The 57,191-nt window shown below is 67.0% G+C and carries 45 protein-coding genes, 2 pseudogenes and 1 riboswitch (2 of these 48 running past the window's edge); of the genes and pseudogenes, 28 read left to right on the top strand and 19 right to left on the bottom strand.

Features of this window, described 5'->3' with window-relative positions; translation table 11 throughout:
* From mrcB to tsaB, 4 genes are all read left to right on the top strand, one after another.
* Window positions 1-1,728 carry the 3' portion of a penicillin-binding protein 1B gene (gene mrcB, locus ABE483_RS06060; RefSeq protein WP_313219735.1) on the top strand. 711 nt of this gene lie to the left of the window's left edge, so only the last 1,728 of its 2,439 coding nucleotides appear in the window; its start codon lies beyond the left edge, outside the window; it ends in the stop codon at window positions 1,726-1,728.
* Between the two features lie 15 nt (window positions 1,729-1,743).
* A complete protein-coding gene (locus ABE483_RS06055) occupies window positions 1,744-2,271 on the top strand; it encodes a hypothetical protein (protein ID WP_123730421.1) in 528 nt (175 codons plus the stop codon).
* A 70-nt stretch (window positions 2,272-2,341) separates the two neighbouring features.
* The gene (locus ABE483_RS06050; protein ID WP_346481332.1) at window positions 2,342-4,399 is read left to right on the top strand and encodes an ATP-dependent DNA helicase; all 2,058 of its coding nucleotides are present in this window, start codon (window positions 2,342-2,344) and stop codon (window positions 4,397-4,399) included.
* A 5-nt stretch (window positions 4,400-4,404) separates the two neighbouring features.
* Complete coding sequence (gene tsaB / locus ABE483_RS06045; protein ID WP_346481331.1) at window positions 4,405-5,112, top strand: tRNA (adenosine(37)-N6)-threonylcarbamoyltransferase complex dimerization subunit type 1 TsaB; 708 nt, start codon at window positions 4,405-4,407, stop codon at window positions 5,110-5,112.
* Window positions 5,113-5,140: 28 nt separating this feature from the next.
* Here tsaB and ABE483_RS06040 read toward each other — a convergent pair whose 3' ends face one another.
* On the bottom strand, window positions 5,141-6,028 hold the full coding sequence (locus tag ABE483_RS06040; protein ID WP_313219737.1) for an energy transducer TonB: 888 nt from the start codon (window positions 6,026-6,028) through the stop codon (window positions 5,141-5,143).
* Complete coding sequence (gshB, locus tag ABE483_RS06035) at window positions 6,025-6,975, bottom strand: glutathione synthase (RefSeq protein ID WP_121039048.1); 951 nt, start codon at window positions 6,973-6,975, stop codon at window positions 6,025-6,027. The genes ABE483_RS06040 and gshB overlap by 4 nt, the downstream gene beginning before the upstream one ends.
* Before the next feature lie 257 nt (window positions 6,976-7,232).
* Here gshB and pilG point away from each other — a divergent pair, with 257 nt between their 5' ends.
* From pilG to ABE483_RS06000, 7 genes are all read left to right on the top strand, one after another.
* Window positions 7,233-7,634: a twitching motility response regulator PilG gene (gene pilG / locus ABE483_RS06030; RefSeq protein WP_121039045.1), complete on the top strand. Its 402-nt coding sequence runs from the start codon at window positions 7,233-7,235 to the stop codon at window positions 7,632-7,634.
* 18 nt (window positions 7,635-7,652) lie between these two features.
* Complete coding sequence (locus tag ABE483_RS06025; protein WP_123730426.1) at window positions 7,653-8,015, top strand: response regulator; 363 nt, start codon at window positions 7,653-7,655, stop codon at window positions 8,013-8,015.
* Window positions 8,015-8,545 carry a chemotaxis protein CheW gene (locus ABE483_RS06020; RefSeq protein ID WP_088432919.1) on the top strand — a complete coding sequence of 177 codons (531 nt, stop codon included), beginning with the start codon at window positions 8,015-8,017 and terminating at the stop codon, window positions 8,543-8,545. Before ABE483_RS06025 ends, ABE483_RS06020 begins: the two co-directional genes overlap by 1 nt.
* A 43-nt stretch (window positions 8,546-8,588) precedes the next feature.
* On the top strand, window positions 8,589-10,625 hold the full coding sequence (locus tag ABE483_RS06015; RefSeq protein WP_313210486.1) for a methyl-accepting chemotaxis protein: 2,037 nt from the start codon (window positions 8,589-8,591) through the stop codon (window positions 10,623-10,625).
* Window positions 10,626-10,719: 94 nt separating this feature from the next.
* Entirely contained in the window at window positions 10,720-17,409 is a 6,690-nt protein-coding gene (locus ABE483_RS06010; RefSeq protein ID WP_346481330.1) for an Hpt domain-containing protein, read from the top strand.
* Window positions 17,375-18,718 carry a chemotaxis protein CheB gene (locus ABE483_RS06005; protein ID WP_346481329.1) on the top strand — a complete coding sequence of 448 codons (1,344 nt, stop codon included), beginning with the start codon at window positions 17,375-17,377 and terminating at the stop codon, window positions 18,716-18,718. Before ABE483_RS06010 ends, ABE483_RS06005 begins: the two co-directional genes overlap by 35 nt.
* Window positions 18,719-18,749: 31 nt before the next feature.
* Window positions 18,750-19,223 carry a chemotaxis protein CheW gene (locus tag ABE483_RS06000; protein WP_121039036.1) on the top strand — a complete coding sequence of 158 codons (474 nt, stop codon included), beginning with the start codon at window positions 18,750-18,752 and terminating at the stop codon, window positions 19,221-19,223.
* A 159-nt stretch (window positions 19,224-19,382) separates the two neighbouring features.
* Here ABE483_RS06000 and ABE483_RS05995 read toward each other — a convergent pair whose 3' ends face one another.
* Both ABE483_RS05995 and bioA read right to left on the bottom strand, forming a co-directional pair.
* Entirely contained in the window at window positions 19,383-20,117 is a 735-nt protein-coding gene (locus ABE483_RS05995) for a 16S rRNA (uracil(1498)-N(3))-methyltransferase (protein WP_346463268.1), read from the bottom strand.
* Complete coding sequence (gene bioA / locus ABE483_RS05990) at window positions 20,108-21,499, bottom strand: adenosylmethionine--8-amino-7-oxononanoate transaminase (protein ID WP_313219740.1); 1,392 nt, start codon at window positions 21,497-21,499, stop codon at window positions 20,108-20,110. The genes ABE483_RS05995 and bioA overlap by 10 nt, the downstream gene beginning before the upstream one ends.
* A 50-nt stretch (window positions 21,500-21,549) precedes the next feature.
* Here bioA and nudE point away from each other — a divergent pair, with 50 nt between their 5' ends.
* The 8 genes from nudE to gcvH all read left to right on the top strand — a co-directional run bounded on the left by nudE (window position 21,550) and on the right by gcvH (window position 27,231).
* Window positions 21,550-22,098, top strand: coding sequence for an ADP compounds hydrolase NudE (gene nudE / locus ABE483_RS05985; protein ID WP_121039027.1), 549 nt, complete (start codon window positions 21,550-21,552; stop codon window positions 22,096-22,098).
* Entirely contained in the window at window positions 22,095-22,898 is an 804-nt protein-coding gene (gene cysQ, locus ABE483_RS05980) for a 3'(2'),5'-bisphosphate nucleotidase CysQ (protein WP_121039024.1), read from the top strand. The genes nudE and cysQ overlap by 4 nt, the downstream gene beginning before the upstream one ends.
* 16 nt (window positions 22,899-22,914) lie before the next feature.
* Window positions 22,915-23,727, top strand: coding sequence for a nucleoside triphosphate pyrophosphohydrolase (gene mazG / locus ABE483_RS05975; protein WP_313210499.1), 813 nt, complete (start codon window positions 22,915-22,917; stop codon window positions 23,725-23,727).
* Window positions 23,724-24,047 carry a YnfA family protein gene (locus ABE483_RS05970; RefSeq protein ID WP_313210501.1) on the top strand — a complete coding sequence of 108 codons (324 nt, stop codon included), beginning with the start codon at window positions 23,724-23,726 and terminating at the stop codon, window positions 24,045-24,047. The genes mazG and ABE483_RS05970 overlap by 4 nt, the downstream gene beginning before the upstream one ends.
* Window positions 24,048-24,143: 96 nt before the next feature.
* Window positions 24,144-25,106 carry an SPFH domain-containing protein gene (locus tag ABE483_RS05965; protein WP_046272684.1) on the top strand — a complete coding sequence of 321 codons (963 nt, stop codon included), beginning with the start codon at window positions 24,144-24,146 and terminating at the stop codon, window positions 25,104-25,106.
* Window position 25,107: 1 nt separating this feature from the next.
* A complete protein-coding gene (locus ABE483_RS05960; protein WP_313210505.1) occupies window positions 25,108-25,539 on the top strand; it encodes an NfeD family protein in 432 nt (143 codons plus the stop codon).
* An 85-nt stretch (window positions 25,540-25,624) separates the two neighbouring features.
* Entirely contained in the window at window positions 25,625-26,737 is a 1,113-nt protein-coding gene (gene gcvT, locus ABE483_RS05955; protein WP_313219742.1) for a glycine cleavage system aminomethyltransferase GcvT, read from the top strand.
* 98 nt (window positions 26,738-26,835) lie between these two features.
* Window positions 26,836-27,231, top strand: coding sequence for a glycine cleavage system protein GcvH (gene gcvH / locus ABE483_RS05950; protein WP_123730439.1), 396 nt, complete (start codon window positions 26,836-26,838; stop codon window positions 27,229-27,231).
* 924 nt (window positions 27,232-28,155) lie between these two features.
* On the opposite strand, the pseudogene ABE483_RS05945 reads toward gcvH, so the two are convergent.
* The 3 genes and pseudogenes from ABE483_RS05945 to ABE483_RS05935 form a co-directional block, all read right to left on the bottom strand.
* Window positions 28,156-28,635: pseudogene (locus ABE483_RS05945) on the bottom strand (hypothetical protein); the annotation flags it as partial.
* A 260-nt stretch (window positions 28,636-28,895) separates the two neighbouring features.
* Window positions 28,896-30,290: a serine hydrolase domain-containing protein gene (locus ABE483_RS05940; RefSeq protein WP_313210510.1), complete on the bottom strand. Its 1,395-nt coding sequence runs from the start codon at window positions 30,288-30,290 to the stop codon at window positions 28,896-28,898.
* A gap of 165 nt (window positions 30,291-30,455) precedes the next feature.
* Window positions 30,456-32,079 (bottom strand): annotated as a pseudogene (locus tag ABE483_RS05935) (choline dehydrogenase).
* Window positions 32,080-32,248: 169 nt separating this feature from the next.
* On the opposite strand from ABE483_RS05935, the gene ABE483_RS05930 reads away from it, so the two are divergent.
* Together ABE483_RS05930 and ABE483_RS05925 are read left to right on the top strand one after the other, a co-directional pair.
* The gene (locus tag ABE483_RS05930) at window positions 32,249-33,586 is read left to right on the top strand and encodes an MFS transporter (protein WP_313210512.1); all 1,338 of its coding nucleotides are present in this window, start codon (window positions 32,249-32,251) and stop codon (window positions 33,584-33,586) included.
* 31 nt (window positions 33,587-33,617) lie between these two features.
* Window positions 33,618-33,974 (top strand): DUF1304 domain-containing protein, encoded by a 357-nt coding sequence (locus ABE483_RS05925; RefSeq protein WP_313219745.1) that lies wholly within the window; start codon window positions 33,618-33,620, stop codon window positions 33,972-33,974.
* Between the two features lie 87 nt (window positions 33,975-34,061).
* Here ABE483_RS05925 and ABE483_RS05920 read toward each other — a convergent pair whose 3' ends face one another.
* The 3 genes from ABE483_RS05920 to ABE483_RS05910 form a co-directional block, all read right to left on the bottom strand.
* The gene (locus ABE483_RS05920; RefSeq protein WP_313219746.1) at window positions 34,062-34,532 is read right to left on the bottom strand and encodes a hotdog fold domain-containing protein; all 471 of its coding nucleotides are present in this window, start codon (window positions 34,530-34,532) and stop codon (window positions 34,062-34,064) included.
* A gap of 64 nt (window positions 34,533-34,596) precedes the next feature.
* Window positions 34,597-37,074: an acyl-CoA dehydrogenase gene (locus ABE483_RS05915; RefSeq protein WP_346463275.1), complete on the bottom strand. Its 2,478-nt coding sequence runs from the start codon at window positions 37,072-37,074 to the stop codon at window positions 34,597-34,599.
* Window positions 37,071-37,991 (bottom strand): alpha/beta hydrolase, encoded by a 921-nt coding sequence (locus ABE483_RS05910; RefSeq protein ID WP_313212918.1) that lies wholly within the window; start codon window positions 37,989-37,991, stop codon window positions 37,071-37,073. The genes ABE483_RS05915 and ABE483_RS05910 overlap by 4 nt, the downstream gene beginning before the upstream one ends.
* Before the next feature lie 139 nt (window positions 37,992-38,130).
* On the opposite strand from ABE483_RS05910, the gene ABE483_RS05905 reads away from it, so the two are divergent.
* Window positions 38,131-38,733 carry a TetR/AcrR family transcriptional regulator gene (locus tag ABE483_RS05905; RefSeq protein WP_019185113.1) on the top strand — a complete coding sequence of 201 codons (603 nt, stop codon included), beginning with the start codon at window positions 38,131-38,133 and terminating at the stop codon, window positions 38,731-38,733.
* A 141-nt stretch (window positions 38,734-38,874) separates the two neighbouring features.
* On the opposite strand, the gene ABE483_RS05900 is transcribed toward ABE483_RS05905, so the two are convergent.
* From ABE483_RS05900 to ABE483_RS05890, 3 genes are all read right to left on the bottom strand, one after another.
* Entirely contained in the window at window positions 38,875-41,880 is a 3,006-nt protein-coding gene (locus ABE483_RS05900) for a TonB-dependent receptor (protein WP_346481328.1), read from the bottom strand.
* A gap of 351 nt (window positions 41,881-42,231) precedes the next feature.
* The gene (locus tag ABE483_RS05895) at window positions 42,232-43,056 is read right to left on the bottom strand and encodes a hypothetical protein (RefSeq protein WP_183073752.1); all 825 of its coding nucleotides are present in this window, start codon (window positions 43,054-43,056) and stop codon (window positions 42,232-42,234) included.
* Between the two features lie 152 nt (window positions 43,057-43,208).
* Complete coding sequence (locus tag ABE483_RS05890) at window positions 43,209-44,105, bottom strand: Hsp33 family molecular chaperone HslO (protein ID WP_313212922.1); 897 nt, start codon at window positions 44,103-44,105, stop codon at window positions 43,209-43,211.
* A 79-nt stretch (window positions 44,106-44,184) separates the two neighbouring features.
* Between ABE483_RS05890 and mtgA the strand changes: the two genes are divergently transcribed.
* Genes mtgA through ABE483_RS05875 form a run of 3 tightly spaced genes read left to right on the top strand, consistent with a single transcriptional unit; the run spans window position 44,185 to window position 46,384 of the window.
* Entirely contained in the window at window positions 44,185-44,934 is a 750-nt protein-coding gene (gene mtgA / locus ABE483_RS05885) for a monofunctional biosynthetic peptidoglycan transglycosylase (RefSeq protein ID WP_313212924.1), read from the top strand.
* A 39-nt stretch (window positions 44,935-44,973) separates the two neighbouring features.
* Window positions 44,974-45,993 (top strand): glycosyltransferase family 2 protein, encoded by a 1,020-nt coding sequence (locus ABE483_RS05880; protein ID WP_313219749.1) that lies wholly within the window; start codon window positions 44,974-44,976, stop codon window positions 45,991-45,993.
* Window positions 45,953-46,384 (top strand): CBS domain-containing protein, encoded by a 432-nt coding sequence (locus ABE483_RS05875; RefSeq protein ID WP_313212927.1) that lies wholly within the window; start codon window positions 45,953-45,955, stop codon window positions 46,382-46,384. Before ABE483_RS05880 ends, ABE483_RS05875 begins: the two co-directional genes overlap by 41 nt.
* Window positions 46,385-46,447: 63 nt before the next feature.
* Here ABE483_RS05875 and ABE483_RS05870 read toward each other — a convergent pair whose 3' ends face one another.
* The 4 genes from ABE483_RS05870 to ABE483_RS05855 form a co-directional block, all read right to left on the bottom strand.
* Window positions 46,448-48,430, bottom strand: a complete 1,983-nt coding sequence (locus ABE483_RS05870; protein ID WP_346481327.1) for an AsmA family protein — start codon at window positions 48,428-48,430, stop codon at window positions 46,448-46,450.
* 399 nt (window positions 48,431-48,829) lie between these two features.
* Window positions 48,830-49,471 carry a hemolysin III family protein gene (locus ABE483_RS05865; protein WP_172407499.1) on the bottom strand — a complete coding sequence of 214 codons (642 nt, stop codon included), beginning with the start codon at window positions 49,469-49,471 and terminating at the stop codon, window positions 48,830-48,832.
* Between the two features lie 99 nt (window positions 49,472-49,570).
* Window positions 49,571-51,175, bottom strand: coding sequence for a peptide chain release factor 3 (locus ABE483_RS05860; protein WP_313210984.1), 1,605 nt, complete (start codon window positions 51,173-51,175; stop codon window positions 49,571-49,573).
* 75 nt (window positions 51,176-51,250) lie between these two features.
* Complete coding sequence (locus ABE483_RS05855; protein ID WP_346481326.1) at window positions 51,251-52,117, bottom strand: M23 family metallopeptidase; 867 nt, start codon at window positions 52,115-52,117, stop codon at window positions 51,251-51,253.
* Between the two features lie 150 nt (window positions 52,118-52,267).
* A riboswitch (SAM riboswitch) is annotated at window positions 52,268-52,388 on the top strand.
* A gap of 77 nt (window positions 52,389-52,465) precedes the next feature.
* On the opposite strand from ABE483_RS05855, the gene ABE483_RS05850 reads away from it, so the two are divergent.
* From ABE483_RS05850 to ABE483_RS05840, 3 genes are read left to right on the top strand one after another with little or no spacing between them, the layout of a single operon-like run.
* Window positions 52,466-53,497 carry a homoserine O-succinyltransferase gene (locus tag ABE483_RS05850; protein WP_313210982.1) on the top strand — a complete coding sequence of 344 codons (1,032 nt, stop codon included), beginning with the start codon at window positions 52,466-52,468 and terminating at the stop codon, window positions 53,495-53,497.
* Window positions 53,494-54,738, top strand: a complete 1,245-nt coding sequence (locus tag ABE483_RS05845) for an O-succinylhomoserine (thiol)-lyase (protein WP_346463281.1) — start codon at window positions 53,494-53,496, stop codon at window positions 54,736-54,738. Before ABE483_RS05850 ends, ABE483_RS05845 begins: the two co-directional genes overlap by 4 nt.
* Window positions 54,735-55,802: a homoserine dehydrogenase gene (locus tag ABE483_RS05840; protein WP_313210978.1), complete on the top strand. Its 1,068-nt coding sequence runs from the start codon at window positions 54,735-54,737 to the stop codon at window positions 55,800-55,802. The genes ABE483_RS05845 and ABE483_RS05840 overlap by 4 nt, the downstream gene beginning before the upstream one ends.
* 120 nt (window positions 55,803-55,922) lie before the next feature.
* On the opposite strand, the gene ABE483_RS05835 is transcribed toward ABE483_RS05840, so the two are convergent.
* Both ABE483_RS05835 and ABE483_RS05830 read right to left on the bottom strand, forming a co-directional pair.
* A complete protein-coding gene (locus ABE483_RS05835; protein WP_313219784.1) occupies window positions 55,923-56,924 on the bottom strand; it encodes an alpha/beta hydrolase in 1,002 nt (333 codons plus the stop codon).
* A 245-nt stretch (window positions 56,925-57,169) separates the two neighbouring features.
* Window positions 57,170-57,191, bottom strand: partial view of an L-serine ammonia-lyase gene (locus ABE483_RS05830; RefSeq protein ID WP_123730460.1) — the 3' portion only. Its footprint extends 1,361 nt past the window's final position; only the last 22 of its 1,383 coding nucleotides appear in the window; its start codon lies off the right edge, out of view; its stop codon occupies window positions 57,170-57,172.

Raw genomic sequence — 57,191 nt, 5'->3', positions numbered from 1 at the left:
AGCGGCCTGCTCGGGATCGGCAAAGAGCAGACCGTCACCCGCAAGTTCAATGAGGTGCTGTACGCGCTGATCATGGAAGCGCGCTACGACAAGCGCACCATCCTGGAGGCCTACCTCAACCAGGTCTATCTGGGCCAGCGCGGCAGCCAGGCGATCCACGGCATGTCCTCGGGCGCGGAGTTCTGGTTCGGGCGTGATCTGGCCTCGCTCAACACCGAGCACGTCGCGCTGCTGATCGGCCTGGTCAAGGGCCCGTCCTATTACGATCCGCGCCGCAATCCCGAGCGCGCGCTGGATCGCCGCAACTTCGTGCTGGGCAAGCTGCGCGACGCCAACCTGATCGACGATGCGGAGTACAAGCGTGCGGTCGATGCGCCGCTGGGCGTACCCAAGACCCCGGGCCTGATCGCGGCCAACCGTTTCCCGGCCTATGTCGATCTGGTCCGTCGCCAGCTCGGCCACGATTACCCCGAGTCGGTGCTGCAGGGCGCCGGCCTGAGCGTGATGACCGGCATGGCGCCCTCGGCGCAGGCCTATGCCGAAGGTGCGGTCACCAAGACGATCAAATCACTGGAAAGCAAGCGCCGTCCCGCGTTGCAGGCTGGCCTGGTGCTGACCGACGTGCACAACGGTGATGTGCTGGCCGTGGTCGGCAGCCGTGACGTGTCCGAACCGGGCTTCAACCGGGCCATCGAGGCGCAGCGCCCGGTCGGCTCGCTGCTCAAGCCGTTCGTGTATCTGCTGGCGCTGGCGCAGCCGGACCGCTACTCGCTGTCCAGCTGGGTCGATGATTCGCCGGTGACGGTGCAGCTCAGCCGAGGCAAGCAGTGGTCGCCCGGCAACGCGGACAACCGCAGCCACGGCACGGTCCGCCTGATCGATGCGCTGGCCCATTCCTACAACCAGGCCACGGTTCGGGTAGGCATGCAGGTCGGCCCGGAGCGGGTCACGCAGTTGATCCACGTCCTGGCCGGCATCAAGGCCGAGCCCAATCCCGCGGTGATCCTGGGCTCCACGGATCAAAGCCCGTATGCGATGGCCCAGCTGTATCAGTTCCTGGCCTCCGGGGGCGAGATCCAGCCGCTGCACGCGGTGCGTGGCGTGCTCGATCCGCAGGGCAAGTTGATGAAGCGCTACGACAAGACCCCGGCGCCGGCGCAGGAAGGTGACTCGATTGCCGCCAACCTGATCAGCATCGGTCTGCAGCAGGTCGTGGCCAGCGGTACCGCGCAGCGCCTCAACGCCGATGGCCTGGGCCGCCTGCAGCCGGCGGGCAAGACCGGCACCACCAACGACGGCCGCGACAGCTGGTACGCCGGCTACACCGGTGACCATCTGGCCGTGATCTGGATGGGCAATGACCAGAACGAACAGGCCGGGCTGTATGGCGCGACCGGGTCGATGCGGGTCTGGTCGGGCATTTTCCAGCGCCTGCCCAGTTCGCCGCTGAAGGTCAGCAACAAGGGCCTGGACTGGCAGTACGTGGAGGCCAGCGGCACGGCCACCACCGATGAAGCCTGCCCGGGCGCGCGTCGCTTCCCGTTCGTGGTCGGCTACACCCCGGCCTATGTACCGTGCACCGCGCCGAGCGCCTTGCCGGAAGGCGAGGGCGGCGAACAGAGTGAAGGCGGTGGCTGGCGCAGCTGGTTCGGCCTGGAGAAAAAGCCGGAGCCCGCCCCCGAACCGGCGCAGAATGCACCGGCCGCCACCCCCGCGCGTCAACCCTGATCGAGGCCTGCCTGCATGACCACCCGTTTCCTGATCCGTTCCGCGTCGCTTGCCACGCTGTGCCTCGCGCTGGCGGCCTGCGTCACTCCGCCGCCGGTGGTGAAGGCGCCGGTCGACACCACCACGCCGGCCCAGCGCCTGGCCGCCGTGGATGCCGCTGCGGGCAATGACGACAAAGAGCTGGCCGTGCAGCCGCTGCGCGACAGCGAGGTGGAAGACCTGCGCCAGGCCGCGCATGCCCGTCGCCAGGCCAACGACCTGACCGGCGCTGCGGCGGCGCTGGATCAGGCGCTGGCGATCATGGCCTCGGACCCGTCGGTGCTGCAGGACCGGGCCGAGATCGCCCTGTTGCAGGGCGACTGGGCAGCAGCGGAAACCTTCGCCCGCAAGTCGGTTGAACTCGGTTCCAAGACCGGCCCGCTGTGCCGTCGCCATTGGGCGACGATCGAGCAGGCGCGTCTGGCCCGCGGTGAAAAAGAAAACGCGGCCTCGGCGCATGCACAGCTGGACGGCTGCACGGTGCCGGGGATCATGCGTTACTGATGTGGGCGATGCAGTCGGATGCGTGACGGCGTAGCGCCGGGCATCGGTCGGCACCCTTTATCATGGCGTCATGTCCCAACTTGCCCACGCCAGCCGCGATGCCCTCAGTGAGGGCGGTGCGCTCGCCAGCCAGCTCGATGCCTTCGTTCCGCGCCCGGCCCAGCTGCGCCTGACCGCGGCGATCGCCGAAGCGTTCGACCAGCGCGACGTGCTGCTGGCCGAGGCCGGCACCGGCACCGGCAAGACCTATGCGTACCTGGTGCCCGCGCTGCTGTCCGGGCTGAAGACCATCATCTCCACCGGTACCCGCGCGCTGCAGGATCAGCTGTATCACCGCGATCTGCCGCGCGTGCGGGCCGCGCTCGGTGTGGGCCACAGCAGTGCGCTGCTGAAGGGGCGCGCCAATTATCTGTGCCGCTATCGGCTGCAGCAGGCCCGGGGCGAACCCCGTTTCAGTTCCCCTGAGCAGGTCGCGCAGTTCCAGCGCATCCTGGCCTGGGCCGGACGCACGAAGTACGGCGACATGGCCGAGCTGGAGGCCTTGCCGGAGGATTCGCCGCTGTACCCGATGGTGACCTCCACCATCGATAACTGCCTGGGCACCGAATGCCCCTTCTGGGATGACTGCTTCGTCGTGCAGGCACGGCAGCGGGCGCAGGCGGCCGACGTGGTGGTGGTCAACCACCACCTGCTGCTGGCCGATCTGGCGCTCAAGCAGGAAGGCTTCGGCGAGATCCTGCCGGGCGCGCAGGCGTTCGTGATCGACGAGGCACACCAGTTGCCGGAACTGGCGGCCAACTTCTTCGGCGAAGGCTTCGGCATGCGCCCGTGGCAGGAGCTCGCACGCGACTGCCTGGCCGAAAGCCGCAGCGTGGCCGGTGCGCAGGCGGCCCTGCAGGAGCGCGCGGCCGCGCTGGAGCAGACCCTGCGCGATCTGCGCGCGGCGATGGATGGCCTGCCGCCGCGCGGCACCCAGTGGCGCGCGCTGACCGTGCCGCAGGTGCGCGATGGCTTCGATGCGGCGATGAGTACGCTGGTGCAGCTGCGTGATGCGCTGGCTGGGGTGCGCGAGGCGTCGCCCGGCCTGGACGCCTGCCATGCGCGCGCCATGGAAGCGGTCTCGCGGTTGTCGCGCTGGCTGGGCGACGATGCGCCGATGCTGGATTTCGATACCGACCCGGATGAGGCGCCGCCGCCAGCGGAGGTGCTCTGGTATGAACTGACGCCGCGCGGTTTCCGCTGCCAGCGCACGCCGATGGATGTGTCCGGTCCGCTGCGCGAGCATCGGCAGCGCTCGATGGCGGCCTGGGTGTTTACGTCGGCGACGCTGACCGTGGACGGGGGTTTCGAGCATATTTCCCAGCGGCTGGGCCTGGATGATCCGGTCAGCCTGCTGCAGCCCAGCCCCTTCGACTGGGCCCAGCAGGCGCTGTGCTATCTGCCGACCGATCTGCCCGATCCGGCCGCGCGCGGCTTCGGCACCGCGTTGATCCGCGCGCTGACGCCGGTGCTGGAGGCCTCGCACGGCCGTGCGTTCCTGTTGTTCGCTTCGCACCGCGCACTGCGCGAAGCGGCCGAGGCCCTGCGCGATGCACCGTGGCCGCTGTTCGTGCAGGGCGAGGCGCCGCGCGCGACCCTGCTGCAGCGCTTCCGTGAATCGGGCAACGGCGTCCTGCTGGGCTCGGCCAGTTTCCGCGAGGGCGTGGACGTGGTCGGCGATGCACTGAGCGTGGTGGTGATCGACAAGCTGCCGTTCGCCGCCCCGGATGACCCGGTGTTCGAAGCGCGGCTGGATGCGATCCGCCGCGACGGCGGCAACCCGTTCCGCGATGAGCAGCTGCCGCAGGCCGTGATCGCGCTCAAACAGGGCGTGGGCCGCCTGATCCGCAGCGAGACCGATCGCGGTGTACTGGTGCTGTGCGATCCGCGCCTGCTCAGCCGCAGCTATGGCCGGATTTTCCTGGATTCACTGCCGCCGTTCCGACGTACCCGTTCGCTGACCGATGTACAGGCCTTCTTTGCGCCACAATGGTCCCTCGCTGACCCCGCACCCGTCGCCGCGCCTGCTTCACCGCAGCCCGTGCAACGTCTGCCGCCCACCGATGACTTCCCCACTTCCCTGTTCTGACCGCCATGAAGCTGCTCGCCTTTGAAACCGCCACCGAAGCCTGTTCCGTTGCCCTGTACGTGGATGGGCAGGTCACTGAGCGCTTCGAGATCGCCCCACGCCGCCACGCTGAACTCAGCCTGCCCTGGGCCGAGGCGCTGCTGGCCGAGGCGGGGGTGGCCCGTTCGCAGCTGGATGCGATCGCATTGGGGCGGGGGCCGGGCGCGTTCACCGGCGTGCGGCTGGCGATCGCCATCGCCCAGGGGATCGCCCTGGCGCTGGACCGCCCGTTGATCGCGGTCTCCACCCTGCAGGCGCTGGCGCTGCGCGCGCCGGCCGAAGCCGATCATGTACTGGCCAGCATCGACGCACGCATGGGCGAGGTCTATGCCGCACGCCACATCCGCGTGGACGGGCAGTGGCAGCTGCAGGGCGAGGAGAGCGTGTGCGCGCCGGGGCAGGTGGTGTTGCCTGAGGGCACGCGCTGGTTCGGCGTGGGGACTGGCTTCGGCGCGGCCGACGGCGTGCTGGCGACGCGGTTGGCCGATCAAATGACCGGCGTGGATGCGCTGGCATTGCCGCGCGCGGCGGATGTGCTGGCGCTGGCGGTACCGGCGTTCGAGCGCGGCGAGGGCATGGCACCGGAGCTGGTGGAGCCGGCCTATCTGCGCAACAACGTGGCGCTGACCCTGGTGGAACAGCAGGCGGCGCGGGCGGCCAAGGCCGCCCGGTAGAGCCGACCGTTGGTCGGCTATCGCCCCCTCAGCGGTCGTCGCGCAGCTCGCCGCCGGGCAGGAACACCCAGGTGCGGGTCACCTGCAGGATGTCGATCGCATCCTCGGTCTTGGGCAGCGGCGGGAACGGCTGGGCAAGCGTGATCACGCGCAGCGCGGTTTCATCCAGCAACGGCGTGCCGCTGGACTGCAGGATGCGGGCACTTTCGACGGTGCCATCGCGGCGCACACCGACGGTGATCACCACCTGGCCACCGAGCCGGCGGGCGCGCGCCTCATCGGGGTAGTTCAGGTTGCCGACGCGCTCGGCGCGATCGACCCACGCGCGCAGATAATTGGCATAGGCGTATTCGCGGGTACTGGCCGAGACGAACTTGCGGTTCGGGCGTTTGGCGTACTGGGCCGAGCGCAGGTGCACTTCGGCGGCCAACCGCGCCATCTCCACATCGCGCTGCTCGCGGGCCGTCATCGGTGCATCCGGGCGGGGGTGCTCGGGCAGCGGCTGTGGCTGCGCCTCGGCGATGGTGTCGGCGCCATTGCGGCTGTTGACCACGCGGGTCTGCGGGGGCGGCACGCTGGCCGCCTCCTGGCGCTGCTGCGGGACCGGTGACAGCCCGGCCTGCGCCTGGGGCACGATTCCGGCCTGGTTGTCGCGCGGGCGCTGGGCCTTGTCGTGGTCGCCACCGCCCTGCTGATTGGCCTGGGCCAGGAAATCGGCCTGCTTGGGTGTCAGTGGGGTCTGGGTCTGGCTGAAGATCACATCCAGCGTGGGCACCAGCGGCGCGCTGTCACTGACCGCGAAGCCGACCCCCAGCAGCAGCAACGCGTGCACGAGCACGGACAGCGTCAGGGTCGCGCCCAGCCGCTGGGATTCGCGCGCCTGCCACGTCGGGGCCGGGACGACGCTGGCGCTCATCGCGGCAGGCTGGCCTCGATCGCATCGAACAGGGTGCCGGCGATGTTCAGTCCGAACTGGGCGTCGAGCTCGCGCACGCAGGTCGGGCTGGTGACGTTCACTTCGGTGAGGTAATCGCCGATCACATCCAGGCCGACGAAGCGCATGCCGCGCCGCTTCATCTCCGGTCCGACCTGGGCGGCGATCCAGCGGTCGCGTTCGCTCAGCGGGCGGCCTTCGCCACGGCCACCGGCGGCCAGGTTGCCGCGGAACTCATCGCCCTGCGGAATCCGCGCCAGGCAGTAGTCCACCGGCTCGCCATCGACCAGCAGGATGCGCTTGTCGCCAGCGGTGATGTCCGGGATGAACTTCTGCGCCAGGGCCAGCGTGCGCTCGCCATCGGTCAGGGTTTCCAGGATCACGTTGAGGTTGGGATCACCGGTGCCGCTGCGGAAGATCGAGCGCCCGCCCATGCCGTCCAGCGGCTTGAGCACCGCCTGGCCATGTTCGAGCACGAAGGCCTTCAGGTCCGCATTGCGGCGACTGACCAGGGTCGGCGGGCAGCACTGCGGGAACAGCAGGGCGGCCAGCTTCTCGTTGTAGTCGCGCAGGCCCTGGGGGTCGTTGACCACCATCGCACCGGCCTGCTGGGCGACGCTGAGTACGTGGGTGTCGTAGATGAATTCGGCATCCACCGGCGGGTCCTTGCGCATCAGCACCACCTGGCCGGGGCCGAACACGGTCTGGCTGAACTCGCCCAGGGTGAACCAGTCGTTCTTGTCCTCGCGCACCTGCAGCGGGGCGGTGCGGGCGATGGCCTGGCCGTCGCGCAGGGCCAGCCCGCCGGGGCTGACGTAGTGCAGGGCATGGCCGCGGCGCTGGGCTTCCAGCAGCATCGCGAAGGTGGTGTCCTTGGCAATCTTGATATGGGCGATGGGGTCCATCACCACGATGACATTCAACGGCATGGTCGCAACCTGGCGGGCAGGCCGATGATGGTAGCGACAATGGGTCCGCAATGCCTGCCCGGGGGCGCGGAACGCAGTGTCCGGCCGGGCGGGCGCCGCCCCGGGTTTGCGCAAACGGCCCGGGCCGGGCGCTCGCCGGGCCGCTGGCACCGGGGCCGCGGTGGGTGTGCTTGAAGCGCGCGCCGGTATTGGGATATAGATACGCTTTCGCAGCGACGCCGGGGATCAGGCAAGCGTCGCGCGCTTGGGGAAAGGTAATGACTGAATACATGGCTGCGGGTGGGGAACTCGCAGGGCTGCGCGTGATGGTCATCGATGATTCGAAGACCATCCGCAGAACCGCGGAAACCCTGCTGAAGCGGGAAGGCTGCGAAGTGGTGACCGCGACCGATGGGTTCGAGGCATTGGCCAAGATCGCCGATCAACAGCCGCAGATCATCTTCGTGGACATCATGATGCCGCGGCTGGACGGGTATCAGACCTGTGCGCTGATCAAGGGCAACCAGCTGTTCAAGTCCACGCCGGTGATCATGCTGTCCTCCAAGGACGGCCTGTTCGACAAGGCGCGCGGCCGCATCGTCGGCTCGGAGCAGTACCTGACCAAGCCATTCACGCGTGAAGAACTGCTGGGTGCCATCCGCACATACGTCAACGCCTGACCAGGGGGGAAAGGCACAATGGCTCGAATCGTACTGATCGAGGATTCACCGACCGACCGTGCGGTGTTCACGCAGTGGTTGACCAAGGCCGGTCATGAAGTCCTGGAAGCGGACAACGCCGAGGACGGGCTCAAGCTCGTGCGCGAGCAGTCGCCGCAGCTGGTGCTGATGGACGTGGTCCTGCCGGGCATGAGTGGCTTCCAGGCGACCCGTGCGATGGCGCGCGACGCGGCCATCAAGCACATTCCGGTGGTCATCGTGAGCACCAAGGCGATGGAAACCGACAAGGCATGGGGGCTGCGCCAGGGGGCGGCCGACTACATCGTCAAGCCGCCGCGCGAGGAGGAACTGATCGCGCGGATCAACCAGTTGGTGGTCTGATGCGTTCTCCTTTCGACATCCTCCAGGCCTACGAGCGACGCAGCCTGGCCCATGCGGTGCAGCTGCCCGAGCGGCAGTTCTCGCAGGACCTGTGGCGAGGCGTCGGCTATCGCGTGGGCAAGCGCCGGCTGGTCTCGGATTTCCGCGAAGTGGTGGAAATCGTCCCGATGCCGCCGATCACCCCGGTGCCCGGCGCACAGCCGTGGCTGCTGGGCGTGGGCAACCTGCGCGGCAACCTGTTCCCGGTGGTGGACCTGAAGTTCTTCCTGGAAGGCGAGCGCACCGTGCAGCAGGAGGGTCAGCGCGTGCTGATCATGCGCCAGGCCGGCGGCGACGTGGCATTGACCATCGATGAACTGTTCGGCCAGCGCAGTTTCGAGCTGGACCAGGACATCGTCGCCGGCGATCTGGCCACCGGCCGCTATGCGCACTTCATCGACCGTGCGTTCCACGGCGATGGCCATGACTGGGGCGTGTTCTCGCTGTCGCTGCTGTCGCGTACCCCCGAATTCAGGCAGGCCGCGGCCTGACCGCAGGCGCCTGTCTCTCCGCATTGAAGATCGAGGTTGAACGATGAGTACTGCTTCGGAATCCGCCAAGGCCGGCAAGCTCGGCTCGGTGGGCACCAATTTCTGGCTCGGCCTGCTGGCCGTGTCGATGATCGTGTTCGGCGTCAACACCGGCGTGGCGACCTGGCAGGGCAGTCGCCTGGCCAGTGCGAGCACCGATGCGGCGAACCTGCAGGTGCTCTCGCAGCAGCTGGCCAACCAGGGCCGTGAGGCGGTCTCGGGCAACGCGCAGGCGTTCACCGCGTTCAAGCTGACCAAGAGCGACATCGAAAGTACCGTCAGTGGGCTGCAGGGCCGCTACGGCACCGAGACCAATGTCGCCGGGCCGCTGAACACGCTGATCCAGACCTGGGAGCCGCTCGGCAAGAGCGCCGGCCAGCTGGTCGCCAGCGAACCGGCCGTGCTGGCCCTGGCCGGCAACGCGAACAACTTCGTCAACGGCGTGCCCGCCCTGCAGGCACAGCTGAACGAAGTGGTCCGCGCGATGTCGGCCAGTGGCGCGCCGTCCTCGCAGGTCTACAACGCCCTGCAGCAGGTCGTGGTGGTCGGCTCGATGGCCCGCCGTGTGACAGAAATGCGCGCCGGTGGTGCCAATGCGGCTGCCGCGGGCGACGCGCTCGCCCGCGACTCGGTGGTCTTCACCCAGGTGCTCGATGCGCTGCGCAACGGCAACGAGGAACTGGGCATTGCCGCGGTCCGCAACGGTCCGGCGCTGGCCGCGCTGGAGCAGTCGCAGAAGCAGTGGGACACCATGAAGCAGGATGCCGACGCCATCCTGGCCAGCTCGCGCCAGCTGTTCGCCGCGCAGTCCTCGGCCGCGGCCCTCACCGGCGGTTCGGCAGACATGCTGCGCGACAGCAAGAAGCTGTTCGAAGCCTTCTCTTCGTTCGGCTCGCTGCGCGATACCCGCCTGTTCCCCAACTTCTGGCTGGGCGTGGCGTCGGGTGCGTTGTCGCTGATCGCCATCATCGGCTTCGTCGGCAGCACGGTGCGCAGCCGCTCGCGCGAACAGGAACTGCGGTACCAGACCCAGGTGGAATACAACAGCCGCAACCAGCAGGCCATCATGCGGCTGCTGGACGAAATCAGCTCGCTGGGTGAAGGCGACCTGACGGTGAAGGCCTCGGTGACCGAGGACATGACCGGTGCCATCGCCGACGCCATCAACTACGCCGTGGATGAGCTGCGCCACCTGGTGACCACGATCAACGACACCTCGGCCAAGGTCGCCGTGTCGACCCAGGAAACCCAGGCTACCGCGATGCAGCTGGCCGAAGCGGCCGGCCACCAGGCCAACCAGATCACCTCGGCCTCCGACCGCATCGGCGAAATCGCCTCGAGCATCGAGCAGGTGTCGCGCAACTCGGCCGAGTCGGCCGACGTGGCGCAGCGCTCGGTGATCATCGCCGCCGAAGGTGCCGGCGTGGTGCGTGAAACGATCCAGGGCATGGACCAGATCCGCGACCAGATCCAGGAAACCTCCAAGCGCATCAAGCGCCTGGGCGAGTCCTCGCAGGAAATCGGCTCGATCGTGGAACTGATCAACGACATTTCCGAGCAGACCAACATCCTGGCGTTGAACGCCGCGGTACAGGCGGCTTCGGCCGGTGAGGCCGGTCGCGGTTTCGCGGTGGTGGCCGACGAAGTGCAGCGGCTGGCAGAGCGCACCTCCGGTGCGACCCGACGGATCGAAAACCTGGTGCAGGCCATTCAGGCCGATACCAACGAGGCGGTCAGCTCGATGGAGCAGACCACCGCCGAAGTGGTCTCCGGTGCACGCCTGGCCGAAGACGCCGGTACCGCGCTGACCGAAATCGAGCGCGTCTCCAACGCGTTGAACAACCTCATCAAGAACATCTCGATCGCTGCCCAGCAGCAGTCGGCCGCGGCATCGGACATCACCCGCACCATGGGCGTGATCCGTCAGATTACCGGCCAGACCTCGCAGGGCGCGGGACAGACCGCCGAGTCGATCGGCCACCTGGCACAGCTGGCGGCCGACCTGCGCCGCTCGGTCGCCGACTTCAAGCTGCCGGCGTGAGCCGCGGGCAGGGCGGAGAGGGAAGGAACAAGCAGATGATGCATCGCGAGAAATCACCGCACGCCATGTGCGCCGAGCTGCCGGGAGACCTGGCATGAGCACGCTGCGCGATGCCATGAGCCACGCTGCGCTGGGCTGGGTCAAGCCGGAGCTGGACGAGACCCTGCGCCAGGTGCGCAACGAGGTCGAGTACTACGTGGAAGACCCTGCCGATGGCAGCCGGATGCGCTTCTGCGCCGGCTACCTGCACCAGGTGCAGGGCACCCTGCGGATGGTCGAGCTGTATGCCCCGGCGATGGTGGCCGAGGAGCTGGAGCAGTTGGCCAATGCGATCGGTGCCGGTGAGGTGCCCGACCGTGATGAAGCCTGCGCCACGTTGATGCGTGGCAGCGTACTGCTGCCCGATTACCTGGAGCGCCTGCAGAACGGTCACCGCGATATTCCGATCGTGCTGCTGCCGCTGCTCAATGACATCCGGTCGGCCCGCGCCGCCCCGGGCATCAACGAGAGCGTGCTGTTCGCCTTCGCGCCGGACAGCGCGAGCGCCACCGAAGCCGAGCTGGATCACGCGCGGGGCAGCCTGAGCGGGCGCAACCGCGAACTGCTCGATACGGTCGGCAACGCGGTCAAGGAAGAACTGCTGCGCATCAAGGATGCGCTGGACCTGCACCTGCGTACCGGTGGCGAGCCGGTGCAGCTGCAGACCCAGGTCAACGAGCTGGGCGCGGTGGCCGATACGCTGGGCATGATGGGCCTGGGCGTCGCCCGCGGCGTGGTCGTACAGCAGCGCGATGCGCTGCGCGAAGTGGTCGAGGGCGTGCAGCAGATCGATGAAACGCTGCTGCTGGATATCGCCGGCGCGCTGCTTTACGTGGATGCCTCGCTGGATGACCAGGTCGCCCATCTGGGCGCCGGCGGCAGCGGCGAGGACGATCCGAGCGCGGTGGAGAACCGGCGCACGGTGGAGGTGCTGGCACATGAAGCCATCGCCAACTTCGCTGCGGCGCGCGAGCATTTCGTCGCCTTCATCGAAACCAACTGGAACCACCAGCAGCTGCAGGAAGTACCGCGCCTGCTCGGCGAGGTCGCCGGTGCCCTGCGCATGCTGGATCTGTCGGTTCCGGCCGATTACCTGCAGGGCGTGCGCCAGTACATCGCCGTTGAACTGCTCGGCAAGCAGCGCGTGCCCAGCGGGCGCCAGCTGGACACCCTGGCCGACGCCATGGCCAGCCTGGAGTATTACCTCGAGGCCCTGCGCGAACGTCGCCCGGGCCGCGATGACATTCTGGACATCACCCGCAGCAGCCTGGAAACCCTGCGTTACTGGCCGCTGCCGGCTGCCAACCAGCCGACCCCCGATACCGGGCCGGAGTCGTTGCCGGTCGCGGCCGAACCCATCGAGCTCACCCCGTGGGACACGCCTGCACCCGAGCCGATCCAGCTCGGCGTCACCGCCGACATCCCGCGCCCGGCCAACCTGCCGCCGCCGCTGCCGGACTTCACCTTCGATCCGCCGCCGGCGATCACCGCCCCGCTGCCCACGGCACCCGTGGCGCTGGTGTTCGATGCCTCCACCGCCCCGGTCGCCGCCGATGCGCCGCAGTGGACGCTGGCCAGCCATGACGATGTGGACGAACTGCCTACGTTTGCCCATTTCGATCCGGTCATTGCCGACGTGCCGGCCGGCGCCGGGTGGGACGTCGCGCCGCTGCCCTCCGTGCACGCCGATGCTGCGCACGATGAGGTGGATGTGGCGACGCCGGAGCGTGCGCCCGAGGTTTCCGACGTGTCGCTGGAGATGCCGGCCTTCGTGGCCACGGGCGCCGGGTTCGATCCGGTGGCCGCCGAGCACGAGATGCTGGAGCTGAGCGACGAGCCGATCGACTTCACCTTCGATGAGGACCTGCGCAACGCCGACGACGTGGTGTCGCTTCAGATCGATGACAGCGACACCGACACCGATAGCGTTGCCGCGCAGACGGCCGCGTCCAGCCCGTTCGCGCAGCGCGCGGTGGATGTGGAGGCCCTGCCGACGTTCCTGCAGGAGATTCCGGTGGCCTCGGCGGACGACGGTGTCGCCGAGCCGATCGAGGCGTTCATCGATGGCGCCGACACGGTGCCGCAGGCCGCGGCAGATGCCGCGCTGCCGCCGCCCGCCGTGCAGGATGCGGTCATCCGCCGTATCGAACTGGACGACGCATCCACCCGCTTCCTGGCCGAACTGGACGCCGCCGCCGCGCAGTTCCGCCCGGAAGGCGCCGACACCGGTACCGTGCCGGCCGCGTCTGCACCGGCAAGCCCGGCAGTGGCCGTGGCCGCCGACGACACCAGCATCGAGGCCGGCTTCGAGGACGATGGCGAGAACATCGACCAGGACATCCGCGAGGTCTTCATCGAAGAGTTCGACGAAGAACTGGTGAACCTGGGCAACCTGCTCCCGGCCTGGCGCATCGCGCCGGACAACCTGGACCGCCTGCGCCCGATCCGCCGCGTGTTCCATACCCTCAAGGGCAGTGGCCGGCTGGTCGGTGCGCGTACCTTGGGCGAGTTCAGCTGGAAGATCGAGGGCATGCTCAACCGCGTGCTCGACGGCAGCCGTCCGGCCTCGCCGGCCGTGGTCGCCCTGGTCGGCCAAGCCTACGAGGTGCTGCCGCAGCTCAACGCCGCGCTGCGCGATGGCAGCCGTGTCACCGCCGATCTGCAGGCCATGCAGGCCATCGCCGATCGTGTGGCCGCGGGTGAGGAGACCTTCCATGTGCCGCTGCAGCGTGCGGCTGCAGCGCCCGTGGCGATGGCCGTGGACAGTGGGACGACTGACGCCGCGCCGATGATCGAGAGCACACCGGCCAATATCGACAGTGTGCTGCGCGAGATCCTGGAAGCCGAGGTCGAGGTCCATCAGGCCACGCTGCAGGCGTGGCTGGATGCCGCCACCGATGCACCGCAGCCAGTGACCGACGGGCTGCTGCGCGCCGTGCACACCATGAACGGCGCCTTCGCCATGACCGACGTGCCGGAGATCACGGCGGTCACCGGTGCGGCGGAAAGCTACATCAAGCGTTCCCTGGCCGCCGATGTACTGCCCAGCGCGGCAGGTATGGACGCGCTGGCCGAGACCTGCATCGCGATCACCACCACCATGGCGGCACTGCAGGACGAGGCGCCGCGGGTGCCCGTGCAGAACGCGTTGGCGGCCCGCCTGGTTGCCCTGGCCGATACGTTGCCGGAAGCGCGCTGGCCGGCACTGGTCGAGGACGATCTGGACCTTGTGGATGACGAACCGTACGCCGAGGCGACTGAAGCGGCAGATGCGGGAGCATTCAACGAAGCGACGGCTGCAGATGCCGTGGAAGCGGCTGCCATCGACGTGGATACAGTCGAGGGCAGGGCAGCAGACGCGGATACGGTTGAAGCGGTTGAAGCGGTTGAAGCGGTTGAAGCAATCGAAGCAGTCGAGGCCGTTGAGGCATACGACGTCGTCGAAGCAGCAGATGCGCACGACGCTACGGTTACCGACGAGCAGCAGGCCGGGATCGATGCCGATGGCCTGAGCGTGATCGAGCCCGGTCGCGCGGTCGCTGTGGCCGACGACGATGCCCTCATCGCCATGGAACTGACGGGCACGGACGACCTGTCCGCCTATTTTGATGCCGAGCTGCCGGACACCGCGCGCGAAGCAGATGCGCTGGCGTCGCCGGACGTCGCGGCCGACGCGGATCTGGCGTCTGTGCATGCAGGCCTGGAAGCCGTCGAGCTGACCTCGGCCGAGGATCTCTCACGTTACTTCGATCATTTCGCCGAGCCGGTCACGCCGGAACGTCCGGTCGACGTCGGCGCTGAAACCGCCTCCGCCTCCAACACGGACACGGACACGGACACGGACGCCAGGGCCGAAGCCGAAGGCGTCGCAGACACCGCGACCGACACCCGGTCCGGCGTGGAAGCGGCGACCGTGGACGTCGCCGACGGTCCGGCCGCTGATGTCGATGCCCATGCCCATGCCGTTGAGCAGGGCAGCGACTACGCGGTCGCCGTCGATGACGCGGCCAACGACAGCGGGAGCGACACCGATCCGGACAGCGAGGAAGACGCGCACGCGCTGGATGAGGTCCTGCCGCCGCCGCCGGCGTTTGGTGAGGTGGTGGACGCCCAGCAGGCGGTGGATGACGGTTTGACCGTCGTCGATGCGCCGGATGCCTCCGATACCGGCGTGCTCGGTCTGGACGCCACGGATGAGAACACCGGCGAAGCCGATGCGTTCGCCGAGGCGATCGAGGCCACGGCGCCCGATGTCTCCGCCGACGCGGCCACCCCGGCGCGCTTCTTCGAACTGGAGGACGCACCCGCTGCAACCTTCACGACCGCCCCGGAAGCCGATGATGTCCGGCCCGTGGACGCCACCGACAGCGACGACCTCGCGCCGGGCGATGCGCTCGATTTCACCCTGCTCGACCAGGAGCTGGTCGATATCTTCGTGGAAGAGGGCAAGGACCTGCTCGACCACTGCGATGGCCTGATCAGCGAACTGCGTGCCGCGCCCCAGGACCGCGACGTGATCGCCGGCCTGCAGCGCGACCTGCATACCCTCAAGGGGGGCGCGCGCATGGCCGGGATCAACCCGATCGGCGATCTTGGCCACGGCATTGAATCGCTGCTGGAAGCCGTCGCGGCCAACCGCACCGATATCGACCGCAGCGACGTGCATCTGCTGGAGCGCGGGTTTGATCGCCTGCACCAGCTGCTGACCCGGACCGGGCAGCACCGCACCGTGGCGATGCCCGACGACCTGATCGCCGCGTTCGAGCAGCGTACCCAGGGCCGTGTCGAGCCGGAACAGATCGAGACCACCGAGCCGCCGCTTGCGTCCGGCGATGCCAAGGTCGAGGCCGCCATCGCCGCGCTCGTGGCGGCGCCGCTGTCGGCACCGGTCCCGCTGGAAACCGTCAGCGAGGAAGATGGTCTGCCGCGGCCGCAGCAGGAACAGGTGCGCGTGCGCGCCGATCTGCTCGACCGCCTGGTCAACCACGCCGGTGAAGTAGCGATCTACCGTTCGCGTCTGGAGCAGCAGCTCGGTGCCTTCCGGGGCGCCATGGGCGAACTGGACCGTACCAATGCCCGTCTGCGCGATCAGCTGCGCCGCCTTGATCTGGAAACCGAAGCGCAGATCGTGGCGCGCTATCAGCGTGAGCAGGACCAGGCCGATCACAAATTCGACCCGCTGGAACTGGACCGCTTCTCCACGCTGCAGCAGCTCAGCCGCGCGCTGAACGAGTCCGCGGCTGACTTGGGCGGTCTGCAGGGCGTGCTGGACGATCTGTCGCGCCAGTACGACGTGCTGCTGCAACAGCAGTCGCGCGTCAGTTCGGAGCTGCAGGACGGCCTGATGCGCGCGCGCATGGTGCCGTTCGATGGTCTCGTGCCACGCCTGCGCCGGGTCGTGCGCCAGGCCGGCCAGGACACCGGCAAGCAGGTTCACGTCACCCTCGAAGGGACCCACGGCGAACTGGATCGCAACGTGCTCGACCGCATGGTCGCGCCGTTGGAACACATGCTGCGCAACTCGGTGGCGCATGGCCTGGAAACCCCGGAACAGCGCCGGGCCGCGGGCAAGCCGGAGGAGGGCGAAATCGCCATCCGCCTGCGTCGCGAAGGCTCGGAAATCGTGCTGGAAGTGGCCGACGATGGCGCCGGGCTGGACCGCGAGGCGATCCGTCGCCGCGCCGAACAGCGTGGCCTGATCGCCGCCGATGCCGTGCTCAGCGATGCCGAACTGGATGCGATGATCTTCTCGCCCGGCTTCAGCACCGCCGACCAGGTCAGCCAGCTGGCCGGCCGTGGCGTGGGCATGGACGTGGTCCACAACGAAGTGCGCCAGCTGGGTGGTTCGGTGGACATCCACTCGGTCAGCGGCCAGGGCGTTACCTTCACCCTGCGCCTGCCGCAGACGTTGGCGGTCACCCAGGCGGTGTTCGTGCAGATCGGCGAGACCACCTTTGCCGTGCCGGTGGCCTCGGTCAGTGGTATCGGCCGGATCTCGCGCGAGCGCTTTGAAACCGCCAACGGCGGCTACCACTACGGTGGCGAAGAATTCGCGTTGCATGATCTGGGGACGCTGATCGGCCAGGCCCAGGCCCGCGCCGAAGGCCAGGCCCAGGTGCCGCTGCTGCTGGTCCGCGCTGGCGACCTGCGCGTGGCCGTGGCGATCGACCAGGTGCTGGGCAACCGCGAAATCGTGGTCAAGCCGGTCGGCCTGCAGATCGCTTCGGTGCCGGGCATCTACGGTGCGACGATCACCGGCGATGGCCGCGTGGTGGTGATCCTGGACGTGGCCCCGCTGGTGCGCCGCTACCTGGCCAACCCGCACAAGCCGATCACCGCCGCAGCCAAGGTCAGTGATCGCGATGTACCCCTGGTGATGGTGGTCGACGATTCGCTGACCATGCGCAAGGTCACCGGCCGCATCCTGGAGCGCCACAACTTCGAGGTCACGGTCGCCCGTGACGGTATCGAAGCTCTGGAGCGCCTGGATGAGCGCGTGCCCGACCTGATGCTGCTGGATATCGAAATGCCGCGCATGGACGGTTACGAGCTGGCCAGCGTCATGCGCGCCGACCCGCGCTACCAGGGTGTGCCGATCGTGATGATCACCTCGCGCAGCGGCGACAAACACCGTCAACGCGCCTTTGAACTCGGTGTCCAGCGCTACCTGGGCAAGCCGTACCAGGAACTGGATCTGATGCGCAACGTGTATGACCTGCTGGGGATCGCCCGTGCACGCGAGTGATGCCCATCCCCTGTTGACGGTGGCCCTGCTGGCCCGTTCCGGCCCGGCACGCGACCGCCTGCGCGAAGCGCTCGACCATGCCGGCGCCCGCGTGGTGCTGGAGGACGACCCCAACACGCTCGACCTGCAGGTCCTGCGTGATGCCGATCCCGGTGCGGTCCTGATCGCGCTGGAACCGGCAATCGAAGACGCCCTGGAGCGGTTGGATCCGGTGCTGGGTTCGCCGTCATTGACCCTGATCTTCGACGAAGCCGAGCTGGCTGCACGCCGCGACGGCTGGGAAGCGCAGCGCTGGGCACGGCATCTGGTGGCCAAGCTGCACGGCCATCAGGACGTGCTGCCGCCGGGTTCGGAACAGGACCAGCAGCTGCAGCCCGAACCGGGTCTGCCGGTCACCCCGGCGCAGCTGCATGCCGACGCACCGCTGGCGTTCCATCTGCGCGAAGCCGAGGATGCGGCCGCCGAGGTGCCGGCCGATGGCCTGTACCAGGCGCCGGCGGAGTTGCACGAGCCGGTGTCGCTGGAAGAGGCGCTGGCGGCGCTGCAGCCGGTGGCGCCCGAGCCGATCGCACCGGCGATTCCACCGATTCCGGCCTCGGCACCACCCGCCGCGGCCGCTGCCGTATCGATCGGCGATCACCGCCGGTGGTCGCTGGTGGACGATGACGGTGCTGTCGCGGCGCCCCCGTCGATCAGCGACACGGCGCCGGCACCGGAGCGCTTCGACATCGAACGTCTGTCACTGGTCGAGCTCGAACCCGAGGCCGGTTCCGCCGGTGGCTGCGCGGGCGCGGTGCTGGTCCTGGCCGGCATCGGCGGGCCGGATGCGCTGCGCCGCCTGCTGGCCGCGCTGCCCGAATCGCTGAACACCGCCGTCCTGGTGCATATGCGCCTGGACGGCGGCCGCTACGGCAATCTGGTCAAGCAGATGGCACGGGTGTCCGCACTGCCGGTGCTGCTGGCCGAGGACGCCCAGCCCGTTGAAGCCGGCCAGGCCTACATCCTGCCCGACGACATCGGCATCGCCGTGCGGCAGGGCAGCCTGCAGTTCATCGCCGACACCGCCGGCATCCAGATCGAGGCATTGCCGGCCGCGCACAGCGGCGTGGTCCTGCTCAGCGGGGCGGACGCCGCCCAGGTGGACGCCGTGCTCGCCCTGGCCGCCGCCGGTGCCTGGGTGGCCGGTCAGATCGGCGAAGGCTGCTATGACCCGACCGCAGCCAGTGCGGTGGTTGCTGCCGGGCAGGACGCCGGGGAACCGCCGCAGTTGGCCGCCACCATCGCCGCACGCTGGGGCGTGGACGCCTGAGTGGCGCCGACGCATCTTTGAAGGAAGACCCATGAGCTACGCCAGCAACGACGAAATCCGCGGTGTCCTGATCCAGGCCGGGCACGAACGCGTGCTGCTGCCCAACGCCACCGTGGCCGAAATGATGTCCAAGGTACCGGTCGAAACCGTTCCCGATGCGCCGGCCTGGCTGGTCGGACAGATCGCCTGGCACGGCTGGGACGTGCCGTTGCTGTCCTTCGCCCGGTTGTCCGGGCAGGGTGACGAGCCGGTGGTGGCCAACAACAAGGTTGTCGTGCTCAAGGCGCTGGGCGGCAATCCGCGCCGGCCCTACTTCGCGCTGCTGACCCAGACCTTCCCGCAGCTGATCGCAGTGCCGCGCGACGGGCTGTTGGCCGACGCCTCCGAGGAAACCCTGCCGCAGGGCGTGCACATGCGCGTGCTGCTGGGCGAACAGAGCGCGCTGCTGCCGGACCTGGACGCGCTGGAAGCGGCGCTGGACGAATCCTTCCCCGTGGCGGGGTGAGGTTGCGCATTCGCGAAACCTCCCCGCGATTTGCTTCGCAAACCGCGGGCCCCCCGCGTCACAATCTCCCAGATCCACGCGCCTGCCGGCGCGCCCCCTTGACTCAAGGGGGCCATGGCTCCAGATGAATCAAGGGGGCAGAAGGAACAACGTTGTTTTTCAGCCCAGATCGCCCAACCGTGCCTGCACGGCAGCGATCGCCGCCAAGCCTGCGGTCTCGGTGCGCAGCACGCGCGGGCCCAGCTGCAAGCCCTGGAAGCCCGCCGCGGCCAGCGCCTGGCGGTCGCGCGGCGACCAGCCGCCTTCCGGGCCGATCGCGATCACCACCCCGCCCGGTGCGGCCGAGAGCGTCGACAAGCGATGCTCGCCCTGTGGATCCAGGGTCAATTTCAATGCCTCGGCCGGGACCGCGTTGGCGGCGTCCTGCAGCGAGCGCGGCGCGGCCACGGTCGGCACGCGGGCGCGGCCGGATTGGCCACAGGCCGAGACCACCACACTGCGCCAGTGCGCCAGTCGCTTCTCGGCACGCGCTGCATCCAGCTTCACTTCGGTGCGTTCGGCGTTGACCGGCACGAAGGCCTGCACCCCGAGTTCGGTCGCCTTCTGCAGGATCAGGTCCATCTTTTCCCCGCGGGCAATGCCCTGCAGCAGGGTGATGTGCAAGGGCGATTCGTTGTCCAGCGCGGTGGCCGCCTCGATCCGTACCTGCGCATCGCGCTTGCCGACGGTCACCAGGGTGGCGCTGTAGTCCTGGCCATCGCCGTTGAACAACACGCAGCCATCGCCTTCGCGCAGGCGCATCACGCGCACCAGATGGTTGGCGGCGTCTTCGGGCAGTGCCAGTGTTTGTCCGACCGCCAGCGGATGGTCGATATGGCTGCGGGTCACGCGCATGCGATGGCCTCGTCGATGGCGGCGAGGGTGGTCAGGGCAAGCAGGTCCAAGTGTTCATCCTCAACGCAGTACGGCGGCATCCAATACAGCACATTGCCCAGTGGGCGCAGCACCACGCCGCGTTTGAGCGCCGCTTTATAAGCATGCAGCCCGATCCGGGCCTCGGCCGGGAATGGCGTGCGTTTGTCGCCGTTGCGGGTCAGCTCGAACGCCACCACCATCCCGGCCTGGCGTACATCGGCGACATGCGCGTGGTCGGCGAACGGTGCGGCCAGGGTGCGCATCACCTCGGCAGTGCTGCGGTTGCGTGCAATCACGTCTTCGTCGGCGAAAATATCCAGGGTCGCCAGCGCGGCGGCGCAGGCCAGCGGATTGCCGGTGTAGCTGTGCGAATGCAGGAAGGCGCGCTCGCGTGAATCATCCAGGAAGGCGTCGTACAGCGCCTGGGTCGCCAGCACCGCCGACAGCGGCAGGAAACCGCCGGTCAGGCCCTTGGACAGGCACAGCAGGTCCGGCATCACCCCGGCCTGCTCACAGGCGAACATCGTGCCGGTGCGGCCGAAGCCGGTGGCGATCTCATCGGCGATCAGGAAGGCACCATTGGCATCGCACAGCGCGCGCGCACGCTGCAGATAGACCGGGTCGTACATGCGCATGCCCCCGGCGCACTGCAGGCGCGGTTCCAGGATCACCGCGCAGATTTCGCCCGGGTGCTGGTCGAACAGCGTGGCCAGTGCATCGGCCGCCTGGTGCGCGCGCTGGGCGGCACTCTGGCCCGGTTCGGCCAGGTAGGCGTCGGGCGACGGGGCGAACAGCGCCTCGGTCAGCAGCGGCGCATACACGCGCCGATACAGCGGGATATCGCCGACGGACAGCGCCCCCAGGGTTTCGCCGTGATAGCCGTTCTCCAGCGCGACGAACCGGGTGCGGTGGTTCTCGCCACGGTTGCGGAAATAGTGGAACGCCATCTTCAGCGCCACTTCCACCCCGGCCGAGCCGTTGTCGGCATAGAACACCTTGGCCAGCGGGTCGCGCCCGGCCTGGCGGGGGGCGATCGCCAGCAGGCGCTCGGCCAGCCGTACCGCCGGCTCATGACTGAAGCCGGCCAGCATCACCTGTTCCAGCTGGGTGGCCTGCTGGGCAATGGCCGCACCGATGCGCGGTTGCGCATGGCCGAACAGATTGGTCCACCAACTGCTCACCGCATCCAGATAGCGATGGCCGTCATGGTCGATCAGCCACGGGCCTTCGCCGCGGGCGATCGGCAGCAGGGGCAGGGTGTCGGGATGCTCACGCATCTGGGTGCACGGGTGCCACAGCACGGCCAGATCGCGTTGCCGCCACTGATCGGCCAGCGTGAGGGGGGCTGGGTCTGCTAGCATTTCGGGCTCATGAACACGTTTTCACCAGTACCCATTCTAGAGATGCTCGCATGAGCCGTCGCCTGCCCATCATCCACCAGATCACGGACGAGGAAAGCGGGCCGTTCCAGCGCCAGCATCTGGATCTGGAGTTTTCCAATGGCGAACGCCGCCGCTTCGAGCGGCTGGTGACCCGCGGTCACGGCGCGGTGGTGGTGGTGCCGATGCTCGATGACGAGACCGTGCTGCTGGTGCGTGAATACGCCGCCGGCATGCACCGGTATGAGCTGGGGCTGGTGAAAGGCCGCATCGATGCCGGCGAAACCCCCGAGCAGGCCGCCGACCGTGAGTTGAAGGAAGAGGCCGGTTACGGCGCCCGCCGGGTCGACGTGCTGCGCGCGATGACTTTGGCCCCCACCTATATGAGCCACCAGTCCTGGCTGGTGGTGGCGCGGGATCTGTACCCCGAGCGCCTGGTCGGTGATGAACCGGAGGAGCTGGAGGTCGTGCCGTGGAAGCTGGCCGATCTGGACCAGTTGATGCTGCGCGAGGATTTCTCCGAAGGCCGATCGCTGGCGGCGCTGTTCATCGCACGCGAGTGGCTGGGGCGGAAGGAATGATCAAACTCACGACGGATCTGCGCGAAACCGTCATCGCCATCGCCCAGGACGCGGCCGCCGCCATCATGGCGGTGTATGCCACGCCGTTCGATGTGGAAATCAAATCCGACCACAGCCCGGTCACGGCAGCCGATCTCGGCGCCAACCAGGTGATCGAGCGTGGGCTGGCCCAGCTCACCCCGGAGCTGCCGATCCTCTCCGAAGAATCGGCGCAGGTGCCGTGGGAGATCCGCCAGCACTGGGGCGCCTACTGGCTGGTCGATCCGCTGGATGGCACCCGCGAATTCGTCAAACGCAACGACGAGTTCAGCGTCAACATCGCACTGATCTACCAGGGCGCGCCGGCGTTCGGCGTGGTGCTCGCCCCGGCCACCGGCCAGATCTGGCATGCGATGCGCGGCGAACTCGCCTACCGCCGCGACGGCATGCGCGATTCGGTGCTGCGCACCCGTACGCCCGCTTCGGCCCCGCTGCGGGTAGCCGCCAGCCGCTCGCACCGCAGCGAGCAGACGCAGGCGCTGCTGGATCGCATGGGCGATATCGAGGTGCTCGCCCAGGGGTCCTCGCTCAAGTTCTGCCGCCTGGCCGAAGGCACGCTGGACGTGTACCCGCGGCTGGGCCCGACCTCCGAGTGGGATACCGCCGCCGGGCAGTGCGTGCTGCACGCCGCCGGGGGCGCGGTGCTCTCGGCCGAGACCGGCAAGCCGTTCCGCTACAACCGCCGCGAGAGCCTCTTGAACGGCGACTTCATCGCGCTGGGCGATACCCGCCTGCCGTGGCGCGCGTGGCTGCCCGCCTGACCTGACTGGAGCAACGATGCCTGCCACCCCCGAACTGGACCGCCTGCTGGGCATCATGGCGCGCCTGCGCGACCCGCTGCAGGGCTGCCCCTGGGACCTGCAGCAGGACTTCGCCAGCATCGCGCCGTACACCATCGAAGAAGCCTACGAGGTCGCCGATGCGATCGACCGTGGCGATCTGGATGACCTCAAGGATGAGCTCGGCGATCTGCTGCTGCAGGTGGTCTTCCACGCGCAGATGGCGCAGGAGCAGGGGGCGTTCGGGTTTGCCGACGTCGCCCGCGCGATCAGCGACAAGATGGAGCGTCGCCATCCGCACGTGTTCGCCCAGGTCCAGGTGGACGGGGCCGAGGACGTCAACAGCAACTGGGAGGCGATCAAACGCGCCGAGCGCGTTGCCAAGGGCCACACCGATACCTCGGCGCTGGCCGGCATCTCGCGTGGCCTGCCGGAGTGGCAGCGGGCGGTGAAGCTGCAGGCACGCGCGGCACGGGTCGGGTTCGACTGGCCGGGCCCGGCGCCGGTGATGGACAAGGTGCGCGAAGAACTGGACGAAGTCGCCGCGGAATTCGCGCGTGGCCCGGTCGAGGAAAATCACGCGCGCCTGCAGGAGGAGCTGGGCGATCTGCTGTTCGTCTGCGCCAACCTGGCCCGCCACGCCAAGGTCGATGTGGGCGCTGCGCTGCGTCTGGCCAACCACAAATTCGAACGACGCTTCCGCGCGATGGAGGCCCAGGCCGATGCAGCGGGGCAGTCCATGGCCGCGCTGGATCTGGAGGCGCAGGAGGCGCTCTGGCAGCAGGCCAAGGCGGACGAGCCCGCCGCGTGAAGACGCTGCTGCTGTTCGTGCTGACCGCCGTGGCCGAAATTGTCGGCTGTTACCTGCCGTGGCTGTGGCTGCGCAAGGACGGCAGTGCGTGGCTGCTGCTGCCGGCGGCCGTCAGCCTGGCGCTGTTCGCCTGGCTGCTGACCCTGCACCCGACCGCCAGCGGGCGCGTCTACGCCGCCTACGGCGGGGTCTATATCGGCACCGCGCTGATGTGGCTGTGGCTGGTGGATGGCATCCGCCCCAGCCGCTGGGACCTGCTCGGCGTCGGCCTGTGCCTGGCCGGCATGATGGTCATCATGTTCGCCCCGCGCACCGCCTGAACCTGGTTGACGGCCCGCCAGGGCACTTCCCGATGCCGGTGTGAAGGTGCCGTGGCTATACTCGGCGTTACGAATCCGGGGAAAGGGAGTGACCTGATGTTTCCGACCATGCTGTTCTCGCTGGTGCTGGCCTTCGTGGCCGTCGTCATCCTCTTCAAGGCCGTGCGGATGGTGCCGCAGGGCTACGAATGGACCGTGGAGCGCTTCGGCCGTTACACCCACACCATGTCGCCCGGCCTGCACTTCCTGATCCCGATCGTCTACGGGGTCGGCCGCAAGGTGAACATGATGGAGCAGGTGCTGGACGTGCCGAGCCAGGAAGTGATCACCAAGGACAACGCCGCCGTGCGCGTGGATGGCGTGGTGTTCTTCCAGGTGCTCGATGCGGCCAAGGCGGCCTACGAGGTCGCCAACCTGGAGGTGGCGATGATCGCGCTGGTGCAGACCAACATCCGCACCGTGATCGGCTCGATGGATCTGGATGAATCGCTCAGCCAGCGGGAGGTGATCAACGCCCAGTTGCTGAGCGTGGTCGACCATGCCACCAACCCGTGGGGCGTGAAGGTGAACCGCATCGAGATCCGCGATATCCAGCCGCCGCGCGATCTGCTCGATGCGATGGCGCGGCAGATGAAAGCCGAGCGCGAAAAGCGCGCGCAGATCCTGGAAGCCGAAGGCTCGCGTCAGTCCGAGATCCTGCGCGCCGAAGGCGAGAAGCAGGCCACCGTGCTGGAGGCCGAGGGCCGCAAGGAGGCGGCCTTCCGCGATGCCGAAGCGCGCGAGCGCCTGGCCGAGGCGGAGGCCAAGGCAACCACGATGGTCTCCGAGGCGATCGCCCAGGGAGACGTGCAGGCGATCAACTACTTCATCGCGCAGAAGTATGTGGAAGCATTCAAGGAACTGGCGACCTCGCCGAACCAGAAGCTGGTGCTGATGCCGATGGAGGCCAGCGGCGTGATCGGCTCGATCGCCGGCGTGGCCGAACTGGCGCGCGAGGCGTTCGCCAAGCAGGAAGAGAAGAAAGCCACGCGCGGCGTCCCGCCGCGGATCGGAGGCTGACATGCGCTGGGAAGTGGTGGCCTGGGGCGCGCTGGCACTGGTGCTGTTCGCCGCCGAGGCGCTCGCGCCCGGCGCCTTCATGTTGTGGATCGGGATCGGTGCGGCGGCCGTGTTCGTGCTGGTCGCGGTGTTCGCCGAGATCCCGCTGCTGTGGCAGGTGGTCGCCTTCGTGGTGCTCAGCGTGGTCTCGATCCAGTGCTACCGGCGCTGGGGGCGATCACACGATCGCCAGAGCGACCAGCCGCTGTTGAACCGGCGCGCCGAGCAGTTGATCGGGCGGGTGGTCGTGCTCGACCAGGGCATCGTGGCCGGCAAGGGCCGGGCCAAGATCGACGATGCATTCTGGGTGGTCGCCGGGCCGGATCTGCCGGCCGGCAGCCCGGTGCGCGTGGTGGCGGTGGAAGGGATGACGCTGAAGGTACAGCAGGCCTGATCCTCGGTTTTCCCGCACCGCCGCAGGCGTTGTGAAGACGGTTCTGGGATAATGATGGCTTGCCTTCATTCCCCCGGAACCGGTCATGACCCAGAAGACGCTTCTCAACGATACCCACCGCGCACTCGGCGCCAAGATGGTCGACTTCGGTGGCTGGGACATGCCCATTCATTACGGTTCGCAGCTGGACGAGCACCACCTGGTGCGCAGCGATGCCGGCATGTTCGACGTCAGCCACATGACCGTGGTGGATCTGCGTGGTGAGCAGGTCAAGCCGTTCCTGCGCACGCTGCTGGCCAACTCGGTGGACAAGCTCAAGGCCACCGGCAAGGCCCTCTACTCGTGCATGCTCAATGCCCGCGGCGGCGTGATCGACGACCTGATCGTCTATTACATGGCTGACGATTTCTTCCGCATGGTGGTCAACGCCTCCACCCGCGAAAAGGACCTGGCCTGGATCCGCGAGCAGGCGGCAGCCTTCAACGTGGAGGTCATCGAGCGCGAAGAGCTGGCCATCATCGCCGTGCAGGGCCCGACCGCACGCGAGCGCGTGATCGGCCTGCTGGGCGAGGGCGACCGCGCCGCGCTGGAAAAGCTGGGCCGCTTCGCTGCCCTGGAGACCGCCACCGCCGACGGCACCGCGCTGTTCGTGGCGCGTACCGGCTACACCGGTGAAGACGGTTTCGAGATCCTGCTGCCGCAGACCGCCGTGGTCGCCTTCTGGAATGCGCTGAGCGCCGCCGGCGTGCGTCCGGCCGGCCTGGGTGCGCGCGATACGCTGCGCCTGGAAGCCGGCATGAATCTCTATGGCCAGGACATGGACGAGGAGATCACACCTTATGAGGCCGGCCTGGCCTGGACCGTGGCACTGGACGAAGGCCGCGACTTCATCGGGCGCGACGTGCTCGAGGCGCAGAAGGCGGCGGGCAACGCCCGCCAGCTGATCGGCCTGGTCATGGATGAGAAGGGCGTGCTGCGTCACGGCCAGGCGGTGCTCACCGCCAGCGGTGAGGGCGAGATCCTGTCGGGCACCTTCTCGCCGACCCTGGGCAAGGGCATCGCGTTCGCCCGCGTGCCGGGCGGCGAACTGGGCGAGGTCCGCGTGGATATCCGTGGCAAGCAGATTCCGGTCCGCGTGGTGAAGTTCCCGTTCGTGCGCGAAGGCCAGGCCCAGCCCGGCGTGTTGATCGACGGCTGATGCCGTGATGTATCCGGTGCGGACGCGTTCGTGTCCGCGCCGGTTGGTTACACTACCCCCGTTTCTTGACCCCCCCTGATATTCCTCGGAGCAGTCCCATGAGCGAGATCCCCGGCGACCTCAAATTCCTCAAGTCCCACGAGTGGGCACGCGTTGAAGGCAGCGGCCGCGTCACCGTCGGTATTTCCGACCACGCCCAGGGCCTGCTTGGCGACCTGGTCTATGTTGAACTGCCGGAGGTTGGCCAGGAGGTCAAGGCCGGCGAACAGGCTGCCGTGGTCGAGTCGGTGAAGGCCGCTTCGGACGTGTACAGCCCGATCACCGGCACGGTGGTCGAGGTCAATTCGGCCCTGAGCGACAAGCCGGAAACCATCAACGAAGACGCCTACGGCGACGGCTGGATCTATGTCGTCGAAGTGGCGGGCCTGGACGAAGTCAACGACCTGCTGGGTCCGGACGACTACGCCGAGCTGCTGGAAAACGAAGATCACTGATCGTCGTTTCCGCTGAAGAACGGCCGCCCGGTGCGGCCGTTTTTTTTTGCCCGCGCGTCGGGCGCGCGCCGATCGCGTTAGTAGTGCGTGAGGATTGCAGTGCGCGCGCGATGGGCGATGATCGCGACGGCTGGCTCATGACGATCGGTTCGGTGCCGATGCGCGCCGGCGATCTGGTCTGCGCCGACGCGCCAATGGCATGCCGAACAGGTATCCCGGCGGACGTGCGGCGATGTTCAACGGCGAACGCCAGGCGCGAACGTGTCGGTCCCGAACGGTCAAAAGTTTGCGCAGTTACGCAAATCGGGTGGAAAAAAGCGCGGGCAGATGTGAAAAGTTTTGCGGTCTGTTTAAGGTGCGCACGGGGAGTCCTGTGGCAGGGGTGGTGGCATGCGATGCGCGCGTGGCGTTGCAGGACGGCGCACGGCGTTGTTGCGATGTCGCTACACGAAAGTGCTTCTTTTAAGTGCTTTTCTTTTCTGTGTTGCCTGTGTTCGGTTGCGTGGGGTGTTCGCGGTGGCGTTGGCATGGCGCTCTCGTCGGCTCGATGACGGGTACGCAGAGGGGGCCGCGGCAGGGTGCCGGTGTGAAAATTTTTCGCCGGGGTTGTTGACAGTGAAAAAAAGCGTGATTAGGTTTCGCCTCAGCAGACCTTGCCTGCGAACAGAGTGAGCAGAATCGACATCAAGTCGCGAAGCACAACCTGGACATCCACCTCGCGTCCGATGACGGTGGAGATGGCTTCGCTTCCTTCAGCGAACCGCAAGACCCTTCCTGATCCGATATCTGCCTGGCCGCATGTGGCAGGTGTCTCCGTATCCGTCACGACGCGCATGACGCGACGGCGGTCCCCGCGACGCAGCAACGGCGGGTTTGCTTTACCTGGGCGTTTCCACTCCATAGATCACTGACGAGGAGCCATCCCATGGCAACCAAGAAAGCTGCGAAGAAAAAGCCGGCCGCCAAAAAGGCAGCCAAGAAGGTCGCTAAAAAGGCGACTGCCAAGAAGGCCGTGAAGAAGGTAGCCAAGAAAGCCGCTGCCAAGAAGACGGTGAAGAAGGCGGCCAAGAAGGCGACCGCTCGCAAGGCAGCCGTAAAGAAGACGGCCAAGAAGGCCGTGAAGAAGACGGCAAAGAAGGCTGCGACCAAGAAGACCGCAAAGAAGGCAGTGAAGAAGACGGCGAAGAAGGCCGTCAAGAAGACGGCGAAGAAAGCCGTCAAGAAGACTGCAAAGAAGGCAGCTGCCAAGAAGACCGCGAAAAAGGCGGTAAAGAAGACGGCCAAGAAGGCGACCCGCAAGGTAGCCAAGAAGGCCGCTCCGAAGAAGGCTGCCAAGAAGACCGCCAAGAAGGCCACCCGCAAGGTAGCCAAGAAGGCCACCGCCAAGAAGGCGACTGCCCGCAAGGCTCCGGCCAAGAAGGCATCCGCGAAGAAGGCAGTGAAGAAGGTCGCAAAGCGCAAGCCGGCCGTTCGCAAGAAGAAGGCCGCGCCGGTCGCGCTGCCGGCAACCCCGGCACCGCTGATCTGAGTTTTTCCCGATAGCCGTACCTGAGACTCCTTCCCTGGCAGCCCAGCGGGGAAGGAGTTTTTTTATGGGCGATACCAAAAAACCAAAAAAAAGGCGGCCATCCGGCCGCCTTTTTCGATGCCACCTGCGGGCGGGATCAGCGCGGTGAAGCGACCGCGCGGTTCGACGAGACACCCTTGCGCTTGCCTTGCGGGGCGGCGTCTTCGGCCATCAGGTTGTCGCTGCCGAAGTCGGTGTCCACGTCCAGCCAGCGCTGGGTCGGCAGGCCCATGGCCTGGTCCAGTACGGTGGGCAGCAGGCCGCTGGGCAGGCTGCTTTCGCCGTTCCACATGATGGCAATGCCGAGGTCGCGCTCGGGCACCAGGGCGACCAGGCCGCGATAGCCCTGGACGGCACCGGCGTGGAAGATCACTTCATGGCCGGCGTAATCGAAGGTGCGCCAGCCAAGCGCGTAGCCGGCCGAGTTGAGGCGCTCGCGGCGCCAGCCCGAGCGCATCTCACCGGGGGTGCTGATCAGGCTGGCATGCAGCGTGGCCAGCAACGGAGCGGGCAGTACGTCGGGGCGATGGCCGGTGTGTGCCAGCAGCCACTGCGCCATGTCGCTGGCACTGGCGTTGACGCCGGCGGCCGGGGCGAGGCGGTAGTAGGTCGGCTTGGGCGTGAGCGCGACCCAGCCATTGCGGCTGCGCACATGCGGGCGCGCCCAGCGCGAGCTGGCCTGGATGCCGGCCAGGCCAAGGCTGGCATCATCCATGCCCAGCGGCTTGAACAGGCGACGCTCGACGGACTGTTCGTAGAAGCTGCCGGAGGCGGCGTAGACCACATCACCGATCAGGCTGAAGGCCACGTTCTGGTAGGCGTAGCAATCGCCGGGCAGGCACTTGAGCGAGGTGGCCGCCAGCTTGTGGGTGAGTGTGTAGTACTCGGCGTTGGCTTCGACGTCGCGGTCATAGGCGTTGTAGGGCAGGCCGACGCGGTGGCTGAGCAGATCGGCCACGGTCAGGCGCTCGGTTGCTTCGGGCGTGCTCAACTGGAAGCCGGGCACGTAGTCGGTGACCTTGCTGTCCCAGCGCAGGGTGCCATCGTTGACCAGCAGGCCGGCCATGGTGCCGGCGAAAGCCTTGGACAACGAGGCCAGGCGGAACACGGTGTGGGCATCGACCTGCTGTGGATTGTTGACGTCGGTGACACCGTAGCCGCGCGCGCTGAGCACGCGGCCGCCCTGCACGATGGCAACCGCCATGCCCGGCACGCGCTCGCCGTAGGTGAGCTGCTGCGCCATCGATTCGATCGAGGCCACGTTGAAACCCTGCGCGGGCGGCTGCACTTTCAGGCCGGCCGGCGTGGTGCGATACGCGGCAGGCTGGGTATGCGGGGCGGCGGTCGGCGCCGATTCCTCGATGTTGACCGGGAACCCGGCGGGCGCAGCGGCGGGTGTCTGTGCAGTGGAAGACATGGCGATGGGCATCAACATGCCCAACAACCCGGTTGCCGCCGAACGGATCGGTCGGCGCCTGTTGTTCTGGTTCATCGTATGGGTGCCCGTGCGCGACTGCTGTGACCGATTCTAGCGCCGCTTTTCGTGATTGCACAAACGAATCGAAGATGAATGCGTATCGCGTTGAAAACGCGTGGGTTTTGCCAATCCCGAGCGGATCCGGCGCGCCGGGGGGAGGGCGGTCCAGCGCACCCCTGTTCAGGCAGTGGCGGCGGTCCGGATCCAGTGTGCGGCCCGCTCGGCGATCATCATGGTCGGTGCATTGGTATTGCCGCTGATCAGGCGCGGCATCACCGAGGCGTCCACCACCCGCAGCCGTTCGGTGCCGTGCACGCGCAGGGTGCCCGGATCGACCACCGCCTCGGCATGCTGCCCCATCGCGCAGGTCCCGACCGGGTGGTAGATGGTCTCGGCCTTGGCCCGGATGAAGGCTTCCAATGCTGCGTCGTCCAGCGCGTTGTGCGCGGGGAACACCGGCGCGCCGCGCCAGCGGTCAAACGCAGGCTGCTGCAGGATCCTGCGCGACAGCCGGGCGCATTCAAGCATCATCTTCAGATCGTGGCCGGCGGCGTCACCCAGGTAGTTGGCGTGGATGCGCGGCGGTGAGCGCGCATCGGCATCACGCAGGCGCAGCTGCCCGCGGCTGTGCGGGTGCAGCGGGCAGGCATGCAGCGTATAACCATCGCCCGGCAGCCGGTGGCGGCCGTGGTTGTCCAGCATCGCCGGGACGAAATGGAACTGGATGTCGGCGCGGGCCTCCGTAGCCAGCGACGAGCGGGCGAAGCCGCCGGCCTCGGCCAGGTTGCTGGTGCCGGCACCGCGGTGGCCGCGCAGGAAGTAGTCCACGGCGATGCGCAGTTCGCTGCTGCGGTCGTAGCTGACCCCCGGGCCGGTGTGCACGACGGTGCAGATGTCCAGGTGGTCCTGCAGGTTGCGGCCGACACCGGGCAGATCCACGCGCGGGGTGATGCCGTGGCAGCGCAGCGTGTCCGCCTCGCCGATGCCGGAGAGCATCAGCAGGTGCGGGGAGTGGATGGCGCCGGCGCTGAGGATCACCTCCGCGCCCGCGCGTGCGTGGAGGTGGTGCGCGCCACGCCGATAGTGCACGCCGGTCGCCGTCGTGCCCTGGAAACTCAGCGCGGTCGCCTGCGCCCCGGTGAGCACCGTCAGGTTGCGCCGGTGGCGTGCCGGGCGCAGATAGGCGTCCGCGCTCGAACACCGTGCACCGTCGCGCTGGGTGACCTGGTACAGCCCGACGCCGAGCTGCTGGTCACCGTTGAAGTCCGCATTGTGGGGATGGCCGGCCTGCTGTGCGGCGGCGATGAAAGCGGCCGACAGGGGATTGTGGTGGCGCAGGTCGGACACCGACAGCGGTCCTGCGGCGCCGTGCAGCGCGCTGGCACCGCGGCTGTTGCGCTCGCTGTGCAGGAACCAGGGCAGCACCTGGTCCCAGCCCCAGCCGATGGCGCCACCCGCTTCCCAGTCGTCGTAGTCGGCCGGTACGCCGCGCACGTAGCACATCGCATTGATCGAACTCGAGCCCCCCAGCACCTTGCCGCGCGGCCACCACAGGCGACGGCCCTCCAGTGCAGGCTCCGGCTCGGTCTCCAGGTTCCAGTTGATGCGGCGGTTGTTGACCAGCCGCGCCAACCCGGCCGGCATATGGATGAAGGGGTTGGTATCGCGCGGGCCCGCTTCCAGCAGCAGTACCCGGCAGGCCGGGTCTTCGCTGAGCCGGTGGGCCAGCACGCAGCCGGCAGAACCGGCTCCAATCACGATGTAGTCGTACATGCCGCTCCTTGCCGGGGTGCGCACCGAGCATAAGACAGGTTGGGGCAGGCAGGGGCTGCGGGGTGCGCCACGCAGCGTTGCGCCGATGGGCGTGACGGAGGCTGGCGATGTTGCGGTGCATCGTTTACCTTGCGCGCTTCGACGCCCGGAGTTCCCCACATGCTGCCGTTGCAACGCCCCCTGTCCGCGCAGAGCGGGCAATGACCGCGGCGACCGGGACCGGCACGGCAGCCGGTGGGATGCTGAGTGCGTGGCGGCGTTCGCCGCCGCTGATCTGGGCTTCGCTGTACTTCTTCTGCCTGCTCAGCGGCTACTACGTCCTGCGCCCGGTGCGCGAAGCGATGGCGGCCTCGTCGGATCTGCAGACCGTGTTTCCGCTGCCGCTGATCCAGTGGTTCGCCGGGCACGGGATCGCCCTGCAGGACTTCGTGCTGCAGTTCCTGTTCACCTGCGTGTTCTTCATCATGCTGGTGCTGCAGCCGCTGTACGGCGCGCTGGTGAGCCGCTATCCGCGCCGGGTGTTCCTGCCGGCGGTGTATGGGTTCTTCATTGTCACCCTGCTCGGCTTCTACGTGATGTTCGAGACCGGCGTGCCCGGGCGGGGGATGGCGTTCTTTTTCTGGATCACCGTCTTCAACCTGTTCGCGGTCGCCGTGTTCTGGAGCTTCATGGCCGACGTGTTCTCCAACGTGGAGGCGCGCGCGTATTACGGCTATCTCGGCGCGGCCGGGACGATCGGCGCATTCCTTGGGCCGATCATCACCTCGGCGCTGGTGCAGCGGGTCGGCATCGCCAATCTGATGCTGGTCTCGGCCGGCTTCCTGTTGATCTGCCTGGGCTGCATCTGGCGGCTGCGGCTGTGGGCGGTGGCACGCGAACAGGAGCGGCAGCTGGTTTCCGGTGAGACGCCGATGGGCGGCAGCGTGTTCGATGGCCTGAAGCTGATCGTGCGTGAGCCGATGCTGCGCTGGCTGGCGCTGATGGTGCTGTTCGGCGTGGGCGTAGGCACGATGCTCTACAACGAGCAGGCCTCGATCGTGCGCCGCCTGTACCCCGATGCAGCGGCAAGCACGGCGTTCTTTTCACGCGTGGACCTGGCGGTGAACACGCTGACCCTGATCATCCAGCTTGGCTTCACGCGCTGGTTGCTGTCGCGGTATGGGATCGCCCCGGCGCTGTTGATTCCCGGCGTGGCGATCATCATCGGGTTCTCGATCCTGGCGGCCTCCCCGTTGCCCTTGATGGTGGCGATGGTGCAGGTCATGACCCGCGCCAGCGAATTCTCGCTGGCCAAACCGGCGCGCGAGACGATCTACACCCGTGTGGACCGCCAGTGGCGCTACAAGGCCGGCGCGGCGATCGACACCGTGGTCTACCGCGGTGGCGATCTGACCTTCGCCTGGGTGCACAAGGGACTGTCCCTGTTCGGTTCGCACATTGTGTTCGTTGGTGGGCTGGTCGTGGCCGGGGCGATGACCGTCGCAGCATTGGGCCTACTGCGCGAGGAAAAGAAGCTGCCGGGCGAGCGTCCGGAGTAAGCTCTCTGCAGTCTTCCAGGAACCTGAGCCCATGTATTGGATCGCGCTGTCGTTGACCCTGTTGGTCGCCCTGCTGCACGTGTATTTCCTGGTCCTGGAAATGTTCCTGTGGACCAAGCCGCTGGGATTGAAGACCTTCCGCAATACGCCGGAAAAGGCGCAGGCCACGCGGGTCCTGGCGGCCAATCAAGGGCTGTACAACGGCTTCCTTGCCGCGGGCCTGTTCTGGGGGCTGTTCGATCACCTGCCGATGCTGGTCAACTTCATGCTGGGCTGCGTGATCGTGGCCGGCTGCTATGGCGCGTACAGCGTCAACAAGCGGATCTTCTTCATCCAGGCTGTGCCGGCAATGCTGGCCGTGGCCGCGTGGTGGATGGTGCCGGCCTGACAGGTGCCAGCCACGCATGGCGTGGCGCTACCCTGCGACAGACGGATCGGATGCAGAGCCACCCCATGGGTGGCTGCGCGGCACCGATCAACGCTTGACCGGCGACACCCACATGGCGATCCGTGCCTCGAACACGGCCGTGCCGGCGTCATCGCGCACCTGCACCTTCACCGGCAGCGCGTAACCCGCCTCGGCCGCCACGATCGGCTGCTCCGGCGTGGCCACGGCATACTGGGTGCCCGTCGCCTTGGCCAGGTACTGCACCTCCATGCCCTTCGGGATCCAGCGCATGCCCTTGGGCAGCGACGCATCCACCATCAGCCCGGCGGTGAGCTCAGCCAGGTTGCACAGCGCGATCGCGTGCACCGTGCCGATGTGGTTGGTGACCTTGCGCCGGTGCGCGATGCGGCCTTCGCAGCGGCCCGGTTCGAGCAGCGTGATGCGCGGGGCGATGCTGGCGAAGTAGGGCGCCTTGACGCACACCGCGCGCGAGAACAGCCAGTTGCCGGCAGGCCAACGCTGCATGCGGCGGTAAAGCGTGAGCAGTGGAGCGGACATCGGGGGGCTCCCTAAAGAAACGGCGGACCGAAGTCCGCCGTTGTGGTTTACCTGGTGGCCGGAATCACGCGGCCTGCGACTGCGCGTCCTTCTGCTGGCGCTTGTAGTAGCCCGCCGAGCGCAGTTCTTCCGGATCGAAGTCGTCCACGGTGATCGTTTCCAGGGTGAGCGTGCGCAGCTCTTCGAGCAGGGTGCGTTCGTCCTGGGTGATCACACCTTCGGCCACGGCTTCGTCCAGCTGGGTAACGAAGTCCAGCGCCTCGATGCCCTTGGTCTTGAGCGCCTTGATGAACTTGCGCTCCACCGGCTCGGCCATGATCGCCTTGGACAGGTAGCTGTTGATGCGGCCACCCGGGTTGTTCTCGCACGGGGTCAGGAACACGCCACTGGCCAGACGGTCGCGGGCCTCGTTGGGCGCCATCAGCAGCGCGGCCACGCGGTGGCCGAGGCGGTCACCCGGGGCTTCGGCACGGCGGCCGAACGGGAAGATCAGCGCCCACATCAGCCAGCCGATCGGGCGCACCGGGAAGTTGCGCAGGGCGGCCGACAGCGATTCTTCGATCTTGTGCACGCTGTCATGGAAGGCCCAGGCCAGCAGCGGCTGGTCGGCGGCCGGGGCGCCTTCGTCGTGGTAACGCTTGAGCATGGCGCTGGTCATGTAGATGTGGCTCAGCACATCGCCCAGGCGGCCGGACAGCGATTCCTTGAACTTCAGCTTGCCGCCCAGCGTCATCATCGAGATGTCGGCCATCAGCGCCAGGTTGGCCGAGTAACGGTCCAGCTTGCGGAAGTAGCGGCGGGTGTAGGCATCGCCCGGGGCGGCACCGAAACGGGCACCGGTCAGGCCGAACCAGAACGAACGCACGGCGTTGGAGATGCCGTAGCGGATGTGGCCGAACAGGCTGCGATCGAATTCCTGCAGGCCGGCGCGGGTGTCCGGATCCTGCGCGGCCTTCATTTCCTTGAGCACCCACGGGTGGCACAGGATCGCACCCTGGCCGAAGATCAGCAGGCTGCGGGTCATGATGTTGGCGCCTTCCACCGTGATCGCGATCGGCGCGGCCTGCCAGCTGCGGCCGGCGAAGTTGCGCGGCCCCAGGATGATGCCCTTGCCGCCGATCACATCCATCACGTCCGAGATCACTTCACGGCTCATGGTGGTGCAGTGGTACTTGGCGATGGCCGACGGCACCGACGGCACGTCGCCGCGGTCCACCGCCGCCGCCGTGGCCTGGCACAGCGCGCTGATCGCGTAAGCCTTGCCACCGATGCGGGCGAGCGCTTCTTCCACGCCCTCGAAGCGGCCGACCGACAGGCCGAACTGCTTGCGGATGCGGGCATAGGCACCGGTCACCACCGCACCGGCCTTGGCACCGCCGCTGGCGGTGGAGGGCAGGGTGATGGAGCGGCCGACGGCCAGGCACTCGTTGAGCATGTTCCAGCCCTTGCCGGCCTTCTCGGCGCCGCCGATCAGCTGGGTCAGCGGGATGAAGACATCCTTGCCGCGGATCGGGCCGTTCTGGAAGGTCGAGTTGAGCGGGAAGTGGCGACGGCCGATTTCCACGCCGGCGGTATCACGCGGCAGCAGCGCCAGGGTGATGCCGATGTCGCGGGTGCTGCCGATCAGGCCATCCGGGTCGTACATGCGGAAGGCCAGGCCGATCAGCGTGGCCACCGGGGCCAGGGTGATGTAGCGCTTGTCGAAGGTGAGCTTGACGCCGAGCACCTGCTCGCCGTTCCACTCGCCCTTGCACACGATGCCGTAATCAGGAATCGAGGTGGCGTCCGAGCCGGCGAACGGACCGGTCAGGCCGAAGCAGGGCACTTCACGGCCATCGGCCAGGCGCGGCAGGTACTGGTCCTTCTGTTCCTGGGTGCCGTAATGGTTGAGCAGTTCACCCGGGCCCAGCGAGTTGGGCACGCCGACGGTGGAGCTGACCACGCTCGACACCGAGGCCAGCTTCTGGATCACCTTGTGGTGGGCCAGCGCGCTGAAGCCCAGGCCGCCGTATTCCTTCGGAATGATCATGCCGAAGAACTTGTTCTTCTTGATGAAGCTCCACAGCTCCGGCGGCAGGTCGGCGTAGACGTGGGTGATTTCCCAGTCGTTGACCATCTTGCACAGCTCTTCGACCGGGCCGTCCAGGAACGCCTGTTCCTCAGCGGTGAGCTGCGGCTTGGGGTAGTTGAGCAGGATGTTCCAGTCCGGGTCACCGGTGAACAGCTCGCCTTCGAAACCGACCGAGCCGGTTTCCAGCGCGATGCGCTCGGTCTGCGACAGCGGCGGCAGTACCTTGCGGAACACCTTCATCATCGGCGCGGTCAGCAGCGGCTTGCGGATGAAGGGCAGCAGCAGCGGCACGGCGATCACGGCGACGATGGCCGCGGCCACGATCGTGGCGGTCTGGTTGACGTACGGGATGAACCAGCAGGCGGCCAGCAGCACGAGGCTGATGATCGTCCAGGTGATCAGGCGCATCCGGTGGTAGGCGACGAACGCACCTGCCAACAGGACGACGAGGAAGGGAACGACAATGCTCATGAGCGTGCTCCGGTGACGTGCTCGGTAATGGCGGACGATGCGACGGCGGAGGCCGAGGGCAACACGTCCAGATAGTCCAACACAGTAGCGGTAAAGGCGTTGTTGTCATCACCGGCGACCATATGCGTGGCCTCCGGCAGCTGCACGTGGCGTGCATGTGGCACCAACGCGAGGAACTCGGCCACCGTCTGCGGGGTGACCAGGGTGCTGCGGCCACCGCTGACCAGCAGCAATGGGCATTTCACCTGGCGCGCCGCGTCGGCGAGCGCGTCCTGGTGGTGTTCACTGTCACGCGCCAGTTCGGCGACCAGGCGCGGGTCCCAATGCCAGCGCCAGCGGCCGTGACCGTCCTCGCGCAGCAACGCGCGCAGGGAATCGTCCGACTTGCGCGGGCGGTGCGGCAGGTAGGCGGAGATCACATCGGCCGCCTGCGCCAGCGAGGCAAAGCCGTCGGGGTGTGCGGTCATGAACATCAGGATCTTTTCGACCCCGGCGGTGTCCCAGCGCGGGGTGATGTCCACCAGCACCATCGCCGAGAACAGGCCCGGCCAGCGCGACTCGGCCAGCAAACCGAACAGGCCGCCCATCGAGGCGGCGATCAGGATCGGCGGCTGCGCCTGCTCGCCGGCCAGCACGATCAGATCATCGGCGAACTGTTCGCCGTGGTAAGGGCGTTCGGCCGGATTCCAGTCTGAATCGCCATGGCCGCGTGCGTCGTAGGACAGGGTCTGGTAACCGGCGTCGACCAGCGCGGCCGCGGTGGCATTCCAGGCATGCCGGGTCTGGCCGAAGCCGTGGGCGAACAGCACGGTGCCGCGACGCCCCGGGCCCGACCGGGTGGCGGCCAGCACGGCGTCGTGCGCGCCGGTCAGTCGCTCATCGTCAAAACGGGGCAGAGTAGAAGAAGGAGTGACCATACTCGCTAGTATGGACCTGCCCTGTGCGATGTCAATACTTGGGAGTATGGTGGGGACATCCCTTGTGCGGCGAGGCTCCAGGCGCCCCTGTGTGCATTCACGTACTGCAACCAACCCCGGCGTATGGTTAAATCCACCTATGAATGAACCCGAAGCTTCCGCCGGCGAGCCACGTGCCGGCCGCAACAGCCGCCTCAGTGCCGAAGACTGGGCCCAGGCCGCACTGGATCTGATTGCCGAACAAGGCGTGGGCGCGGTTGCGGTCGAACCGCTGGCGCGGCGCCTGGGTGTCACCAAAGGCAGCTTCTATTGGCACTTCCCCTCGCGCGATGCGTTGCTGCAGGCCGCGTTGGAGCGCTGGGAGCTGTTCGAGCAGGAGCAGGTGTTCGGCAGCCTGGCCGATGTGACCGACCCGCGCGTACGCCTGCGCCAGCTGTTCCAGGTGGTGGCGCATGAAGTGCAGCCGCACATCATCTACAGCGAACTGCTCAAGGCGCTGGATCACCCGATGGTGCGCCCGGTCATCGACCGTGTCTCGCATCGCCGCCTGGAGTACCTGGTCGCCTCGTTCCGCCAGGCCGGCCTCAGCCGCACGGATGCGCAGCACCGTGCACGCCTGGCCTATGCCGCCTATGTCGGCTTCCTGCAGCTGTCGCTGCAGTTGCAGCAGCCCAAACAGGCCCGCGAAGATTTCGAGGCCTATGTCGAGCACGTGATCGAGACGCTGATCCCGCTGGGGTGATCTGATCGCTGCAGGCAAGCAGAAGGCCGCGGAAACGCGGCCTTTTTTGTATGCGGCCGTTGGACGGGGCCGCGCGTCGCCACAAAAAACAACGGCCCCTTTCGGGGCCGTTGCATCAGACGTTGTTGATCAGTGGATCGATCAGAACTTCTGCGAGTACTTCATGTACAGGAAGCGACCGATGTCGTAGCCGCCGTAGTACGAGAAGTTCGAGCTCGGCTGCGAGGTCATCATCGGGCCGACCTTGTTGAACACGTTGTTGGCGCCCACGGCGACGGTGGCATTCCACGGGGTGGCATAGGACACCTGCACGTCGTGGAAGGTCACTGCGCCCAGCTCGGTCTGCGGCGAGATCACGCCCAGGGTATCCGGTGCGCTGTAGGTGGGCAGGGTGCAACGCGTGGCGAAGCGGCAGCTTTCCTTGGTGCCGGAGAAGTAACGCACGTTCCAGTTGACCGACAGGTCGTTCATGCTCCAGCCCAGGCCCAGGTTCGAGCGCACGCGGAAGAATGCACCGAAGCCATTGTTCTGCGACGGCACGGCGTCCACATCGTCCGTGGACTTCTCTTCGTACTTGCCCACGTACGTGGTCGACGACTTGGCCGAGAAGCGGCCGAAATCGGTGTCACGGCTGTAGCTGATGTCGAAGTCGAAGCCTTCGGTTTCGGTGTAACCGGCGTTGCGGTTGCCGTAGTTCAGGGTGCCCACGATGTTGCCGTTGTTCGGGTCACGGCTGAACATCGAGCAGCGCGATTCGATCAGGCGGACATAGCAGTCTTCCATGATCAGGTTCGGGCTGTCGCTGACGATCGTGTTGTCGATGCGGATGCTCCACCAATCCACACCCACGCTCAGGCCGGTGACGTAGCTCGGGCTGTACACGAAGCCGACCGTCTTGGACTCGGAGGTTTCCGGGGTCAGGTTCGGGTTCGAGCCGGAGTTGAACGGCACCGGGCTCTGTGCGGCACGGCCGGTCGTCGGGACGAAGCCCTGCGACAGCTGGCGGTAGCCCTGGCCGACATCCTGGACGCAGCGTGCGCTGCCGCGGACGTCGCCGTAGACGCTGTCGCACGGATCGACGAAGTTGGTCGGGAAGGTCTGCGAGGTGCCGCCGTATAGATCACCGATGGTCGGGGCGCGGAAGCCCTCGGCATAGGTGGCACGGACCAGCAGGTCGTCGATCGGACGCCACTTCAGGCCGAACTTGTTGTTGGTGGTGTCACCGAAGCTGGTGAAATCCGAGTAACGGGTGGCCACGTCCAGGGTCAGTTCCTTGGCGAACGCCAGATCCGCCAGGATCGGGATGTTCAATTCCAGGTAGAACTCATCCAGGGCGTAGGAACCCTTGGTCGGACCGGACGCCAGGTTGGTCGAGTCACCCGACTGGGCGATCGCATCCGGGTTGAACGCACCGCTTTCCTTGCGGTATTCATAGCCGACCGCGAAGCCCAGGTCGCCCGCCGGCAGCGGCACGATGGTGCCCGACAGGTTGGCGAAGTAGTTGTGGGTGGTGGTCTTGCCGGTGGCGTGTTCTTCGCGGAACAGGTAGTTCTGCACGTTCGGATCGCCCAACGAGTACTGGTCGCTGCCTGCGCCGTAGCCGGCATACGGGTTCCACGGCACGCAGCCGGCGATCTCGTTGCCCGGGGTGCCGCAGACGACCTGGCCGGAGGAGTTGAGGAACGACGGACCCACAGCCGCGGCGACGGCCGGGATGTAGAAGTTGCCGTTGTTGATCAGCAGGCTGTCGTTTTCGTTGTACAGCGCGCCGACATCCCAGTTGAAGAAGCGGTCACCGATTTCGAACGAACCTTCCAGTGCCGCGGCGAAACGCCAGGTGGTCAGGGTCGAATCGGTGGTACGCGGGACTTCCCAGCCACGGCGACGGAAGTCGACGTCGTTGGTCTGCGAGTACAGCGGGTTGCCATCAGCATCGACGAAGCTGGCGACGTCGGCCTGGTACAGGTCACGATTGCCGTTCGGGTTGAAGTAGCTGCCATTGCTGACCAGGGTGCGGCTGCCATCCGGATTGGTCTGATAGACCGCGCCGGCCATCGGCACGCCGAAGGCGGACGACTGCAGCGGGTAACCGGCGATCTGACGCTGCGACTGGCGCTTGGTGTAGGACAGGTCCGTGGTGAAGCGGACGTTGTCGGTGATGTCGTAGTTGCCGCTGACGAACAGCGAACGACGCTCCAGCGGGGTCAGCAGGTGCATCTGATCGGACGAACGGCTCTGATCCGCAGCGGTCTGCGGGTGGAAGTCGTTGGCACCGATGGCATCGCTGCCCTGATTGGCGACCGACCAGCCGGCGCTGCGGCGGACCGGGTTGCCCTGGGCGTTGAGCACCAGCGCGCCCGCAGCATTGCGGTTGAACTGGTTGGCAAAGCGGTTGTAGTTACCGTACTGGCCGACCGGGGTCAGCGAGGAGGCCGGATCCCAATCCGGGTAGGTGTCGGCCGTGAACGGACGATCCTTGGCCCACACGCCTTCTTCCTTGTGGTACTCGGCGCCGACGGTCAGCGAGCCGCGGTCACCGGAGAAGCCCATGACGAAGTCGTAGGTTTCCTTCTCGCCATCGCCCTGGCTGTACTGGCCCTTGTAGACGTTCGCTTCCAGGCCGTCGAAGTTCTTGCGGGTGATGATGTTGATCACACCGGCCATCGCGTCCGAACCGTAGATCGACGAGGCGCCGTCCTTCAGCACGTCGATGCGCTCGACCATCGAGGTCGGGATGATGGAGATGTCCTGGTAGCCGTCCGGGCTGATGCCCAGGCGCTTGCCATTGACCAGCACCAGCGTGCGCTGTGCGCCCAGGTTGCGCAGGTCGATGTACTGACCACCGGCTTCCTGGTTGGAGGTCAGCGGCGAGGCGCGGCTGAAGTTCGGGCTACCGGCGGCCGAAATGTTCTGCAGGATGTCGCCGACCGAGCTGAAGCCCTGGTTCTGGATATCTGCACGCGAGATGGTCAGCACCGGCTGCGCGGTCTCGACGTCAACCTGGCGGATGCGCGAACCGGTGACCGAGATGCGGTCCAGATTGGTGGTGCCAGTGGCTTCCTGGGCGACGGCGCTGCCGGTGCCGGCAGCGCTGGCGATCAGCGCGAGGACGACGGCGTCACGCAGTTTGTTGCTGTTGCGATTCATTGGGCTCTCTCTCCAAGTTGACTTGGGTGCAACGTGTTGGGATGGGCTTCAGCGCGGGGACGAAAGGCGTTCCCAATCCGTGAAGCTGACTCGATAGTAACCACGTGCAACTAAAAATTAAAGAGCCGTTAATGTTCCATGTGATTTAGGTGAAATTCGGCAAAGCCTTTGCAGCATAAGGCTCTAAGCGATGTCTGCCGCCCAAAACGTCTCATTTGTTAAGAATTTTGTTAAAAAAATTTCACCCTGAATGGGCCGTGTGCGCCCTTGACAGGCAGCCCAAACGAAAAAGGGCGCCTCGTGGAGGCGCCCTTTGGATGACGTGTATTGACGGGTCGTCGCAAAGACAGGTCAGAGATCCTGCTCGTACCGCACGTAGGGGACGGTGCCCTCGTCCGTGCTCTCGTTGCGGGGGGCGAACGGGTTCTTGCCGCGGGTGACCACGTTCTCGGCGCCCACGGTGAGCTGCCCGCTCCACGGCGTGCGCCAGGTCAGGCCGACCCCCAGGCCTTCCCACTTGCCGGGCTGGCCCGGAACATCGACCACGCGGCCGATGATGTTGCCGCTGAAGTTGCCATAGCCGGCACCGATGGTGAGGCTCTTGCTGTCCCAGCGGTCCACGATCGCCGGCGAGGCGTCCGCGATGGGGACCAGACGCGCCTTGGCATAGGTGCCGCCGATCGAGACGAAGCCCTCGCGGCCGATGTTCTTCTGCCCGAAGACGGTCAGGTCGTTCTGTTCGGCGCGCAGTGAAGGCGATTTGTTCGGGCCAGCCAGCCACGCGGGCAGGGTGTCGCGGCCGCTGCCGGCGGTGATGCCCACGCGGCCGCCAGGCCGGTTGAACGCGGCGGTGCCACTGACGCGGCGGCTGAGCGTGTTGTCTTCCTCATCGCCCAGTGTCGCCAGCATGCAATGGCTGGCCAATCCGCTGATGCTCGTCCCGCGACTGCTGTTGCACAGCAGACCCAGCGAGTCACCCGAGGACAGGCCGAAGGCCGCGTCCAGGGAGCTGCGGCCGAAATGCCAGCGCGCACCGACCGCCTGCTCGCCGGTGGGTTCCAGATACAGCAACGCCTCCACCTTGCCGCTGCCCTTGTTCCAGACCGGCAACACGGTGCCGTCCTGCTTGCCCTTGGCCTGCGCATGCGCGCCCGAGATCGCGCCTAGGGCGATCATCAGGGCCAGCGGTAGACGCAGAAGGGAATGCATGGGAACTCTCAGACAAGCGCGGTGAACACAAGTTCCCGCCGAAGCGGGACATTGATCCTAGGGCGTTTATGATTTCTTAACAAGTCTTGGTTCTCCCCAGAACAAAACGCTTGCCAAGTTTACTGAAGCCGTTCAGGTGCCGGCGAGGATACATCCATCTCGCGGAACAGTATGTCGAATTCCGTCAACGGAAAGTGATACTCCTGCCCGCAGAATTCGCACCGCACTTCCACCGCGCCGGTTGGCTCGGCGGCAGCACGGGCCTCTTCCTCGCCAATCGACTGCAACATGCCTGCCACCCGCTCGCGCGAGCACGAACAGGCGAAGCGCAGGGCCTTGTCGCCGAGCAGTTCCGGCGTCTCTTCATGGAACAGACGGTGCAGCAGATCGTGGCCCGGTACCTCCAGCAGTTCCTGCTTGCCCAAGGTCTCGAACAGCGCGCTGGCACGCGACCAGCCGTCCTGGTCGCCTTCATCGCCCGGCAGCTTCTGCAGCAGCAGGCCTGCGGCGCGGGTGCCGTCGGCGGCCAGCAGCAGCCGGGTGGGCAGCTGTTCGGACTGGCGGAAATAATCCTCGAAGGCTTCGTCCAGACCGGCTGCGGTCAGGCCGACCAGGCTCTGGTAGCGCTGCGGTTCGCGCGGGTCCAGGCCGGGGTTTTCGATGGTGATCGCCAGCAGCGCGTCCTCGCCCAGCGCGGTCAGGTCGCGCGGGGCGTCCCCGCCGCCGTCGGCCAGCTGGACGATGCCGCGCAGCGTGCCGACCGCGGTGCACTCGGCGAACAGGGTACGCATCGCGGTGTTGCTGCGCAGCTGGATCGACAGGCGGCCATCGACCTTGGTGTGGCCGGTGAACAGCGCCGAGGCCACGCTGGCCTCGCCGAGCAGTTCAGCGGCGCCCGGCGGATAGACCGCGTGGGACAGGATCTCCCGCCAGGTGTCATCGAGGTGCACGTGCACGCCGCGGACGCCGGCATCGGGGAGCAGGAAACGGACAAGGGAGTCGGATTGGGCGGTCATCGGTTCGGTGGCTGCGCGAAAGGAGTGCCGGTTGCCGGATAATGCGCCGACAACCGTGCAAGTAAAGGATGCACCAGTAATGGGGGCAGAGCGCAGCAACCTCAAGGTCGAGCCGGACCTGGAACCGTCACGTCCGCGCCGCTGGCACTGGAAGCGCCTGCTGTGGCTGCCGGTACTGTTTGTCGGCTTCAGTGTGCTGCAGGTGCTGGCCCTGCGTTTCATCGACCCGCCGGTGTCCAGCGTGATGCTGTGGCGCTATGGCGAAGCGTTGGGGGAGGGCGACTGGAGCTACCGGCTGCACTACCAGTGGCGCGACCTGGACCAGATGGCGCCGAGCCTGCCGATTTCGCTGGTGGCCGCCGAGGACCAGCGCTTCCCGGAGCACAACGGCTTCGACCTGCAGGCCATCGAGAAGGCGCGTGACCACAACGCACGCGGCGGCCGCCTGCGCGGGGCCAGCACGATCAGCCAGCAGGTCGCCAAGAACCTGTTCCTGTGGCAGGGCCGCAGCTGGATCCGCAAGGGCCTGGAGGTCTGGTACACCGTGTTGATCGAAGCGCTGTGGCCGAAGTCGCGGATCCTGGAGATGTACGCCAACATCGCCGAGTTCGGCGACGGCATCTATGGCGCGCAGGCCGCGTCCCGGCAGTACTGGAACAAGGACGCGTCGCGGCTGAGCCCGGCCGAAAGCGCGCGGCTGGCAGCGGTGCTGCCATCACCGCGACGTTACAACGCGGCCCAGCCCGGACCCTACGTCCAGCGCCGCGCGACATGGATCCAGCGGCAGGCGCGGCAGTTGGGCGGGAGTGGTTACCTCAGCGAGGATTGAGCGTTCATGAACGTGATTGGCTGACGCTACAATCGCCGCATGAACAGCCCACGCCTGACCGTCGTCGTCGCCGCCCACAATGAAGCGCTTGCCTTGCCGATGCTGCACCCACGGCTGCGTGCGGTGCTCGATGGACTGGAAGGTATCGACGGCCGCGTGCTGTATGTGGACGACGGCAGTACCGATACGACATGGGACGTCATGCAGGGATTGGCCGCTGCCGACGGCTGCGTCGGCGTGCTGCGGCTCTCGCGGAATTTCGGCAAGGAAGCGGCGCTCACCGCCGGGCTGGATTTCGTCGACGACGGTGCGGTGATGATCCTCGATGCCGATGGCCAGGATCCGCCGGAACTGATTCCCGAGTTCGTCGCGCTGTGGCAACAGGGCTATGACAACGTGTACGGCACGCGCCTGGTGCGCGATGGCGAAAGCTGGCTCAAACGGTCTACAGCCAAGGCGTTCTACCGGGTGATCGGGCGGCTGTCCAAGACACCGATTCCGGCCGATACCGGCGACTTCCGCCTGTTGTCGCCGCGCGCGCTGCAGGCGCTGGGTCAGCTGCGTGAGCGCCACCGCTTCATGAAGGGGCTGTTCGGCTGGGTGGGCTTCCGGCGCAAGGCCCTGCCTTACCACCGCCATGCGCGGCTGGTCGGGGAGAGCAAATTCGGGTTCTGGCGGCTGTGGAACTTCGCGTTGGAAGGGATCACCGGCTTTTCGACCGCGCCGCTGCGGGTGACCACCTATCTGGGCCTGGCAGCGGCGAGTTTCGCGTTCCTGTTCGCGCTGGTCGTGGTGCTGAAGGCCGCGCTGTACGGCGACCGTGTCGCTGGGTGGCCAACGATGATGGCGGTGATCCTGTTCCTTGGCGGGATACAGCTGATCGCGCTGGGCCTGATCGGTGAATACCTGGGCCGGCTGTACGAAGAATCCAAACAGCGCCCGCTGTACCTGATTGACACCTGGCAGGCCCCGTTCGTGGCAGACTCGGCCCTGCATCCCATCGGTGGAGAGCAGCGAGATGACCACGGTACGACAGCTGTTGGAAGGCAAGTCCCCTGAGGTATTCGCAGTCGCCCCGACGTCGGCGGTGATCGACGCCATCCGGTTGATGGCTGAAAAGGGCATCGGCGCGGTTCTGGTGATGGAAGGCCGGCACCTGGTCGGCATTCTGTCCGAGCGCGATTACGCGCGGAAGATCGTGCTGCACGAACGCTCCTCACGCACAACCGAAGTCCGCGAGATCATGACCCCCAAGGTGGTGACCGTCGCGCCAGGCGAGCAGGTCGAGCACTGCCTGCAACTGGTGACCGATTACCGCATCCGCCACCTTCCGGTGGTCGATGGCAACGGGGTCCTCGGCGTGATCTCGATCGGCGACCTGGTCAAGTCGGTGATCGACGAACAGGCACAGAAACTCGATCAGCTCCAGCAGTACATCGTCGCCGGTTGAGCGTGGATCCTTGCTGTCCGGCATGCCGGCCGTGAGTCGGCATCCGGCCAGAATGGGCCGGAATCACTTGGCGTAGCGGCCACCGCAGTTGCTGTCCTCGCCCGGCCCGGTTTCGATCGTCGCCAGCAGCGCGGCGGGCGGGGCAATGCTGCCCAGCGCCAGGGCGATCGCCCCGCGGATGCCCAGCGCCTTGAAGTCCGGCCGGAACGAGGGATCCTTGAAGGTTCCGCCGATGCGCAGCGGCGAGCGCAGCGCCAGGATGCTCATGTCCTTCGGGCGCGGTCGCAGCAGCAGATCCAGCTGTTCCTGTTTCAGATCCACCTTGCCCTCGCCAAGGATCAGGGTGTCGGTGGTATCGAAGGCGAGCGAACGCGACTGCATCACGCCGTTGGTCACCCCGAAGTCGCCCCACGCGCAACGCAGTGGAATCTGCTTGTCACCGGTGAACAGGAACTTCACCGATTCGGCGACATCCAGCCCGGCCAGTTCCATGATCAGATTGCCGACATGGCCGCGGCCGATGCCGACCGCCACGGTGCCATCGGAACTGCCAAGCATGGCCGCGACGGAGTTGCCCTGGCCGGTCAGGTTGACGTCGCCGCTGATACCGCCGGAGGCCTGCTCGGCCAGCTTCGCATCGGGGAACAGCTTGCCCAGCTGCACCTTGCGGATGGTGGCCTGCAACTGCGTGGAAATGGCCTGCTTGCGGGCATCCATCCGGATCGTGCTGCGGATATCGCCGCCGGCCACACCAAAGTTGAGCGGTTCCAGGCGCAGCAGCCCGTCGTTGAGCTTGAGGTGCGCATCCATGTCATCCAGCGGCAGGGCCGACGAGTTGATCCGTTGCGCTTTCCAGCGCACATCGGCATCCATCGCGCGCAGCTTGGACAGGTTGTAGGGTGTATCCGGCAGTACCTTGGCACGGGCCGCCAGCGCGGCTGCCTTCGCCTTCTGCTCGGCATTGGCCGATTCCCCCGCGCCGGTCTTCGGCGGCGCCCCGATGAAGCCGGCCAGGTCGTCGAAGTCCAATCGCTTGGACACCAGATCCGCCTTCAGGAATGGCCGGTCACCGCTCACATCGATCTGCGCGGTCCCGCCCAGATCGCTGTCACCGGCCGTGCCCGTGAAATTCTCATAGCGCCAGATCGCGTTGTCGCGCTTGAGCTGTCCCTTGAGCTTGTACGGCGGCGTGGAGGGCATGGCGACCCCGATCAGCGGGTACAGATCCTCCATATCCTGGCCACTCAGCATCAACTCCAGATTGAACACCCGCAACTGGAAAGGATTGGTCAACGTCCCACTGGCGATCGCATGCGTATTCCCGGCGCGCCCATCCAGATGGATGCGGAACGGATGGCCGGTATTGGTCAGCTCGAGCGGCGACTCGGTATTGCCCTCCAGCGAGAACGGATTGCCCTGCCAGCGCCCTTTGCCCTTCACCAGCAGCGGCGGACCACTGTCCTTGTCGCGTGGCTTGCCACTGTCGAGCGACACCAGCACATCGGTCCGGCCCGCCGCATCCCGGAACTGCAGCCGCCCATCATCGACCAACAACCGCTGCAACACCGGCGGATCACCGTCGCTCGGCCCCAGGAAATCCCAATTGCCCGGCTGATTCTTCTCCGGCGCGGTTTCCAGCAACAGATCCGGCCGCGTCAAGCGGATCTCCGGAATCCGCACCTGCCCACGCAGCAGCGGCCACACCCGCAGATCGATCTCCACCCGATCCGCCGTCGCCATCTGCGGCTGCTTGGCCCACGTCGCATTGGCAAACGTCAGCCCATCACCGCGCACCGTCGTCACCCGACCCAGATCGACATCCAGATCGCCCGTGATATGGAACTCACGCCCGGTCTTGGCCTGCACCGCCCGCTCCACCGGTCCCTTGAACCAGTTCCAATCCCACAATGCGATCAGGATCAACAGCGCAGCGAACAGAAACACCAGGATCGCCAACCACCGCTGCCCCCGCTTGCCAGGACGACGCCAGCGCCAGCGGGAACGGGAAGGGGCATCGGACGGAACAGGGGAGGGCACAGTATTCACATCCCCATGGTTGCCCTTGCATCGTGCAGGCAGCGCGAAGCATTGGTAAGGGTACTGTCAGGGTGAGGCGTGTCGACCGTCGCCATGCACTGCGGGACCAGGCACTTGATCCAGCTCAGACCTTGATCTTCCCAGGCCACCAGCCAACGGTGAGCGGGGCGGTGCGGGTGGGTTGGCGGGACCATGAGCGCCATGGATGGCGCGACATGAGCCTCCAGGGACGGATTCACGGCGTGTCCCGCCGACCCACCCGTGCCGATCCCGCCTGGCGCATTCCCGACGCCCGAGTCGCTCATGGTCTTGCTCTTGCTCTTGCTCTTGCCGTTGCTGTTGCTAGTCCTAGTGCTAGTGCTCTCGCTGGTCCGGGTGCCGTCGCACTTGCCTGGCAGAAAACAGCACTCAGAGAATCTGCGCCGTCACCGCAACAAAGTGGCACACACTCCCACCGATCACGAACAGATGCCAGATCGCATGCGAATACGGCACCGACTCCCGGTGATAGAACACCGTCCCCAACGTATAGAACACCCCGCCGGCCAACAGCCACCCCAGCGTCCACGCATCCAGCGAATGCCACATCGGCTTGATCGCCACCATCACCATCCAGCCCATCGCGATATAGATGATCGTCGACAGCAGCTTGAACCGGCCCGTGTAGAACAACTTGAACACCACCCCGAACAGCGCCAGCGCCCAGATTGCCGTGAACATCCCCCAGCCCCACGGACCCCCGCGCAGACCGATCAGCGTGAACGGCGTGTACGTACCGGCGATCAACAGGTAGATCGCACAGTGATCGAACACCTTCAGCCGGCCCTTGGCGACCGGATGCTGGATCGCGTGATAGAGCGTGGACGCCGTATACAACAGCAACAGCGCCACCCCGAATACGATCGCACTGGCCAGCTGCCAGCCGTCGCCATAGATGGCGGCCAGGGTGATCAGTACCGCACTGCCGGCCAGTGCAGCGACGGCGCCAAGCCCGTGGGTCAGGGCGCTGGCGATTTCTTCTCGAACGGAAACGACAGAGGTCATGGCGATGATCGGAGTGCGGGGAGGGGGAGCCCGCTCCCCCCTATCATCGCCGCGATGGCGCGCGCATGCACGCGCGCCTGTTCAGCCGGTAGACCGGTGGAGCGATCAGCTGACCGAGATGCTGTGCGCTGCTTCGCGGGTGGCCGCGAAGCGAACATCCGGTGCGCGCTCCTGCGCCAGCTGCAGGTTGACCCGCGTCGGTGCCAGATAGACCAGCTGGCCGGCGGCATCGATGCTCAGGTTGCCGGCGTTCTTCTCGCGGAACTCCTCCAGCTTCTTCTCGTTGCTGCAGGTGACCCAGCGCGCCGTGGTCACGCTGACCGGCTCGAAGGTGGCTTCCACGCCGTACTCGTCCTTCAGGCGATACGCCGCCACATCGAACTGCAGCACACCCACCGCGCCCAGGATCAGGTCGTTGCTCATCAGCGGGCGGAAGAACTGCGTCGCGCCCTCTTCGGAGAGCTGCGCCAATCCCTTCTGCAACTGCTTGAGCTTGAGCGGATCGCGCAGGCGTGCGCGGCGGAACAGTTCCGGCGCGAAGTTCGGGATGCCGGTGAAGCTGACCGCTTCGCCCTCGGTGAAGGTGTCACCGATGGAGATCGTGCCGTGGTTGTGGATGCCGATCACATCGCCCGGCCATGCCTCGGCGGCGATCTCGCGGTCGCTGGCCATGAAGGTCAGCGCATTGGCCAGCTTCATTTCCTTGCCGGTGCGCACATGGAAGGTCTTCATGCCGGCCACGAAACGGCCCGAGCACACCCGCATGAAGGCCACGCGGTCGCGGTGCTGCGGGTCCATGTTGGCCTGGATCTTGAACACGAAGCCGGTCAGCTTGTTTTCCTGCGGCGCGATGATGCGGCCAGTGGTCGCGCGCGGCTGCGGTGACGGTGCATGCTCGACGAAGAAATCCAGCAGCGGCTGCACGCCGAAGTTGTTCACACCCGAGCCGAAGAACACCGGCGTCTGCTTGCCGGCCAGGTAGGCCTCCACGTCGAACGGATGGCTGGCGCCCTGCACCAGTTCCAGCTCGTCACGCAGGTCGGCCAGCATGCGCTCACCGATCTTCTCGGCCAGCCCCGGCGAATCGATCGACGGGAAGATCGTCGAATCCTGGCGGGTGAAGTTGCGGCCCTGCTCGTACAGGTGCACCTCACCGCTGATCAGGTGGACCACGCCCTTCAGGCGCTGGCCCATGCCGATCGGCCAGGTGACCGGCGCGCACTGGATGCCGAGCACGCTTTCCACTTCATCCAGAAGATCGATGGGCTCCTTGCCCTCGCGATCGAGCTTGTTGATGAAGGTCATGATCGGGGTGTCGCGCAGGCGGCAGACTTCCATCAGCTTGATGGTGCGCTCTTCCACGCCCTTGGCCACGTCGATCACCATCAGTGCAGAGTCCACCGCGGTGAGCACGCGGTAGGTGTCCTCGCCGAAGTCGGCGTGGCCGGGGGTGTCGAGCAGGTTGACGATCTTGCCTTCGTAGGGGAACTGCATCACCGAGGAGGTGACCGAGATCCCACGCTCCTTTTCCAGCGCCATCCAGTCGGAGGTCGCATGGCGCGCGGCCTTGCGGCCCTTGACCGAACCGGCCATCTGGATCGCACCGCCGAACAGCAGCAGCTTTTCGGTCAGCGTGGTCTTGCCGGCGTCAGGATGGGAAATGATGGCGAAGGTGCGGCGGCGCGCAGCTTCGGTAGCGACTTCGGACATGGCGTGACGCGCCCGCCCGGGGCGCTTTTCATGGAGATAAGCCGCCCAGTATAACGGGGGCGGGCGTAGCCGGGGTCAGGGCAGGGCGGATGCGCCGGCCTCGTCCGTTGTCCGGGCGAAGTGCAGCTCGCCGTGTGGGCTGACGATCCGTGCCGGGATCGAGCGCAGCCGCATGCCCGCATTGACCTGGACCGCGAAGTGCAGGTGCGGCGCGGCGCTGTAGCCGGTGTTGCCCGAGAGCCCGATCCGCTGCCCCGCCTGGACCTGCTCGCCCGGGCGGACCAGTACGCCGTGGTGCTGCAGGTGGGCATACACGGCCATGCTGCCGTCCTCATGCAGCACCCGCACCAGGTTGGCCCGGCCCAGATCGTGGTCCCGGTCCTGCCCATTGCCCTGATACCCGGCCTGGACCTGCATGACGGTTCCTGCCCGCGCCGCGAGCACGGGCGTGCCCTCGGGCAGGGCGAAGTCGATGGCCTCGCGGTTCTCTGCATCGTTGTGGCTGAACTGCCCCTGCGGTGCCTGGCTGACCTGGATGCGCGCCGCATCGAACGGCAGGAGGTAGGTCACATTCTGCGGGCGCGCACCGGGGTCGCCCGGAACGGCCGTCAGATCCAGGCGGAGCGTGGTACTACCGGCCGGCGGCTGCAGGCGGGTCACCACGACGCTGGCGCCGGCGGCCACTACCGTCTGAACGGGTAGCCCCGGCAGCGCGGGGGCGCCGGCGGCGGCGCGCAGTTCGACCTGGACCGGCCCGGCCACGCGGTTGTCGACCCGGGCCTGCCAGCGGTCTCCAGCCCCTTCCAGGGTCAGTACGGCCAGGGCCGGCACCGGCGCGCCAGCGGTGCGCTGCGCCGGGGCAGCGGTTGCAGGCCGGTCGACCCGCCAGCCGTTCCGCCAGTTCGCCCCCGGGCCGGCCCAGGCGTTCAGCACCGGCATCATCAAAATCACCGCGGTGAAACGTAAGCAGCGCAAGGCGTCGGCCGGTCAGGGAGGATCCCGGAGTATGCGCGACCGATGATCATCTGGAATATATATCGCTTCATGCCGATGAAGGGATTGACATGGGCCGGAAGCGCTGGCATCGTGGCTCCACCATCGAGACCGGCAGAGGGACAGGCCCTTTGAAGCCGGGGCAGCCCGCAGACGCGAAAGCGACCTGCGTAGGTGCCAAATCCTGCGGAGACCGTTGGTGTCTTCCGAAAGATGGTTCGAACCGTGCACCGTGCGTGCGCTTCGAACGCGAGCTCCGCGAAAGCTCGATGGCCGACTCCTACTTTGGATACCGCCATGCGCTTCGCCACCGCCGCCCCTGTCGCCACCGACTCCTTCGCCCCGCTCAGCGTCCCCGTCGACGCCGGGCTGAACGCCGTGCGCGGCGATATCGCGGCGGTGCTGTCGATGCGTCACGGCGGACCGCGGCCGGTACGTCTGCGCTACGAATGCGTCGGCCGTGCCGATGCGCCGGTGGTGGTGCTGGCCGGCGGCATCTCCGCGCACCGCCATGTGGCGGCCAATGCCGAATTCCCCGAAAAGGGCTGGGCCGAGGGCCTGGTGGCCGCAGGTCGCGCGCTGGATCCGGCCTCGCTGCGCATCCTGGCGTTCGATTTCATCGGCGCCGACGGCGCGCTCGACCTGCCGATCGATACCGCCGACCAGGCCGATGCGCTGGCCTTGCTGCTCGACCATCTTGGCATCGCCCGCCTGCAGTGCTTCGTGGGCTACTCCTACGGCGCGCTGGTCGGCCAGCAGTTCGCGATCCGTCACCGCCAGCGCGTACAGAAGTTGATCGCGGTGAGCGGTGCGCATCGCCCGCATCCGTATGCCGCGGCCTGGCGTGCGCTGCAGCGCCGTGCGGTTGCGCTGGGCCAGCTTCAGTGCGCCGAGAGCCACGGGCTGTCGCTGGCGCGCCAGTTCGCCATGCTCAGCTACCGCACGCCGGAAGAATTCGGCGAACGCTTCGACGCCGCGCCGGAAGTGGTCAACGGCCGCGTGCGCGTTGCCGCCGAAGACTATCTGGATGCCGCCGGTGCGCAGTATGTCGCCCGCACCCCGGTCGATGCTTACCTGCGCCTGTCCGAATCCATCGACCTGCACCGCATCGACCCGGCCGCCATCCAGGTGCCGACCGTCGTGGTCGCTGTGGAAGGCGATCGCCTGGTCCCGCTGGCCGACTGCGTCGGCCTGGTCGAGGGGCTGGGCCCGCGCGGCAGCCTGCGCGTGCTGCGCTCGGCGTATGGCCACGACGCCTTCCTGAAAGAAACCGATCGCATCGACGCGATCCTCGCCACCGCTTTTCGATCCCCCGGAGAAACCGCATGAGCCGTTCCGCTGGTACCGAGCCGTCCTGTAGCCGCGTCACCGCCGCCGTGCGTGCCGGCATCGACCGTGACACCGCCCACGGCGCGGTGACCCCGCCGATCGTGCTGTCCTCGAACTTCAGCTTCGATGGCTTCGGCAACAAGCGCCAGTACGACTACACGCGCAGCGGCAACCCGACCCGCGATCTGCTCGGTGAAGCGCTGGCCGAACTGGAAGGCGGCGCGGGCGGGGTGATCACCTCCACCGGCATGGGCGCGATCAATCTGGTGCTCAATGCGCTGCTGCAGCCCGGCGATACGCTGGTGGTGCCGCACGATGCGTACGGCGGCAGCTGGCGCCTGTTCAACGCATTGGCGAAGAAGGGCCACTTCGGCCTGATCACCGCCGACCTGACCGACCCGCGCTCGTTGGCCGACGCGCTGGCACAGTCGCCGACGCTGGTGCTGATCGAAACCCCGTCCAACCCGCTGCTGCGCATCACCGACCTGCGCTTCGTCATCGATGCCGCGCACAAGGCCGGTGCCAAGGTAGTCGTCGACAACACCTTCCTGTCCCCGGCGCTGCAGCAGCCGATCAGCTTCGGTGCCGATCTGGTGCTGCACTCCACCACCAAGTACATCAACGGTCACAGCGATGTGGTCGGCGGGGCGGTGATCGCGCGTGATCCGGCGGTGCACGAGCAGCTGGTGTGGTGGGCCAACGCGCTGGGCCTGACCGGTTCGCCGTTCGATGCCTTCCTGACCCTGCGTGGCCTGCGTACGCTGGGTGCACGCCTGCGCGCACACCAGGAAAACACGTCGGCCGTGGTCGAGCTGCTGGCCGCCAGCGATGCAGTCGCCAGCGTGTACTACCCGGGCCTGGCCGATCACCCCGGCCACGCCATCGCAGCCCGTCAGCAGAGCGGCTTTGGCGCGATGCTGTCCTTCGAACTGGCCTCGTGCCCGGGCGAGGATCCGCATGCGGCGGTGCGCGCCTTCGTGGATGGCCTGCGCTGCTTCACCCTGGCCGAATCGCTGGGCGGCGTGGAAAGCCTGGTCGCGCATCCGGCGACCATGACCCACGCGGCGATGACCCCGGAAGCGCGTGCGCACGCCGGGATCAGCGAAGGGCTGCTGCGCCTGTCGGTCGGTATCGAGTCACCGGAAGACCTGGTGGCCGATCTGCAGGCTGGGCTGGAACGCGCCCAGGTTGTGATCGATCAGCACCGCGATGTGCAGCGCCGTAAACAGGTGGATGCATGAGCGCGGTGCTGAACCTGCCGCTGGCGGCCCATCGCAAGCTGGCCCTGCTCGGTACCGGCACGGTCGGCACCGCGTTCGTGCAGCGGTACGCCGCGCTGCAGGATCGCGGTGTCACGCTGCCCTCGTTCTCGTGGCTGGCCAACTCACGCACGGCGCGTGCCTGCGAACAGACCCCCGCGGATGAGCTTGCACAGGCCAACCTGGCCGCGCGCGGTGCGGTCGCATTGCAGCCGTGGGCGGAAGCCGAGGGCCTGCAGCGGGGCGATGTGGTGGTCGATGCGACCGCCAGTGACGACGTAGCCAACTGGCACGAACAGTGGCTGGCACGGGGCGTGCACGTGGTGACCGCCAACAAGCTCGGCCAAGGCGCACAGTTGGCCCGTGCGCAGGCCATCGCCGACAGCGGCCAGCAGGGTGACGCGCGCTATGGCGACAGTGCCACCGTGGGCGCAGGCCTGCCGCTGCTGAGCAGCCTGCGCGCGCTGGTCGCCGGCGGCGACCGCATCCATCGCGTGGAGGGCGTGCTGTCCGGTTCGCTGGCGTGGCTGTTCCATCACTACGATGGCCAGCGTCCGTTCTCTGCGTGGGTGCGGGAGGCGGCCGAGGCCGGCTACACCGAGCCGGACCCGCGGGTGGATCTGTCCGGCGAAGATGTCCGTCGCAAGCTGTTGATCCTGGCGCGCGCCAGCGGCATTGCGTTGCGTGCCGAGCAGGTGCAGGTTGCCTCACTGGTGCCGGATGCACTTGCTGGGCTGTCCCCGGCGGATGCGTTGGCGCAGCTGACGCTGCTGGATGCACCGCTGCAGCAGTATTGGCAGCAGGCCAACGACCAAGGTGGGTGCCTGCGCTTCGTCGGTGGCTTCGATCACGACGGTGCGTCGGTGGGGCTGCGTGTGCTCCCGCGCGACCATCCGCTGGCCGGCGGCGCGCAGACCGACAACCGGGTGGCGATTCATAGCGACCGGTATCACGCCCAGCCGCTGTTGATCCAGGGGCCGGGCGCCGGGGCGGAGGTTACCGCCGCCGCCTTGCTGGACGACGTGCTGGCGATCGTGCGGCGCTGATTGCCGCGCGATCCCAGCAAGGCACACGGTAGCGCCAGGGGTGGGCTTGCTGCGTCGGCGGATAATGGTGAGGACGGCGGCTGCCACGCATGGCGTGGCACTACCGGGGTGGTGGGCAGGTCAGTCGTGTTGTGAGATTGCCTTCAGCAGTGCCGCATTGAACCGGTCCGGGTCCTGCACCTGTGGCGAGTGGCCGAGGTCTTCGAAGCTCACCAGGGTGGCGCCTGGGATCGCTGCCGCCGCCGCTTTACCCAGCGCAGGGTAGTTGCCGAGCGTCGCTTTCAGGGCGGGCGGTGCCAGATCGCGGCCGATTGCAGTACGGTCGGTCTGGCCGATGAACAGCGTGGTTGGCACGGTCAGCCTGGGCAGCTCATGAACCACCGGCTGGTTGAACACCATGTCCGAGGTCAGCGCCTGGCTCCATGCCACCGCCTGTTTGCCGGGGCCGTCGTACATGCGTGACTGCATGCGCACCCATTGCTCGTACTCGGGCTTCCACTGGCCGTTGTAATAGACGTCGAGCTGGTACGTCTTGATGCTGTCGAAGCTGGTCTTCAGCTCGCCCGCATACCAGGCGTCGATGCTGCGCCATGGCACGCCCTTGGCCTTCCAGTCTTCCAGTCCGATCGGGTTGACCAGCGAGAGACTGAGGGTGCGCTGCGGGTACATCAGCGCGAAGCGCGCGGCGAGCATGCCCCCCATTGAATGGCCGACGATGTGCAGCTTGCCCTCGCCGTAGCCCAGATGCTCCAGCAGTGCTTCGGTATTGGCAGCCAGCTGGCCGAACGAGTACTGGTAGCGCTCGGGCTTGCTCGATTTGCAGAAACCGATCTGGTCCGGCGCGATCACCCGGTAGCTGGCCGCGCTCAATGCCGCGATGGTGTCCTTCCAGGTGGCCGCACAGAAATTCTTGCCATGCAGCAGCACGACCGTCCCGGCGAAGCCTTTGCCACCGGCGGGCACGTCGATGTAGGCCATCTCCAGCGGCTGGCGCTGGGACTCGAACCGGAAGATCTTCACGGGGTACGGATAGTCGAAGCCTTCCAGCCGCGGGCCGTAAGTCTCAGCGGCGAAGGTGGTCAGCGGCAGGTAGGCAAGCAGGGCGGCGGCCAGGATGCGCATGGCAGTCTCCATGGGGGGAAGTCCTGACTGTACCGGAGCGGCCGTGCAGGCGTACCGACGATGCCACCGGGAGCAGCCGACCAACGGTCGGCTCTACATCCGAGCGGATGTGCAGGCGTGCCGATGATGCGAACGGGAGCAGCCGACCAACGGTCGGCTCTACATCCGAGCGGATGTGCAGGCGTGCCGATGATGCGAACGGGAGCAGCCGACCAACGGTCGGCTCTACCGCCGGGGGCGGTGGATCAGCACTCGATGACGTTGACC

Origin of the sequence: Stenotrophomonas sp. TWI602 (genome assembly GCF_039674045.1) — a bacterium.
GTDB lineage: Bacteria > Pseudomonadota > Gammaproteobacteria > Xanthomonadales > Xanthomonadaceae > Stenotrophomonas.
Note: the sequence above shows the minus strand (reverse complement) of the source record. Positions and strands in the feature narration are given on the sequence as shown.

What these genes read in the sequence shown, in the direction of transcription:
- ABE483_RS05925 (WP_313219745.1), top strand. Translation starts at nt 33,618, where the DNA reads ATGTATTGGATCGCGCTGTCGTTGACCCTGTTGGTCGCCCTGCTGCAC.
- ABE483_RS05890 (WP_313212922.1), bottom strand. Translation starts at nt 44,105, where the DNA reads ATGACCGCCCAATCCGACTCCCTTGTCCGTTTCCTGCTCCCCGATGCC.
- bioA (WP_313219740.1), bottom strand. Translation starts at nt 21,499, where the DNA reads ATGCTAGCAGACCCAGCCCCCCTCACGCTGGCCGATCAGTGGCGGCAA.
- gcvT (WP_313219742.1), top strand. Translation starts at nt 25,625, where the DNA reads ATGACCCAGAAGACGCTTCTCAACGATACCCACCGCGCACTCGGCGCC.
- ABE483_RS05900 (WP_346481328.1), bottom strand. Translation starts at nt 41,880, where the DNA reads ATGAATCGCAACAGCAACAAACTGCGTGACGCCGTCGTCCTCGCGCTG.
- tsaB (WP_346481331.1), top strand. Translation starts at nt 4,405, where the DNA reads ATGAAGCTGCTCGCCTTTGAAACCGCCACCGAAGCCTGTTCCGTTGCC.
- ABE483_RS05995 (WP_346463268.1), bottom strand. Translation starts at nt 20,117, where the DNA reads ATGCGCGTGACCCGCAGCCATATCGACCATCCGCTGGCGGTCGGACAA.
- ABE483_RS05920 (WP_313219746.1), bottom strand. Translation starts at nt 34,532, where the DNA reads ATGTCCGCTCCACTGCTCACGCTTTACCGCCGCATGCAGCGTTGGCCT.
- ABE483_RS05845 (WP_346463281.1), top strand. Translation starts at nt 53,494, where the DNA reads ATGAGCCGTTCCGCTGGTACCGAGCCGTCCTGTAGCCGCGTCACCGCC.
- ABE483_RS05930 (WP_313210512.1), top strand. Translation starts at nt 32,249, where the DNA reads ATGACCGCGGCGACCGGGACCGGCACGGCAGCCGGTGGGATGCTGAGT.
- ABE483_RS06010 (WP_346481330.1), top strand. Translation starts at nt 10,720, where the DNA reads ATGAGCACGCTGCGCGATGCCATGAGCCACGCTGCGCTGGGCTGGGTC.
- ABE483_RS05875 (WP_313212927.1), top strand. Translation starts at nt 45,953, where the DNA reads ATGACCACGGTACGACAGCTGTTGGAAGGCAAGTCCCCTGAGGTATTC.
- ABE483_RS06005 (WP_346481329.1), top strand. Translation starts at nt 17,375, where the DNA reads ATGACCTGCTGGGGATCGCCCGTGCACGCGAGTGATGCCCATCCCCTG.
- ABE483_RS05895 (WP_183073752.1), bottom strand. Translation starts at nt 43,056, where the DNA reads ATGATCGCCCTAGGCGCGATCTCGGGCGCGCATGCGCAGGCCAAGGGC.
- ABE483_RS05860 (WP_313210984.1), bottom strand. Translation starts at nt 51,175, where the DNA reads ATGTCCGAAGTCGCTACCGAAGCTGCGCGCCGCCGCACCTTCGCCATC.
- ABE483_RS05940 (WP_313210510.1), bottom strand. Translation starts at nt 30,290, where the DNA reads ATGAACCAGAACAACAGGCGCCGACCGATCCGTTCGGCGGCAACCGGG.
- ABE483_RS06040 (WP_313219737.1), bottom strand. Translation starts at nt 6,028, where the DNA reads ATGAGCGCCAGCGTCGTCCCGGCCCCGACGTGGCAGGCGCGCGAATCC.
- ABE483_RS05905 (WP_019185113.1), top strand. Translation starts at nt 38,131, where the DNA reads ATGAATGAACCCGAAGCTTCCGCCGGCGAGCCACGTGCCGGCCGCAAC.
- mtgA (WP_313212924.1), top strand. Translation starts at nt 44,185, where the DNA reads ATGGGGGCAGAGCGCAGCAACCTCAAGGTCGAGCCGGACCTGGAACCG.
- ABE483_RS05880 (WP_313219749.1), top strand. Translation starts at nt 44,974, where the DNA reads ATGAACAGCCCACGCCTGACCGTCGTCGTCGCCGCCCACAATGAAGCG.
- ABE483_RS06055 (WP_123730421.1), top strand. Translation starts at nt 1,744, where the DNA reads ATGACCACCCGTTTCCTGATCCGTTCCGCGTCGCTTGCCACGCTGTGC.
- nudE (WP_121039027.1), top strand. Translation starts at nt 21,550, where the DNA reads ATGAGCCGTCGCCTGCCCATCATCCACCAGATCACGGACGAGGAAAGC.
- ABE483_RS05965 (WP_046272684.1), top strand. Translation starts at nt 24,144, where the DNA reads ATGTTTCCGACCATGCTGTTCTCGCTGGTGCTGGCCTTCGTGGCCGTC.
- ABE483_RS05835 (WP_313219784.1), bottom strand. Translation starts at nt 56,924, where the DNA reads ATGCGCATCCTGGCCGCCGCCCTGCTTGCCTACCTGCCGCTGACCACC.
- ABE483_RS06025 (WP_123730426.1), top strand. Translation starts at nt 7,653, where the DNA reads ATGGCTCGAATCGTACTGATCGAGGATTCACCGACCGACCGTGCGGTG.
- ABE483_RS06015 (WP_313210486.1), top strand. Translation starts at nt 8,589, where the DNA reads ATGAGTACTGCTTCGGAATCCGCCAAGGCCGGCAAGCTCGGCTCGGTG.
- mazG (WP_313210499.1), top strand. Translation starts at nt 22,915, where the DNA reads ATGCCTGCCACCCCCGAACTGGACCGCCTGCTGGGCATCATGGCGCGC.
- ABE483_RS05850 (WP_313210982.1), top strand. Translation starts at nt 52,466, where the DNA reads ATGCGCTTCGCCACCGCCGCCCCTGTCGCCACCGACTCCTTCGCCCCG.
- pilG (WP_121039045.1), top strand. Translation starts at nt 7,233, where the DNA reads ATGACTGAATACATGGCTGCGGGTGGGGAACTCGCAGGGCTGCGCGTG.
- ABE483_RS06000 (WP_121039036.1), top strand. Translation starts at nt 18,750, where the DNA reads ATGAGCTACGCCAGCAACGACGAAATCCGCGGTGTCCTGATCCAGGCC.
- ABE483_RS06050 (WP_346481332.1), top strand. Translation starts at nt 2,342, where the DNA reads ATGTCCCAACTTGCCCACGCCAGCCGCGATGCCCTCAGTGAGGGCGGT.
- gcvH (WP_123730439.1), top strand. Translation starts at nt 26,836, where the DNA reads ATGAGCGAGATCCCCGGCGACCTCAAATTCCTCAAGTCCCACGAGTGG.
- ABE483_RS05960 (WP_313210505.1), top strand. Translation starts at nt 25,108, where the DNA reads ATGCGCTGGGAAGTGGTGGCCTGGGGCGCGCTGGCACTGGTGCTGTTC.
- gshB (WP_121039048.1), bottom strand. Translation starts at nt 6,975, where the DNA reads ATGCCGTTGAATGTCATCGTGGTGATGGACCCCATCGCCCATATCAAG.
- ABE483_RS06020 (WP_088432919.1), top strand. Translation starts at nt 8,015, where the DNA reads ATGCGTTCTCCTTTCGACATCCTCCAGGCCTACGAGCGACGCAGCCTG.
- ABE483_RS05915 (WP_346463275.1), bottom strand. Translation starts at nt 37,074, where the DNA reads ATGAGCATTGTCGTTCCCTTCCTCGTCGTCCTGTTGGCAGGTGCGTTC.
- ABE483_RS05855 (WP_346481326.1), bottom strand. Translation starts at nt 52,117, where the DNA reads ATGATGCCGGTGCTGAACGCCTGGGCCGGCCCGGGGGCGAACTGGCGG.
- ABE483_RS05910 (WP_313212918.1), bottom strand. Translation starts at nt 37,991, where the DNA reads ATGGTCACTCCTTCTTCTACTCTGCCCCGTTTTGACGATGAGCGACTG.
- ABE483_RS05840 (WP_313210978.1), top strand. Translation starts at nt 54,735, where the DNA reads ATGAGCGCGGTGCTGAACCTGCCGCTGGCGGCCCATCGCAAGCTGGCC.
- cysQ (WP_121039024.1), top strand. Translation starts at nt 22,095, where the DNA reads ATGATCAAACTCACGACGGATCTGCGCGAAACCGTCATCGCCATCGCC.